The organism is Haloferax massiliensis, assembly GCF_001368915.1.
Taxonomy (GTDB): domain Archaea; phylum Halobacteriota; class Halobacteria; order Halobacteriales; family Haloferacaceae; genus Haloferax; species Haloferax massiliensis.
In genome coordinates, this window is record NZ_CSTE01000002.1 from 618,840 (window position 1) to 659,225 (window position 40,386).

At 64.4% G+C, this 40,386-nt stretch carries 42 protein-coding genes and 1 pseudogene; 26 read left to right on the forward strand and 17 right to left on the reverse strand.

All coding sequences use genetic code 11. From position 1 onward, the window contains the following. Positions 1-177 precede the first annotated feature (177 nt). The gene (locus BN996_RS07145) at positions 178-1,305 is read left to right on the forward strand and encodes a glycosyltransferase family 4 protein (protein WP_089777847.1); all 1,128 of its coding nucleotides are present in this window, start codon (positions 178-180) and stop codon (positions 1,303-1,305) included. 9 nt (positions 1,306-1,314) lie between these two features. On the opposite strand, the gene BN996_RS20800 is transcribed toward BN996_RS07145, so the two are convergent. After that, positions 1,315-2,196, reverse strand: a complete 882-nt coding sequence (locus BN996_RS20800) for a glycosyltransferase family 2 protein (RefSeq protein WP_089777849.1) — start codon at positions 2,194-2,196, stop codon at positions 1,315-1,317. A 216-nt stretch (positions 2,197-2,412) separates the two neighbouring features. On the opposite strand from BN996_RS20800, the gene BN996_RS07155 reads away from it, so the two are divergent. Continuing rightward, on the forward strand, positions 2,413-3,858 hold the full coding sequence (locus tag BN996_RS07155) for an oligosaccharide flippase family protein (protein ID WP_089777851.1): 1,446 nt from the start codon (positions 2,413-2,415) through the stop codon (positions 3,856-3,858). 157 nt (positions 3,859-4,015) lie between these two features. On the opposite strand, the gene BN996_RS19750 is transcribed toward BN996_RS07155, so the two are convergent. The 3 genes from BN996_RS19750 to BN996_RS07165 form a co-directional block, all read right to left on the reverse strand. Further along, a complete protein-coding gene (locus BN996_RS19750) occupies positions 4,016-5,071 on the reverse strand; it encodes an alkaline phosphatase family protein (protein ID WP_139043113.1) in 1,056 nt (351 codons plus the stop codon). 198 nt (positions 5,072-5,269) lie between these two features. Then, on the reverse strand, positions 5,270-6,310 hold the full coding sequence (locus tag BN996_RS07160) for a glycosyltransferase family 4 protein (protein WP_089777853.1): 1,041 nt from the start codon (positions 6,308-6,310) through the stop codon (positions 5,270-5,272). After that, positions 6,307-7,461, reverse strand: a complete 1,155-nt coding sequence (locus BN996_RS07165) for a glycosyltransferase (RefSeq protein ID WP_089777854.1) — start codon at positions 7,459-7,461, stop codon at positions 6,307-6,309. The genes BN996_RS07160 and BN996_RS07165 overlap by 4 nt, the downstream gene beginning before the upstream one ends. Before the next feature lie 1,042 nt (positions 7,462-8,503). Between BN996_RS07165 and aglJ the strand changes: the two genes are divergently transcribed. Then, the gene (aglJ, locus tag BN996_RS07170) at positions 8,504-9,415 is read left to right on the forward strand and encodes an S-layer glycoprotein N-glycosyltransferase AglJ (RefSeq protein ID WP_089777856.1); all 912 of its coding nucleotides are present in this window, start codon (positions 8,504-8,506) and stop codon (positions 9,413-9,415) included. Positions 9,416-9,466: 51 nt separating this feature from the next. On the opposite strand, the gene BN996_RS07175 is transcribed toward aglJ, so the two are convergent. Further along, positions 9,467-9,793, reverse strand: coding sequence for a DUF5789 family protein (locus BN996_RS07175; RefSeq protein WP_089777858.1), 327 nt, complete (start codon positions 9,791-9,793; stop codon positions 9,467-9,469). Between the two features lie 134 nt (positions 9,794-9,927). Between BN996_RS07175 and BN996_RS07180 the strand changes: the two genes are divergently transcribed. Further along, on the forward strand, positions 9,928-10,140 hold the full coding sequence (locus BN996_RS07180) for a ribbon-helix-helix domain-containing protein (protein WP_042663834.1): 213 nt from the start codon (positions 9,928-9,930) through the stop codon (positions 10,138-10,140). Between the two features lie 19 nt (positions 10,141-10,159). On the opposite strand, the gene BN996_RS07185 is transcribed toward BN996_RS07180, so the two are convergent. The 3 genes from BN996_RS07185 to BN996_RS07195 form a co-directional block, all read right to left on the reverse strand. Next, complete coding sequence (locus tag BN996_RS07185; protein WP_089777860.1) at positions 10,160-10,678, reverse strand: JAB/MPN domain protein-containing protein; 519 nt, start codon at positions 10,676-10,678, stop codon at positions 10,160-10,162. Then, a complete protein-coding gene (locus BN996_RS07190) occupies positions 10,678-11,364 on the reverse strand; it encodes a hypothetical protein (protein ID WP_042663835.1) in 687 nt (228 codons plus the stop codon). Before BN996_RS07190 ends, BN996_RS07185 begins: the two co-directional genes overlap by 1 nt. 119 nt (positions 11,365-11,483) lie before the next feature. Continuing rightward, entirely contained in the window at positions 11,484-11,771 is a 288-nt protein-coding gene (locus BN996_RS07195; protein ID WP_042663827.1) for a DUF5779 family protein, read from the reverse strand. A gap of 358 nt (positions 11,772-12,129) precedes the next feature. Here BN996_RS07195 and BN996_RS07200 point away from each other — a divergent pair, with 358 nt between their 5' ends. The 17 genes from BN996_RS07200 to BN996_RS20060 all read left to right on the forward strand — a co-directional run bounded on the left by BN996_RS07200 (position 12,130) and on the right by BN996_RS20060 (position 28,043). Next, a complete protein-coding gene (locus tag BN996_RS07200; protein ID WP_226908746.1) occupies positions 12,130-13,374 on the forward strand; it encodes a LeuA family protein in 1,245 nt (414 codons plus the stop codon). A 364-nt stretch (positions 13,375-13,738) separates the two neighbouring features. After that, positions 13,739-15,502 (forward strand): biosynthetic-type acetolactate synthase large subunit, encoded by a 1,764-nt coding sequence (gene ilvB, locus BN996_RS07205; RefSeq protein WP_089777862.1) that lies wholly within the window; start codon positions 13,739-13,741, stop codon positions 15,500-15,502. Continuing rightward, entirely contained in the window at positions 15,499-16,155 is a 657-nt protein-coding gene (ilvN, locus tag BN996_RS07210) for an acetolactate synthase small subunit (RefSeq protein WP_004970764.1), read from the forward strand. Before ilvB ends, ilvN begins: the two co-directional genes overlap by 4 nt. Further along, entirely contained in the window at positions 16,152-17,198 is a 1,047-nt protein-coding gene (gene ilvC / locus BN996_RS07215) for a ketol-acid reductoisomerase (protein ID WP_089777864.1), read from the forward strand. Before ilvN ends, ilvC begins: the two co-directional genes overlap by 4 nt. Before the next feature lie 11 nt (positions 17,199-17,209). Then, positions 17,210-17,476, forward strand: a complete 267-nt coding sequence (locus tag BN996_RS07220; protein ID WP_089777866.1) for a DUF7989 family protein — start codon at positions 17,210-17,212, stop codon at positions 17,474-17,476. Continuing rightward, entirely contained in the window at positions 17,469-18,890 is a 1,422-nt protein-coding gene (leuC, locus tag BN996_RS07225; RefSeq protein WP_089777868.1) for a 3-isopropylmalate dehydratase large subunit, read from the forward strand. The genes BN996_RS07220 and leuC overlap by 8 nt, the downstream gene beginning before the upstream one ends. Continuing rightward, positions 18,887-19,495, forward strand: coding sequence for a 3-isopropylmalate dehydratase small subunit (leuD, locus tag BN996_RS07230; RefSeq protein ID WP_089777870.1), 609 nt, complete (start codon positions 18,887-18,889; stop codon positions 19,493-19,495). Before leuC ends, leuD begins: the two co-directional genes overlap by 4 nt. Next, complete coding sequence (gene leuB, locus BN996_RS07235) at positions 19,488-20,462, forward strand: 3-isopropylmalate dehydrogenase (RefSeq protein WP_089777871.1); 975 nt, start codon at positions 19,488-19,490, stop codon at positions 20,460-20,462. Before leuD ends, leuB begins: the two co-directional genes overlap by 8 nt. Positions 20,463-20,665: 203 nt before the next feature. Then, positions 20,666-21,433 (forward strand): HTH-type transcriptional regulator GlpR, encoded by a 768-nt coding sequence (glpR, locus tag BN996_RS07240; protein WP_089777873.1) that lies wholly within the window; start codon positions 20,666-20,668, stop codon positions 21,431-21,433. Continuing rightward, a complete protein-coding gene (pfkB, locus tag BN996_RS07245) occupies positions 21,430-22,347 on the forward strand; it encodes a 1-phosphofructokinase (RefSeq protein WP_089777875.1) in 918 nt (305 codons plus the stop codon). Before glpR ends, pfkB begins: the two co-directional genes overlap by 4 nt. A 105-nt stretch (positions 22,348-22,452) precedes the next feature. Further along, complete coding sequence (ptfC, locus tag BN996_RS07250) at positions 22,453-23,580, forward strand: fructose PTS transporter subunit IIC (protein ID WP_089777877.1); 1,128 nt, start codon at positions 22,453-22,455, stop codon at positions 23,578-23,580. A gap of 44 nt (positions 23,581-23,624) precedes the next feature. Next, on the forward strand, positions 23,625-24,089 hold the full coding sequence (ptfA, locus tag BN996_RS07255; protein ID WP_004063297.1) for a fructose PTS transporter subunit IIA: 465 nt from the start codon (positions 23,625-23,627) through the stop codon (positions 24,087-24,089). Then, positions 24,089-24,358 carry a phosphocarrier protein HPr gene (gene ptsH1 / locus BN996_RS07260; protein ID WP_089777879.1) on the forward strand — a complete coding sequence of 90 codons (270 nt, stop codon included), beginning with the start codon at positions 24,089-24,091 and terminating at the stop codon, positions 24,356-24,358. The genes ptfA and ptsH1 overlap by 1 nt, the downstream gene beginning before the upstream one ends. A gap of 3 nt (positions 24,359-24,361) precedes the next feature. Then, positions 24,362-26,059, forward strand: a complete 1,698-nt coding sequence (ptsP, locus tag BN996_RS07265; protein WP_089777881.1) for a phosphoenolpyruvate--protein phosphotransferase — start codon at positions 24,362-24,364, stop codon at positions 26,057-26,059. Next, the gene (ptfB, locus tag BN996_RS07270) at positions 26,056-26,532 is read left to right on the forward strand and encodes a fructose PTS transporter subunit IIB (protein WP_089777883.1); all 477 of its coding nucleotides are present in this window, start codon (positions 26,056-26,058) and stop codon (positions 26,530-26,532) included. The genes ptsP and ptfB overlap by 4 nt, the downstream gene beginning before the upstream one ends. Before the next feature lie 165 nt (positions 26,533-26,697). Then, on the forward strand, positions 26,698-27,690 hold the full coding sequence (fba, locus tag BN996_RS07275; protein ID WP_089777885.1) for a class II fructose-bisphosphate aldolase: 993 nt from the start codon (positions 26,698-26,700) through the stop codon (positions 27,688-27,690). 203 nt (positions 27,691-27,893) lie between these two features. Continuing rightward, positions 27,894-28,043 carry a DUF7557 family protein gene (locus BN996_RS20060; protein ID WP_167344112.1) on the forward strand — a complete coding sequence of 50 codons (150 nt, stop codon included), beginning with the start codon at positions 27,894-27,896 and terminating at the stop codon, positions 28,041-28,043. A 49-nt stretch (positions 28,044-28,092) separates the two neighbouring features. On the opposite strand, the gene BN996_RS20645 is transcribed toward BN996_RS20060, so the two are convergent. Together BN996_RS20645 and BN996_RS07280 are read right to left on the reverse strand one after the other, a co-directional pair. Beyond that, positions 28,093-28,218, reverse strand: coding sequence for a hypothetical protein (locus BN996_RS20645; RefSeq protein WP_255516734.1), 126 nt, complete (start codon positions 28,216-28,218; stop codon positions 28,093-28,095). Between the two features lie 107 nt (positions 28,219-28,325). Beyond that, the gene (locus tag BN996_RS07280) at positions 28,326-28,772 is read right to left on the reverse strand and encodes a DUF5799 family protein (protein WP_089777887.1); all 447 of its coding nucleotides are present in this window, start codon (positions 28,770-28,772) and stop codon (positions 28,326-28,328) included. Between the two features lie 167 nt (positions 28,773-28,939). On the opposite strand from BN996_RS07280, the gene BN996_RS07285 reads away from it, so the two are divergent. After that, positions 28,940-30,160 carry an HAD family hydrolase gene (locus tag BN996_RS07285; RefSeq protein ID WP_089777889.1) on the forward strand — a complete coding sequence of 407 codons (1,221 nt, stop codon included), beginning with the start codon at positions 28,940-28,942 and terminating at the stop codon, positions 30,158-30,160. A 72-nt stretch (positions 30,161-30,232) separates the two neighbouring features. Here BN996_RS07285 and BN996_RS07290 read toward each other — a convergent pair whose 3' ends face one another. Then, entirely contained in the window at positions 30,233-30,880 is a 648-nt protein-coding gene (locus tag BN996_RS07290) for a hypothetical protein (protein WP_089777891.1), read from the reverse strand. Positions 30,881-31,282: 402 nt separating this feature from the next. On the opposite strand from BN996_RS07290, the gene BN996_RS07295 reads away from it, so the two are divergent. After that, a complete protein-coding gene (locus BN996_RS07295) occupies positions 31,283-31,729 on the forward strand; it encodes a luciferase domain-containing protein (RefSeq protein ID WP_089777893.1) in 447 nt (148 codons plus the stop codon). A gap of 77 nt (positions 31,730-31,806) precedes the next feature. After that, the gene (locus BN996_RS07300; protein ID WP_089777895.1) at positions 31,807-33,045 is read left to right on the forward strand and encodes a mandelate racemase/muconate lactonizing enzyme family protein; all 1,239 of its coding nucleotides are present in this window, start codon (positions 31,807-31,809) and stop codon (positions 33,043-33,045) included. A 236-nt stretch (positions 33,046-33,281) separates the two neighbouring features. Here BN996_RS07300 and galK read toward each other — a convergent pair. The 3 genes and pseudogenes from galK to BN996_RS07315 form a co-directional block, all read right to left on the reverse strand. Next, a pseudogene (galK, locus tag BN996_RS07305) lies at positions 33,282-34,498 on the reverse strand (galactokinase). Further along, positions 34,495-35,049, reverse strand: a complete 555-nt coding sequence (locus BN996_RS07310) for an MOSC domain-containing protein (protein WP_089777897.1) — start codon at positions 35,047-35,049, stop codon at positions 34,495-34,497. Before BN996_RS07310 ends, galK begins: the two are co-directional and overlap by 4 nt. A gap of 75 nt (positions 35,050-35,124) precedes the next feature. Continuing rightward, a complete protein-coding gene (locus tag BN996_RS07315; RefSeq protein WP_089777899.1) occupies positions 35,125-35,760 on the reverse strand; it encodes a rubrerythrin family protein in 636 nt (211 codons plus the stop codon). Positions 35,761-35,899: 139 nt separating this feature from the next. On the opposite strand from BN996_RS07315, the gene BN996_RS07320 reads away from it, so the two are divergent. Then, on the forward strand, positions 35,900-37,633 hold the full coding sequence (locus tag BN996_RS07320) for a globin-coupled sensor protein (RefSeq protein WP_089777900.1): 1,734 nt from the start codon (positions 35,900-35,902) through the stop codon (positions 37,631-37,633). 78 nt (positions 37,634-37,711) lie between these two features. Further along, the gene (locus BN996_RS07325) at positions 37,712-38,854 is read left to right on the forward strand and encodes an MBL fold metallo-hydrolase (protein ID WP_089777902.1); all 1,143 of its coding nucleotides are present in this window, start codon (positions 37,712-37,714) and stop codon (positions 38,852-38,854) included. 120 nt (positions 38,855-38,974) lie between these two features. Here BN996_RS07325 and BN996_RS07330 read toward each other — a convergent pair whose 3' ends face one another. The 3 genes from BN996_RS07330 to BN996_RS07340 all read right to left on the reverse strand — a co-directional run bounded on the left by BN996_RS07330 (position 38,975) and on the right by BN996_RS07340 (position 40,231). Then, positions 38,975-39,301, reverse strand: a complete 327-nt coding sequence (locus BN996_RS07330; RefSeq protein ID WP_089777904.1) for a 2Fe-2S iron-sulfur cluster-binding protein — start codon at positions 39,299-39,301, stop codon at positions 38,975-38,977. Between the two features lie 125 nt (positions 39,302-39,426). Beyond that, positions 39,427-39,909: a universal stress protein gene (locus BN996_RS07335; protein ID WP_089777906.1), complete on the reverse strand. Its 483-nt coding sequence runs from the start codon at positions 39,907-39,909 to the stop codon at positions 39,427-39,429. 34 nt (positions 39,910-39,943) lie between these two features. Beyond that, the gene (locus BN996_RS07340; RefSeq protein ID WP_089777908.1) at positions 39,944-40,231 is read right to left on the reverse strand and encodes a DUF7964 domain-containing protein; all 288 of its coding nucleotides are present in this window, start codon (positions 40,229-40,231) and stop codon (positions 39,944-39,946) included. Between the last annotated feature and the right edge of the window lie 155 nt (positions 40,232-40,386).

The following is a 40,386-nucleotide window of genomic DNA, read 5'->3' on the forward strand; positions in this document are numbered from 1 at the left end:
GTTTGAGAGGTGCACCGTAGTGTTCCTTCGGTCGAACGTAGCCTCAGGGAGTCCACCCAGAAACAGCGACACCAATTACGACTACAGTACAGTCTTTTCAAGTGTGTTTCTTGATTGACTACTGAAGGAAGTAGTGCTTACCAAAGATTTTTATAATTCACGCTCACCGCTGACATCGTGCGTGTTGCCATCATCACACCCCGATATCCACCTGTAGTTCACGGTGGGGGAGAAATCAGTGTCCAACTTCTTGCAAATGAACTATCACCTCATGTAGATCGTGTTGAGGTCTTTAGTTTTGATGGCGCCGATGCGCGATCAGTTGACGGAATCAGAGTCCACCGATTTAGAAGCCTCCCACATCAGATTATGGAGTGTTCGAATCTACTGGCATACCTCCCACTGAGGAGGAAATTCAAACAGTTAGAATCATTCGACGTACTTCATTCGTACAACATCGTATTGAACCCTATTGTTGGTCGTCTCTCCTCCCAGATGGGCGTTCCAAGCGTAGCGACACTGAACTCGTATGACCTCCTACCCAAGTCGGCTTTCGGGATAAAAGCACCCCCGAAACGACATTTGTACGAACTTCTCTCAATGGGCACTACTGGTCGAATTATCCGGAGCGAGACAAAGCAGATCAACCGTTTTATCACACTGAGCGACGCTTCCAGAACTATCTACCGCGAAAACGGTTTCCAGGACGTTCCAATCGATGTGGTCCCAAATATGCTTGATCCGTCATTTGAGGTTCCTGAATCTGGAACAGACTCCAATAGCTTTCAGTTACTTTTCGTTGGTAGCCTAATCAGAGAGAAGGGAGTCAAGTATCTTATTGAGTCTCTGTCTCACCTTTCTTCGGACATCTCTCTCAGAGTAGTTGGCACTGGAGACCAACGCCAACCCCTTGAGTCATTAGCTAATCGACTGGGAGTTAACTCTCGTGTCGATTTCACGGGCCAGATTCCGTACGAGCAACTACGCCAGTACTACACAGATGCTGACCTATTCGTCCATCCTGGTATATGGCCGGAACCGTTCGGACGAACGTTGCTAGAGGCGATGCAAGCAGGCCTTCCAGTGGTTGCAACTAACCTAGGGGGCCCCGCAGAAATCGTCCAGCAAGACGAACTCCTCTGTCCGCCCAGAAACGCAAAAAAGCTCGCTGAGACAATTTCGCTAGCACGAGATCGATCAGGCGATGGAGTCCAGAATCAGGCGTATGTCTACAAACGGTACTCTCCTGAAACTGTCATTGATGAGATTTGTGATGTGTACCGGTTGGCAATGGACAGACAGTAATCCGTTCACCTACGAATAAACCGTGCTTTTCAGTTCCCCAACACGATTTAACATACGCTCAAGAACGTATAAGAAGGACACGTCCAGATTTTTGGATTGCTGTAGAGCCAAGGGGATATAGGCTAACGAGCCAACCAGCCCAAACAATATCCGCGGTATTGACCGAGATCCACCGTGTTTTTGATGGAAGTGGTGTGTTCCTTCTCCAGACCGAATTGCTCTACTAACGAATGACTCCCAACTGTAATCATCGTTGTGTTCTACACACATTGGGATGTATTTCATATCGAATCCAGCATTAACGACCCGCCGCTGTAGGTCTGCATCTTCTCCTGCTGCTAATGGGAACGATTCATCGAACCCGTCCATCTCGGAAAGCACAGACCGTCGGTATGCAACATTTGCCGTTCCACCCACTGCCAAGTCACCTTCATTCCGAACTGGCTCGTCCGGTTCATCGTACGACATCTGGTCCCGAAATCTGTGCGCTTGAGCAAATCGGTTGCTCCTCAATAGTTCCTCGGGCGGGAATAACGAGCCACCTACTGCTGCAACACCTGGTTCGAAACCAGCAACCAACGATTGTACCCAATCTCGCGGAACGATGCAGTCGTCGTCTGTGAACAGAATAAACTCACCTGCGGCATGTCGCCACCCCCGGTTACGTGCTGCCGCAGGTCCCGAATTTTCTTGCCGTAGTACTTGTACGTGCTCTTTCTCTTCGAAACGCCTGAGAACGTCGTGTTGGTGTTCGGATTCGGAGCCGTCGTCGACGACGATTATCTCATAATTGTCTGCGGTCTGATCACAAACAGACCCTAATGTCAACTCTAATTTCGACGGTCGCTCATAGGTCGGGATAACGATGGACGCGCGTATCTTGGAGGTCACGTATTTATGTCACTGAGACAGTTCATTCTAACATAGTTACCTTTGCTGAATCGAAGTTCTGTGCATCAATCTCTGTATGCTGTCCATGCAATATAATTTCTACTACCTACGTTTTGTTCCCTACGTATTCAAATGTCTTAGCTGACGCCGCGCTGATAACTGGCTGAGAATCCAATACGAGAACTATTAATCCGATACACTTTGAACTGAGACAAGATGGGTACTGCTCGTTCTGGTATCGGTTGGTTGATTGCTCAGATGGGTGCACTCGCGGTGGCCTGGATTGCGAGCATTTATTTCGCTCGGACGCTTTCTGACCCTCAGACTTCTCTCGGTACGTTCTATGCCTTTGAGACTGTCGTCACTTTCCTTGTTTTGCTGGCAAACGGTGGTCTGAACGAAGCAATCGTTAAGCGAGTCAGTGAAGGGAGAGATCCCGAACAGTTTGCAACTGCTGGTTTGTTGCTATCTATGTTACTTGTTATTACTGTCTCGGCGGGCACTTTATTGGCATCACAACTACTAATCAACTTCTTTAATTTTGGGGGAATCTCAGTATTGGTTATTGTTGTGACAATCATCTCGTACCAAGTAAGGGACACTTTAGGGGCACTTCTAGCAAGCAAATTCCAAGTTGGACGCTCAGGAGCCATCAACTTCGCAAATTCGATTGGGCAAGTCGCCGTTCAGGTCTCACTTGTCTCTATTGGCTTCGGTGCCGTTGGACTTATGATAGGATATATGGCGGGTGCGGTGTTTGCATCGCTGATAGCGGTCTATCTCGTATCAAATCGTTTCAACATCGCCTTACCCGCGAAACACCACATCTATAGCCTGATCAGGTTCGCTCGGTACAGTTTCCTCAATAACTTCGTTCAGAAATTTTATGACAATATCGATATTATTATTATAACTGTCTTACTTGGAACATCATCAACAGGCGTATACGGCATAGGCTTTCGATTCTCTCTCCTCGTCATGGTTATCTACAGCGCAATCACCCGCTCAGTCACACCTGAGATTAGTCGGCTAGATATGGAAGGAAATAAGGGGCGTATTCGAGAACTTCTCAACGATTCAATAGTTTTAGGGTTGTTTTTTGGAATTCCTGCTCTGGCTGGGTTCGGTGTCCTCGCACGACCAATTATCGTCACGTTCTACACGGAGGAGTTTGCCTCAGCAGCAATCATCGCATTCGGTGCCGTCGCAACAAGAATTCCGGAAGGACTTCGGTCGACTGCTAGCGCTGTACTGAGCGGTATGGACCGACCGGACATCACTTTTCGGGGGGGTGCTATTCTTATGATTACAAATCTTGTTCTTGATCTTATTCTTGTCCCGACGATTGGAATCCAGGGTGCTGTGGTGGCGAGCTTTGCCGGAATGTCCCTGCAACTGTTGTATCTTATGTATTATCTCTTTTCGATTCTTGACCTCTCGTACGTTGATCTTCCTGGCCGAGAGGTCTTGGCCGAAGTCCTAGCCGCGCTCGTAATGGCGGGTGTTGTCTACGCTGTGAGAACCAGGCTCTCCGGAATGTCAGCCGCATTACTCGCCGGATTGGTTTTGCTCGGTGTTATCACTTATATCACGGTCATTATCGGTGTCAGTGGTGGGGTCCGGCGCCGAGTATTCGGGATCGCACGAACGGTAATACCTTGATCTTGCAGTGACCAAGTCACCGACTAATTATCACTCTTGTTCTCGACAAAACCTGTTGTTACCCAGCGCACCTGGATGTTGGAGTCGTTTTTGGCTACCATTGTCGACTTCGCCCCATGAGCCTTATCCTCTCTTAGCAACTGATGAGCACTTGGAACTAAAAATAACCGAGATCTTGTAGTCTCTGTGTCACCTCTTCAGAAGTGACATTTGAATTTGTGACACTCTCTGTGGATGTGTGTGTTTTATTGTCCGTTCCAGTAGTTTCATACCACGGGACGGTAACGAGTGGGTCGATTGACATCCAACGTGGGTGGCCGTAAATCCCATACTCTCCAATCGCGTTCCCGTGGTCTGAGGTAACGACGGCAGTGTCGGCGTCAACATTTTCCAACAGCATTTCGACGTCCTCTAACACATGGCGTAAGTTATTCTTATACTCACGCCACACTGTTTCTTCGTCCACATCGCCGGTCCGCAACTGCTCCCATATCGTCCGTGATTGCTTCTTTCGCTCTTTATCGTTTGGAGCGATATACGAGCCTTGGTCTAACTCTGGTGCGGGAATGAACGGATGATGTGGTTGCATGTAATGGACAATCATCGAATCTATATCTTGGTTCCTACTGATCTCGATTGCTGTATCAGTGATTGGTCTGGGTTGAATCGTTCCGATATCGTTATCCCAGCTCCTTCGCCAGATCTCTTTCAATATCTTCACAGGAACTTCTCGTTCTCCGGTGAGTCTTGTTTTACAGGACGAACATATTTCATACCCCTCATGGTACACGGCTTGGTGCGAAGGTTTGATCTCTGCCCCACAGTCACACTGATTGGGGAACGTATAAGGGAACGCATAGATCGAATTAGGATTTCCAGTAACATACGCTGCCTGTGCGAGTCTGTGTTTATACTGTGGATCAAAAACCTTCTTTACCCAATCCGATGTTGAGCTCGCAACTGACGTTAACGAGCCCGGATTTGTGAGAAATTGGTATTCATCTGCGACAGATTGTAGTAAATCCAAACGACAAGCGTCAAGTACAATCAGAAGATCCCAATCACGCTCCCAAACCGGTGTTGGATTATAATTCAAATTACTAATTTGTCTGACGATTCCTACTCGAAATTCGTACAGTGATTCTTCAACACCATCCATTCCGTCTGTCCGGACTGACTGGACAGAACTGTTGAACCAGTCGAATAGACTCATATCTTAATTTGTTCATGCCTAGGCTTAATAAGGTGTTACCCCTTTAATCAAAATCGATAACTAATTGCCAGTCACAAAATATATCAGAACATAATCAAGTAACGCTCTGATTGAATATATCTGCCAATTACTATCTGACGTTAAGGACGGCGTGTTCACTGAGAATTTACCTCATGAGACAAAGCGATGGTTGAACTCTCAATTTTGATATATTTTTTGAGTGAACTCGGCCACTTCGCTCCACGTAATGCCAAGATCAACATCGACATCAACGTGGTTCAAGGAGTGGACTGCGTTGACTATCTCCGAGGACCTGGCACCTTGAACCGCAAGACTTCCATCTCTTCTTGCCCAGTCGACTAACGCCCCCGCTTCCCGAACCACACACGGCGTTCCTGCCGCCAACGCCTCTGCCACCGTCATCCCGTACGCCTCGAACTCGCTCATCGTCACGTAGACGTCGGCACCGGCGTAGAGCCGGGGGAGTTCGTCGTCATCTACGTATCCGAGAAACTCAACTCGGTGTTCAACACCAGCGCATCGTGCGATTCGTTCCAACTCCTCTCGATACGGTCCGCTTCCAGCGACGAGCAGGTCGAATTCGGGAAGTTCGCTCATCGCGCGAATCACGTGCTGGATTCCTTTGTACTCCTCTAATCGCCCGACTGTGAGGAGATACGGTCGCTCGCGTTCGAGTGGCGTGGCCGACGCAAACCGCTCGACGTCGAGGCCGTTCGGAATCACCGTCGCATCGACATCGAAGTCGTTCGCCAACTGGTCGCGTTCCCACTCGCTGACGGCGACGACGGCGTCGGCGTGTCTGACTGCCCACCTGCCGAACGGTCTGTACAGCGACAGTAGTTTATCCCGAACCGAACTCGCACTGCCGCCGTGGTAGTGCGGCGTCACGACGAACCGTCGGTCACCAACACCGAGCGCCGCGAAGAAGAGTGGGAACGAGTGATAGTTGTGTGCGTGCACGATATCGGCGTCCGCGTTCCGAACTGCCCACGTAATCTGCGGGCAAACGTGCATGGCTCCGTCCGGTGCGACCCCGCGGTAGCGCTTAATGCGGACGCCGTTGCGCCGCTCGCGTCGAAATCCCTCTTCGCCAGCGTCAGCCGTGAGGACAGTAACCTCGTGCCCGCGGTCGACGAGGCGTTCCGAAATCTCGCAGACGTGGGTTTCGACCCCACCTTGCTGTGGCGGATACCGCGGCACCACCTGCAGTATCTTCATTCGTACTGGTCTCGCAGTTCTTCGTCGACTTCCCAGATGGCAGACCCCTCGCCGCGGAGGAGTTTCACGGCTGCGAAGAACAGCGAAACCTGCGTGTCGAAGAGCGCATACAGTGGTTGAAGCGACCCCAGTCGGTCACGGGAGCCGAGGAACGTGAACGCCCCGAGCGCAACGGGAACGGCCAGCCCGAACGGTCCAGCGAGGAGGAGGCCGACAAGCGTCGTCAGCGCGATTCCAGTGGCGAGCAGCCACGGCGAGACGACCATAAACCACCAGTTGAACGGGAGAACGACGGACCCGTACATGCCGTACCGACCCAGTGCGTCGCGGTGCTGGGCGAGGAGTCGAATCAAGCCCATCGCACGGCGGTCTTTCTGCGTTCGCCGTTTCGAGAACGCCGAGTGCGACGCCTCCTTGTAGCGGATGTCGGGGTCGAAGACGACGCGCTTGCCGTTCCGACGAATCAACAGTGCCAGTTCGGTGTCGTCAGCGATGGAGTCCGGGTCGATGGGGACGATTTCGTCGTTTTCGAACGCGGAAAACGGCCCGTGGAAGATGAGCGTCGAGTCGAGGTGTGATTCGAGCGTTTGGATGGTCGCTTGGATTCCGCGGTAGCCTTCTTCGACGCCGCTGCCACCGAGAACGTCCGCGTTTCGCCCAGTGACCGCGCCGACGTTGGGGTCGGCGAGGTTGGCGGCGGCGACACGGAGTGCATCGGGTGCGACTTTCGAGTCGCAGTCGGTCTTGACCACCATCTCGTGTTTCGCCGCGGCGTATGCGTCGTTGAGCGCGGGCGCGAGGCCGCGTCGCTCGTCTTCTTCGATGAGGGTCAGCGTCGGCGCGTCGCGACGCTCGAACCAGTCACGGATGATGTCTCGCGTCGAGTCGTCACTCGAATCCACGATGACGACTTCGACTTTCTCCATCGGATAGTCGAGTGCGTAGATGTCGTCGAGTTTGTTTTCGATGATTCGTTCTTCGTTGTACGTCGGCAGAACGATGCTGACTGTCGGTTCCGCGTCCTGCTTGTCCGCTGGAGACCCCTCCGGACCAACCACGTAGTAGAGCAATCCGTAGAGCAGATACGGAATCCCCGTCAGCGAAAAAAGGAACATCGTCCCTTTCGCCAGACGGCGAGCGAGAGTGCGCATACCCCCCGGTTGAACGAGGGCGATAAAAATAACACGGGTCTTCCGCCACTGCTGACCGCTCTTCGAATTACAACTCGGCGTTTCCACGTCTCTCACGAGTTACAAATCAGACTGGAGTACAGCCATATATTCTCCCGGAAGGACACCTTCGTTTTGTTGTACTGTTTACTCTGAATTACTGAGAACACGGATTGTGTGAGCACCACCGAATTGAACCTACGATTCGGGTGGAACAAACTAGTGATGCAGGCCATCAGCATCGGGAATATAGGGAGTAGACGATTGTTGAGTCGGTGAGCATTGAGTCGGCGAAGTGAGTGTGGGGCACCGACGATATGTGAGATCAGTCTATTCGACGAAAACAAAAAACAGGCAATACACCCACTGTAGGCTGATGTGTACTGGCGATTCGGGAGAAAAGACAAACGTTGCGACTCAAAAAACAGCGAGCGCGTCGACGAGTATGTGGCTAGTGGAAACGCAAAAACACAGTCGAGACGACGCTACGACACGGAATCACGCGAATCTGTTCGTAGTGTGGTGAGGGTGGTCACCAAGATATCCGTGCCAATTCTACACCTCCATCGCGTCATCTTCCCTACATCCTTGCGGAAAACAGACAGGCGTGTACACCCCTGATATCGGAGGGTGTACCGGGGTGAGTCGGAGACAGTTAAAAACAACATACGTGTGGAGACCCAGGAAGAAATGTGCGGGTGTATGAGTACCAAACAGTTGCATCCCTCACACGAGATATCGAAAGTAACTATGGGTCCGTCCTGCCCTCGTGAACAGTAGTCACCAAGCACCCTCTTTTTCGGACCCAGTGGACGGGGTGGCACGAATAGGCACAGTTTGGAGATGAAACAGGAGTTCTCATGGTCGTGAGAATACTACGTATTGCGGCGTCATCTCACACAACGTCAACTGCCACAGACGTAGCGTGCTCGACAGAGAATGACTCATCAGGTTCGCGACTAAGTCGTGCTCGTGATAGTAAAGAGAAAACCCTTTTGAGAAGTCCTCAACCACCACTGTAACAATGCCCACCCCCGACGCCGTCTGTATCCTCATCCCCACCTATAACGAGGCGGAAACAATCGCTGATGTCGTCTCAGACTACCGGGACGAGGGATTCACAAACGTCCTCGTCATCGACGGTGAGTCCACAGATGGGACACGGGAACTCGCCGAAGACGCCGGTGCTCATGTCGTCGTCCAGTCGGGGTCGGGGAAAGGCCAAGCAGTCAGAGAAGCCGTCGAAGACCACGTCACAGCCGAGTACGTCCTGATGCTCGACGGCGACGGGACCTACGAAGCGACGGACGCCACCAAGATGCTCGACCCGCTCACCGAGGGGTACGACCACGTCATCGGCGACCGGTTTGCCGACATGCGGTCGGGCGCGATGACGCGGCTCAACAGGGTTGGAAACCGCATCATCAACCGGGCGTTCGCGTTCATTCACGGACAGGACTTCCGCGATATCCTCAGCGGCTACCGGGCGTTCACTCGCGAGTCGTTTCTCGACATGACGCTCACTTCCGACGGCTTCGGCATCGAGACGGAGATGGCCGTCGAGTGCGCGAAGCGAGATATCAAGACGACGGTGGTCCCCACGACCTACTACCCGCGGCCGGACGGCTCGGACACGAACCTCGACCCGATCCGGGACGGCGGGATCATCTTTCTCGAACTGTACCGCCGCGCCAAGACCAACAACCCGCTTTTCTACTTCGGAAGCGTCGGGTTCGCGTCGACTGCGACCGGGGTCGGTCTCGCCCTCTACGTCGCCTACGAGTGGGTCGTTCGCTCGGTCTCCCACGAGGTCATCGCCGTCGTGTCCATGGCGGGAATCCTCTTCGGGGTGCAGCTGCTGATGTTCGGCGTGCTGTCGGACCTCATCCTGTCGTTGCATCGCGAGCAGATGAAGCGCATCGAAGAACTGGAGTGAGCGTCAGCCCGCGCCGGCTGTCGGGACCGGGTGAACCGACCGAGACCGCCTTCAGAACGGGACGAGCGAACGAAGCCGACCCATCAGGCTCTTTGACGCGTTGGCGCGAAACTCCTCGAACACCGGGTGGAGCGTCTCCAAGAGGTCGCGGCGAGAGTCGAATCGGTCTTTCGGCGCGGCGGCGAGGGCGTCGCTTATCGCGACCGTATTGCCCGCGGCGTCAATCGGGACGGCGACGTCGTCGAGTGCTCGCACGATCTCGCTTGCGTCTGCCGGGTAGTCGATGTCTGCGGTGTCGACATCATCGGCGAGCGCGGCGATACCGAATTCGATTGAGTTCGGCTCCGACGTATCGTTCTGCGGCGGTCTCGCGGCCATCGAACGTGTATACGATGTCCCGAATGGAAAAACCCCCGACCTTCGGGGACATCGCCGGTGAGCGCCGGGAAACCGGACGGACGGTCGCAGTCGCCACCGTTGGGGTTAACCCCGCCCGGTGCCACGGTCGAGCCATGACCGAGTACACGACGGTCTCGATCCCGAAGGAGTTGGCCGCTCGCGTCGACGACACCATCGAGGGAACCACCTTTTCGAGCACGAGCGACCTCGTTCGGTTCCTCCTGCGCAGCATCGTCATCCAACACGAGCGCTCCGGTGGGGACCTCTCCGAGTCGGAGTTCCAAGAGATAGCGGAACAGCTGACCGACCTCGGCTACCTGCGGTAGTCAGCCGGGCACGGTCGGGTCAGTCGAGTTCTTCCTGCGGCGGTTCGGCGTCGAGCACGACGAGTTCCAACTTCCGTCCGGCGCGGTCGAAGGCGGCGAGCGTCCGCCGCTCCCACGGGGGGACGGCGAGGAGCACCACGGCCGCGAGGTCGTCGCGCTCCGTGAGCTCGAACGGACCCTGCGGATGGGTGAGAAAGCGGGCGCGGCCGCGCCCGGCGGGCGTTCCGAGGTCCATGCCGAAGACGGCGCTCACGGACTGGCCGGCTTCGGACATGTAGAAGTGGGTGAGAACCGGCGTCTCCGGGTCGAGCCCGAGGTCCTCGTCGAACTCGCCGGCGGGCGTGGGCGCGAGAACGACGTTCGCGGGCTTCGGCTCGGCCTCTTCGCCCATTTCGAGGAGGACGTCCACGAGTCCTCGCGTGACGTGAACTCGCCGTCGTTCCGACTCCTCGCCCGCGTTGTCAGCGGTGGGGTCGGCGGTCGGTTCTATGTTGGAGGGCTGTTCGTCGCCGTCGCTTGGGGGAGTGTCGTCGGGCATCAGTTTGAGAGCATCGAGGTGAACGCCCGGGCGTAGGCGCTCGGGAGGTTTCGTCGGGCGTTTCCGAGTGCGGTTCGAAGCTCGTCACCCGCGTTCACGGGCACGCCAGCGCCGTGACCGACGAGCAGCCGCTCGGGGTCGTAGCGCGAGAGCACGCGGCGCGGCGGGAACGGCCGGAGCATCGGGTGGACGCCGAGGTGCTCGCCGCGGGCGCAGAAGTAGCCCACCGTGCCGACCGACTCGGGGACGACGAGCAGGTCGTAGTCGTCGTGGTAGAAGCCGACTTCTTGCCACGGCGGGAGAGAGCGGTCGACGAGGCGGAACGCCTCGAAGCCCGAGTCGGCGAGATCGGCCCCGAAGCGCTCGACGGTCGCGTCGAGTTCGTCGGCGACACCGGTCATCCACGAGGCGACGTAGACGGGGGCCTCGTGGCGGTTGGCGATGGCCGCCGAGTCGCGCTTGTGCCGGTCGAGGCCGACGACGACGCCGGCCACGTCGCCGAACTCGTCGAACAGGTCGTCGACGCCGGGGGCATCGACGGGGTCGAACACCCACACGTCGCCGTCGACGGCGACGGCGTGGCTGGCGCGCTGCATGGTCTCGTCGGGGTGTGCGAGCCAGCCGACGCCGTGGTCCCATCGGTCGATCTCGCGGAGGTCGGACGTGCCGCGACCTTTCATCGGCATGTCAGTATCGTGGGGCTCGCGGCGCATAAGGACTCTCCCCGCGGCCGATGCACCCGGTTGTCGTGCTGCTCGTCACCGGCCGCCGGTCGGCCGCGACGACCGCAAAACGGGCCGCCCAGTCAGAGGCTGTCCGTGTTGATGTCCACGCCGGGCGGGGAGACCACGAGGAACTTCCGGAAGTGCATCAACTGGCCGTCCATGTCCTTGATGTCGCGTGCGAAGCCCGACGCGAGTTTGTTGAGGTCGCCCTCGATGGCGAGAAAGAGGACGTTTCCGCGGGCGACGGACTGGACCCACTCCTCCGGCGGGGTCGACCCGTCGAGGACGCCGAGGACCACGTCGCCCTCGGCGTCGTCCTCGTCGAGGTGTTCTTCGGCCGTCTGCAAGTTGAGATTGAAATCGCCCATACCCGCCCGGTTGTCGAGCGACGAGAAAAGGGTTCGGTCGGGGCGTGAGTCCGCCGCCGAGCACGCAAAGAGACCATTGTTATCACGTTGCACACGACAGTCGCGTTTCGATCCACGTTTGTCCAGTCGTCGGTGCGCGCACCGGGTACTAAATTTTGTTTCTAAATTCTATTTAGTTGTATTATCGTTCCGGAGCCATCGAACAGCGAGCGCACATATCAAGTCAATATATGCCATGATATGATATAAGGCCGTTTAGGTACTGCGATTACCCCCGAGAGTGGTTGTCACGCAACACTCTCTGAACGTTCGTGATACTGTCGGGGAAAAACATTTAAATAGGAGTTCGGGCACGTGACTGACACGATGTCTCACAAAGACACGGAGGATTCGTCGGGTTCCCCGGCGGGTCGAGTTCTTCCAGGGCACATTAGCCCAACAATCTGAAATCGAAGACGTACGAATCTTCGACACGACGCTCCGCGACGGCGAACAGTCACCGCGAACCTCGTTCAGCTACGAGGAGAAGCGCGACATCGCCGAAACCCTCGACGACATGGGTACCCACGTCATCGAGGCCGGGTTCCCGGTGAACTCGGAGGCGGAGTTCGAGGCAGTGGCGGATATCGCTGCTTCGACGGACGCGACGACGTGCGGGTTGGCCCGCGTCGTCGACAAGGATATCGAAGCCGCGCTGGATTCCGGCGTGGACATGGTGCACACGTTCGTGAGCACCAGCGACGTCCAGTTGGCCGACTCGATGCACGCTTCCCGAGAGGAAGCCGTCGAGCGGGCCGTCCGCAGTGTCGAACACGTCCGCGACGCGGGCGTTGAAGTAATGTTCTCGCCGATGGACGCCACCCGGACGGACGAGGACTTCCTCATCGAAGTCGTCGAGGCCGTCTCCGAGGCGGGCGTCGATTGGATCAACCTGCCGGACACCTGCGGCGTGGCGACGCCGACTCGCTTCGCCCGCATGGTGGCGACGGTCAGAGAACACACCGACGCGAGAATCGACGTGCACGCGCACGACGACTTCGGACTGGCGTCGGCGAACGCGATGGCCGGCTTCGAGGCCGGCGCAGCGCAGGCGCAGGTGTCGGTCAACGGCATCGGCGAGCGCGCCGGCAACGCCGCCTACGAGGAGGTCGTCATGGCCGCCGAATCCCTCTACGGCGTCGATACCGGCATCGACACGACGAAGATAACCGAGCTGGCTCGCGTCGTCGAGGCGGCGTCCGACATCCCGGTCCCGGCGAACAAGCCGGTCGTCGGCCGCAACGCCTTCTCTCACGAGAGCGGCATCCACGCCGCCGGCGTCATCGAGAACGCCGACACCTTCGAACCGGGCGTCATGACCCCGGAGATGGTCGGCGCGACCCGCGAGTTCGTACTCGGCAAGCACACGGGGACGCACTCGGTACGCAAACGCCTCGCAGATATCGGGTTCGACCCCTCGGACGCCGAGGTCCGGGAGGTCACCCGCCGCGTCAAAGACCACGGCGCGGAGAAAGAACGCGTCGACGACGCGACGCTTGAGGTGTTCGCCCGCGACGTGGGTATCACCCACGAGGACGATACGGAGGAGGAGGTCCGCGCCTGATGGCGCCGGGCTGTGGCCCTACGGGGCGACCGCCCTGCACGCGTTCGACCTCCCGACCGGCGTGCAATCGTTGCCCGCCGCGAAAGCATTATTATCGACGGGACGGACGTGTTGCATACGATGACCTCGCACGACGCACACGCGGTTCGCTCGACCCCGGACGCCGGGGCCAGCGACGCCGCCGTCGGCGCGATTCGGTCGCTCATTATTGTAGGGGCATAGCCCCCTACCACACCATCTCTCCGTCCCGCGTATCCGCACCGTTTTCAGACACGTCCGCAGTCCCCACAATGGCGCACCAGCACCACACGCAGTCACCAGACAACTCGTATCGACGACCGACCACACACCACGGAGCCCACACATGAGCGAACGAACCGCAGCCACGACCGACCCCGACGCGACCGACGCCGCCGACGACTCGACCGAGACGCCGACCGAGGTTACCACGGGTTCGACGTCAGTCGTCCGCGCCCTCGAAAACGCCGGCGTCGAAACCGCCTTCGGCGTGCAGGGCGGGGCGATAATGCCCATCTACGACGCGCTGTACCACTCGGACATCCGTCACGTGACGATGGCCCACGAGCAGGGCGCGGCGCACGCCGCTGACGCGTACGGCGTCGTTCGCGGCGACCCCGGCGTCTGTCTCGCCACGTCCGGTCCGGGCGCGACGAACCTCGTGACCGGCATCGCCGACGCGAACATGGACTCCGACGCGGTGCTCGCGCTCACGGGGCAGGTCCCGTCCGACATGGTCGGTTCCGACGCGTTCCAGGAGACCGACACCACGGGCGTCACCGCGCCCATCACGAAGCACAACTACTTCGCCTCGTCGCCCGACACCGTCGGCGACACCGTCGGCGAAGCGTTCGCGCTCGCCGCCGAGGGCCGCCCCGGTCCGACGCTCGTCGACCTCCCGAAGGACGTCTCGCTCAACGAGACCGACAGCGAGCCGGGGGCGGCACAGCCGCCCGAGACGTGCCGCGCCCGAACCGACCCCGCCGACTCGCAGGTCGAGGCGGCCGCGCGCGCAATCGAGCGCGCCGAGAAACCGCTCTTGCTGTTCGGCGGCGGCGTGGTCAAGGGCGACGCGACCGAGGTCGCCCGGCAGTTCGCGACCGAGCACCGGATTCCGGTGGTCACGACGATGCCAGGAATCGGCGCGATGCCGGAGGACCACGAACTCTGCCTGTCGTGGGCGGGGATGCACGGCACCGGCTACGCCAACATGGCCATCACGCACACCGACTGTCTCATCGCGGTCGGCACGCGGTTCGACGACCGCCTGACCGGCGGTATCGACACGTTCGCCCCCGAGGCGGAGGTCGTCCACATCGACATCGACCCGGCGGAAATCTCGAAGAACGTCCACGCGGACTACCCGGTCGTCGGCGACGCCGGCCGCGCCATCGAGCGCGTCGACGCCGAACTGGACGAGGGTCCCGACGCGCGCGAGTGGGTCGAACAGTGTCTGGCGTGGAAAGACGAGTACCCGATGGACTACGCGGCCCCGGACAACGAGCCGCTGAAGCCGCAGTTCGTCGTCGAGGCGCTGGACGAGGCCACCCCCGACGAGACCATCGTCACGAGCGGCGTCGGCCAACACCAGATGTGGGCCGCCCAGTACTGGACGTTCACCGAGCCGCGGCGGTGGGTGTCCTCTCACGGGCTCGGCACGATGGGCTACGGCCTGCCCGCCGCAATCGGCGCGCGGGTCGCGGCCGACGACGACGAGACGGTCGTCTGCGTCGACGGCGACGCCTCGTTCCTGATGACGATTCAGGAGCTTTCGGTCGCCGTCCGCGAGAACCTCGACATCACCGTCGCCATCCTGAACAACGAGTACATCGGGATGGTCCGCCAGTGGCAGGACGCCTTCTTCGAGGGCCGACGCATGGCCGCCGGCTACGACTGGTGTCCCCAGTTCGACAAGCTCGCCGAGGCGTTCGGCGCGCGCGGCTGGACCGTCGACTCCTACGAGGAGGTTCCCGACGCTATCGAGGAAGCGCTCGCGTACGACGGCCCCTCGGTCATCGACTTCCACGTCGACCCGGCGGAGAACGTCTACCCGATGGTCTCCTCGGGCGGCGCGAACGGCAAATTCGCACTCTCGGAGGACCAGTTATGAGCGACAATCGGACAGGACTGCAGGGCCCCGCGCCCGACGAGCGGCCACACCCCGACGGCCGCCGCAACGCGCAGGGCATCCGCATCGACCCCGAAGCGGAATCGGAACACGAACCACGGCGCGCGGTCTTTTCGGCCATCGTCGAGGACGAACCCGGCGTGCTCTCGCGCGTCGCCGGCCTCGCCGCCCGCCGCCAGTTCAACATCGAGAGCCTCACCGTCGGCCCGACGACGGTCGAGGACCACTCCCGCATCACGATGGTCGTCGAGGAGCCCGAACCGGGCATCGACCAGATAGAAAAACAGCTCGCGAAGCTCAAGCCCGTCATCTCCGTCGGCGAGCTGGACGACGACGCCGTTCGCGCGGAACTCGTCCTCCTGAAGGTCCGCGGGGAGGACCCCGATAAGGTCCACGCCATCACGGAGATGTACGACGGCCGCACGCTCGACGCCGGCCCCGAGACCATCACGGTCCAACTCTCCGGCGACGAGCGCAAGATAGACGACGCCGTCGACGCGTTCCGGCGGTTCGGCATCATCGAAATCGCCCGAACCGGCCAGACCGCGCTCGCCCACGGCTCGAAGAAGACCGTTCCCGGAGAGGAACCCGGAACCTCCGGCGAACCAACCAAACCGAACACCAACACCCAATGACCGAACTCACCACGGAAGTCTACTACGACGACGACGCCGACCGTTCCCAGATCGACGACAAGACCGTAGCCGTCATCGGCTACGGCAGCCAGGGCCACGCCCACGCGCAGAACCTCGCCGACAGCGGGGTCGACGTGGTCGTCGGCCTCCGCTCGAACTCCTCGTCTCGCGACGCCGCGGAAGCCGACGGCCTCCGCGTCAAAGAGCCGGCCGCGGCGGCCGCCGAGGGCGACATCGTCTCCGTGCTCGTCCCCGACACCGTCCAGCCGGCGGTGTTCGAGGAGATTCGAGACTCCCTCGACGCCGGCGACACGCTCCAGTTCGCCCACGGCTTCAACATCCACTACAACCAGATTCGACCCCCGGAAGACGTCGACGTGACGATGGTCGCCCCGAAGTCGCCGGGCCACCTCGTCCGCCGTAACTACGAGGCGAACGAGGGGACGCCGGGTCTCATCGCCGTCTATCAGGACGTGACGGGCGACGCCAAAGAGGAGGCGCTGGCCTACGCGCACGGCCTCGGCTGCACCCGCGCGGGCGTCATCGAGACGACGTTCCAGGAGGAGACCGAGACCGACCTGTTCGGCGAGCAGGCCGTCCTCTGCGGCGGCGTCACCTCGCTGGTCAAGCAGGGCTACGAGACGCTCGTCGACGCGGGCTACTCCCCCGAGATGGCCTACTTCGAGTGTCTGAACGAACTGAAGCTCATCGTCGACCTGATGTACGAAGGCGGGCTCGGCGAGATGTGGGACTCCGTCTCCGACACCGCCGAGTTCGGCGGGCTGACCCGCGGCGACCGCGTCGTCGACGAGCACGCCCGCGAGAACATGGAAGAGATTCTGGAGGAGGTCCAGGACGGCACCTTCGCCCGCGAGTGGATTCTGGAGAACCAGGCGGGCCGGCCGTCGTACTCCCAGCTCAAGGACGCAGAGGAGAACCACCACATCGAGCAGGTCGGCGCACCCCTGCGCGACCTGTTCGCGTGGGCCGACGAGGAAGACGAGGCGGACGCGGAGAAAGCCGAAGCGCCGGCGGACGACTGAACACGACACCAATGACACGCGACGACACGACCGACCGAATGCGAGATATCAGCCACACGAACCCCTATACGGGCGAGACGTTCACCACGGTCTACGAGCGCGGCCCGGCCGTCACCGACGGCGGACGGAGCGACTCGACGCCCGCGGCGACGGACACCGACACCGACTCGCAGACGATGGGCGACGTGGACCACACGCCCCGCAACGGCGAGGGCGCGAACCAGGTCTGGGAACGCGGCCGCGACGACCGCGTCGTACCGGGTGACGGACATGAGTGAGGGAACGCTGTACGACAAGGTCTGGGAGGAACACACGGTCTCGGAGCTGCCGACCGGCCAGACGCAGCTGTTCTGCGGCCTGCACCTCATCCACGAGGTGACGAGCCCGCAGGCGTTCGGCATGTTGCAGGAGCGCGACCTCGAAGTCGCCTACCCGAACCGGACGCACGCGACGGTCGACCACATCGTTCCGACGTCGGACCAGTCGCGGCCGTTCCGCGACGACGCCGCCGAAGAGATGATGGCCGAACTCGAACAGAACGTCCGCGACGCGGGCATCAACTTCTCGGACCCGACGTCGGGCGAGCAGGGCATCGTCCACGTCATCGGGCCCGAGAAGGGACTCACCCAGCCCGGCATGACAATCGTCTGCGGCGACAGCCACACCTCGACCCACGGCGCGTTCGGCGCGCTCGCGTTCGGTATCGGGACGAGCCAGATTCGCGACGTGCTGGCGACCCAGACGGTCGCGATGGAGAAAAAGAAGGTCCGGAAGATCGAGGTCACGGGCGAGCTCGGCCCCGGCGTCGAGGCCAAGGACGTCATCCTCGAAATCATCCGTCGCCTCGGCACCGAGGGCGGCGTCGGCTACGTCTACGAGTACGCCGGCGAGGCCATCGAGAACCTCGACATGGAAGGCCGGATGAGCATCTGTAACATGTCCATCGAGGGCGGCGCTCGCGCGGGCTACGTCAACCCCGACGAGACCACCTACGACTGGCTGAAGGAGACCGAGTACTTCCAGGAGAACCCCGAGCGGTTCGACGAACTCAAGCCGTACTGGGAGTCCATCCGCTCCGACGAGGACGCCGAGTACGACGACGTCGTCACCATCGACGGCTCCGAACTCGAACCCGTCGTCACGTGGGGGACCACGCCCGGACAGGGCGTCGGCATCACCCAGCCGATTCCGGCCCCCGAGGACCTGCCCGAGGAGAAGCAGGACACCGCCCGGATGGCGCAGGAGCACATGGGCGTCACGCCCGGCGAGACGATGGAGGGCTACGAAATCGACGTGGCGTTCCTCGGGTCGTGTACCAACGCCCGCATGCCCGACCTCCGCCGCGCGGCGGGCGTCGTCGAGGGCCGACAGGTCGCGGACGGCGTTCGCGCCATGGTCGTCCCCGGCAGTCAGCGCGTCAAGGCCGCCGCGGAGGCGGAGGGCCTCGACGAGATATTCACGGAAGCCGGCTTCGAGTGGCGCGAGGCGGGCTGTTCGATGTGTCTCGGCATGAACGAGGACCAACTGGAGGGCGACGAGGCCTCCGCGTCCTCGTCGAACCGCAACTTCATCGGTCGGCAGGGGTCGAAAGACGGCCGCACCGTCCTGATGAATCCGCGGATGGTCGCCGCCGCGGCCGTCACCGGGCACGTGACTGACGTGCGCGAACTGAAGGAGGTGACCACCGCATGACCGACGAGATTCCCGAAATCGACTCCGCGTCCGGCTCCGGCGTGCCCATCCGCGGCAACGACATCGACACGGACCAGATCATCCCGGCGCGGTTCATGAAGGTCGTCACGTTCGACGGCCTCGGCGAGTTCGCGTTCTTCGACCAGCGCTACGACGAGAACGACGAACCCAAGGACCACCCGCTGAACGAGCCGCAGTTCCAGGACGCCGCCATCATGGTCGTCAACGCCAACTTCGGCTGTGGCTCCTCTCGGGAGCACGCCCCGCAGGCGCTCATGCGCTGGGGCATCGACGCCATCATCGGCGAGTCGTTCGCCGAGATTTTCGCGGGCAACTGCCTCGCGCTCGGCATCCCGACGGTCACCGCCGACCACGACACCATCACCGAACTGCAGGACTGGGTCGACGAGCACCCGGACGCCGACATCGACGTGGACGTGGAAAACGAGACGGTCACCTACGGCGACACCACCGTGGACGTGACCGTCGACGACGCACAGCGGAAGGCGCTCACCGAGGGCGTCTGGGACACGACGGCGCTCATGAAGTCGAACGCCGACGCGGTCGCCGAGAAAGCCGCCGCCCTGCCCTACGTCGATGACTGAGGAAATCGTCGTCATCCCCGGCGACGGCATCGGCGCGGAGGTCATCCCGGCGGCGGTCGACGTGCTGAAGGCCGTCGGCGACTTCGAGTTCGTCGAGGCCGAGGCGGGCGACCACGTCAAGGAAGCCACGGGCGAGGCGCTCCCGCAGGAGACCTACGACCTCGCCGCCGAGGCGGACGCGACGCTGTTCGGCGCGGCCGGCGAGACCGCGGCGGACGTCATCCTGCCCCTTCGAACCGCGGTGGACTCGTTCGTCAACGTCCGCCCGGCGAAGGCCTATCCCGGCGTCGACGCGCTCCGTCCGGAGACGGACCTCGTGTTCCTCCGCGAGAACACCGAAGGCGTCTACTCGGGTCACGAAGACCGCCTCTCCGAGGACCTCTCGACGCTCACGCGCGTCGTCACCACCTCGGCGTCCGAGCGACTCGCCGAGTACGCCTGCGACTACGTCGGCGGCGAGGGCGGCAGTTTCCAGGTCGCCCACAAGGCGAACGTGATGCGCGAGACGGACGGCCGCTTCCGCGACGCCGTGGTCTCAGTCGCCGACGAGCGCGGCGTCGAGGCCGAGGAGGTCCTGATGGACGCCTTCGCGACGCGCGTCTGTCTCGACCCCACGCAGTTCGACACCGTCGTCTGTCCGAACCTCGCGGGCGACGTGCTCTCGGACCTCGCCGCCGGCCTCGTCGGCGGCCTCGGACTGCTCCCCTCGGCGAACATCGGCCCGGACGCCGCGCTGTTCGAACCGGTTCACGGCTCCGCGCCCGACATCGCCGGCGAGGGAGTCGCCAACCCCGCGGCGACGATTCTGTCCGCGGCGATGCTGCTCGACTACCTCGACTACGAAGCGGAGGCCGACCGCGTTCGGTCGGCCGTCGAGGGCGTCCTCGCCGACGGGCCGCGCACGCCCGACCTCGGCGGCGACGCCTCCACGGAGGACGTGACCGCCGCGGTCCTCGCCCGCCTCTGAGCGTCGACGACGCGCCGAACCGGCGACTTGACGCTCGTTTCGAACGCGCTCGTTTTCGTTTTTGATCGTTTTCTCACCGACGAACGCCCCGTTTTCGTTCCTGTGTGGGATTCCCCGGATTCGAACAGATACGGGCGGAATCCAACATAAACAATTAACACTACTCCCCGACCTATCTTCCTCGTAACGAGGAATCGCCACCGATGTTACCAGCAGAGCGCAAACGCCGCATCGTCGAACTCGTCTCCGACTCGGACGGCCGGTCGGTCGAGTCGCTGTCAGAACACCTCGGCTACTCGAAGGCCACGATACGGCGCGACCTGCGCGAACTCGAAGACCGTGGGCTCATCGAGCGGTCGCACGGCGGTGCCGTCCCCGTGACCTCCGTCGGGCGCGAGCAGACCTACGGGCAGAAGGAAGTACAGAATCTCGAAGGGAAACGCGCGATCGCGGACCGCGCGGTCGAGGAACTGGCCGAGGGGCAGGTCGTGTTCTTCGACGCCGGGACGACCACGATGGAGGTGGCGCGGAAGGTTCCCAAGGACGGGACGATACTCGGCGTCACGAACTCGCCGCGGCTCGCCATCGAACTGAACGAGGAGGACAACGAGGTCAAACTCACCGGCGGGACGCTCCGCCGGCGGACGAAGGCGCTCGTGGGGCCGACCGCGGAGTCGTTCATGGAGCGGACGAACTTCGACCTGCTGTTCCTCGGCACGAACGGGTTCGACGTCGAATCCGGCCTCACGACCCCGAACGAGGACGAAGCGCGGATGAAGGAACTGATGGTCGAGAAGGCCGCGAAGGTCGTCCTCGTCGCGGACCTCTCGAAGCTCGGCCGGCGGAGTTTCGTTCAGTTCGCATCGCTCGAACAGATTGACCTGTTTATCACCGACGGCGAACTCGACGCCGACTCGCGCGAGGAGATAGAGAGCGCGGGCGTCACCGTCGTCGACGGAGTTGCACGATGATTCTCACAGTCACCCCGAACCCAGCAGTCGACCACACGATTCACTTCGACGAACCGCTTCAGCCCGGCGTCGTCCACCGGACCGACGACGCGGTGTTCACCGCCGGCGGCAAGGGCATCAACGTCGCCAAGTACGTCTCTGCGCTCGACGCCGACGCGACCGCCTCGGGCTTCCTCGGCGGCCACTTCGGGAAGTTCGTCCGCGACCGACTCGACGCCGACGGCATCGCCTCGGACTTCGTCACCATCGACGCGGACACGCGCCTGAACACGACCGTGCTCGCGGAGGACGGCGAGTACAAACTCAATCACAACGGCCCGCAGATTCGCGCAGCCGACGTGGACGAACTCGTCGAAACCGCACAGGCGAACGAGCCGGACACGCTCCTCGTCGGCGGCAGCCTCCCGCCGGGGATGTCGCTCTCCGACGTCGACAGGCTCGCCCGCGCGGGCGACTGGAAAATCGCGGTGGACATGGGCGGCGAGTACCTCGCCGAACTGGAGGCCGACTACTACGTCTGCAAACCCAATCGGTCTGAACTCGCGGCGGCGACGGGTCGAACCGTCGAGACCGAAGCCGACGCCGTCGAGGCGGCCGAGGAGCTTCACGCGCGCGGATTCGAGTACGTGCTGGCGTCGCTCGGCGCGGACGGCGCGCTCCTCGTCACCGACGACGAAGTCCTGTCTGCGCCCGCGCTCGACGTGGAGGTCGTGGACACGGTCGGCGCGGGCGACGCGGTCATGTCCGGCTTCCTCGCCGCGCGCGAACACGGGCTGTCGGACGCCGACGCCCTCCGAATGGGCGTCCTGACGGCCGCGCGCGTCGTCGGCGTCGCCGGCACCCGCGTCCCGCACCTCGAAGACGTGCTGACGAACGAAACGCGCGTCGAGGTGACGACCGTTCGGACTCGGTGATTCTCGTATGAACGTTTGTTAACGACCAAAACACTCAGTAACGTTCATATTCGAAAGGGTTTTTGAGCACATTTGCGTACGTTCTTTCGTAGGGGTGGCAACACTATGGCAAACGACGCAGAAGACGCGGTTCGGTCCTACCTCACTTCGGTGAAGGAGGACCTGATGACCGGGGTATCGTTCATGATTCCGTTCGTGACCATCGGCGGAATCTTCCTGGCGCTGGGCTACGCGGTAGCCTCGCTTTCGAACAACGTACAAGACGTATTCAACAGCACGGGGACCGCCGGCTGGTTCCTCGCGCAGATCGGCGTCGCTGGGCTGACGCTGATGGTTCCGGTCCTCGGCGCGTACATCGCGTACGCAATCGCCGACCGACCGGGCCTCGCACCGGGGTTCATCCTGTCGTACATCATCCAGCAGGGCAACGTCCTGCAGGCCGCCGGTGACGTCATCGGCCTTCAGGGCGGCTCCGCCGGCGCGGGCTACCTCGGCGCTATCGTCGCCGGGTTCCTCGCCGGCATCGTCGCGCGCTGGTTCAAGCAGCGCGACGTGCCCGAGTTCATCGCGCCGATGATGCCCGTGCTCCTCATCCCGGTGGCGACCACCGCGGTGCTCACGCCCGTCATGCTGTTCGTGCTGGGCGTTCCGATCTCCATCGCGAACGCGGGGCTCACCGAGTTCCTGAGCAACATGCAGGGCGGCGGCCAAGCCATCGTTCTCGGGGCCATCCTCGGGGCGATGATGGCGGCCGACATGGGCGGTCCCATCAACAAGGTCGCCTACGTGTTCTCCGTCGGCCTCATCTCCGAGGGCGTCACCGCGCCGATGGCCGCGGTCATGATCGCGGGGATGGTCCCGCCCATCGGCCTCGCGCTGTCGAACTTCATCGCGCCGCAGAAGTACGCGGCCGAGATGTACGAGAACGCCAAGAGCGGCGTGCTCCTCGGCTTTTCCTTTATCACGGAGGGCGCGATTCCGTACGCGGCCGCCGACCCCGCCCGCGTCATCCCGAGCGTCGTCGCCGGCAGCGCCGTCGCCGGCGCGGCCTCGATGGCGCTCGGCGTGAACATGCCGGCTCCGCACGGCGGCATCTTCGTGGTTCCGCTGTCGAACCAGCCGTTCATGTTCATCGCGTGCATCCTGCTCGGCTCCATCGTGACCGCCGTCATCGCGACGGCCATCAAGCCGAACTTCGACGCCAAGATGGCGGCCCAGAGCTCCGACGACTGACCACACCGAACTAATCTTTCCAGACCCGAACGAAGCACAATACAATGGACGTCACTGACATCAGCACCATCACACCGCTCGAACTGATATCGCTCGAAGAGCCGCCGGCGACGAAGGAGGGAGCCATCGAGTTCCTCCTCGACCTCGCGGTCGACGCCGGTCGCGTCGACGATCGCGACGCCGCGCTTGCCGCCCTCCTCGAACGCGAGGAGGAGGCGACGACCGGCGTCGGCTTCGGCATCGGCATCCCGCACGCGAAGACCGACGCGGTCTCGAAGCCGACGGTCGCCTTCGCGCGCTCGACCGAGGGCATCGACTTCGACGCCATGGACGACAAGCCGGCGAAGCTCCTGTTTATGATTCTCGTTCCCGCGGCGGGCGGCGAGGACCACCTGCAGATTCTGAGCGCCCTCTCGCGGTCGCTCATGCACGAGGACGTCCGCGAGAAGCTCCTCGAAGCCGAGAGCAAACAGACCGTTCAGGACGTGCTCGCCGAGGTGGTCGAGTGATGGAGCGGACCGCCACGGTCGTCCCCGAAGACGGGCTTCACGCCCGACCGGCCTCGCAGTTCGTCGAGACCGCGAACGAGTTCGACGCCGACATCCGGCTCGGCCGCGCCGACGAGGACGACCTCGTCCCGGCCGCCAGCATGCTGGCCGTCACCGGTCTCGGCGTCGGCCACGACGAGTCCGTTCGCCTCGTCGCCGAGGGCGACGACGCGGAAGCGGCACTCGACGCCCTAGAGGATATCCTTTCGACGCCCGAAGCCAAACAGTAAGCCATGACCGAACGAACCCTCTCCGGCATCGGCGTGACACCGCTTTCGGGCGTCGGCACCGTCGTCTGGTACCGACCGGACGCCGACCTCCCGGAGCCGCCGGCCCCGGAAGACGTGGACGCGGAGGCCGAACTGGCACGCTTCGAGGACGCCCGCGCGGCCGCCGAAGACGAACTCGAAGCCGAGCGCGAGCGGACCGCCGAACGCGTCGGCGAGGAGGAGGCCGCGGTGTTCGACGCGCACGTCCAGTTCCTCAACGACCCGCAGATAACCGACGGCGTCACCGACGCCATCGAGGGCGGGCTCCCGGCGGAACACGCCGTTCAGGAGACGTTCTCCGAGTTCGTCGAGCAGTTCGAGAACATGGGCGGTCGCATGGGCGAGCGCGCCGACGACCTCCGCGACGTGCGCGACCGACTCGTGCGCGTCCTCTCCGACGGCGAGCGCGTCGACCTCTCGTCCCTGCCGGAGGGGAGCGTCGTCGTCGCGGAGCGGCTCACGCCGAGCGACACGGCGCAGCTCGACCCGGAGCGCGTCGCGGGCTTCGTCACCGTGACGGGCGGCCGCACCTCCCACGCGGCCATCTTCGCGCGCTCGCTCGCCCTGCCGGCCATCGTCGGCGTGGGCGAGGAACTCCAGTCCGTCGAGGACGGCACCGAAGTCGTCGTCGACGGCGAGTCGGGCGACCTCGTGGTCGAGCCGAGCGACGAGCGCAAGGAGGCCGCCGCGGCCGCCGCCGACGTGGACGTCCGACGCGAGTCGGTCGAGACCGCCGACGGCGTCGAAATCGAGGTCGCGGCCAACATCGGCACGCTGGCGGACCTCGGGCCGGCGGTCGACCGCGGGGCCGACGGCGTCGGCCTGTTCCGCACCGAGTTCCTCTTTCTCGACCGCGAGTCGCCGCCGGACGAAGACGAGCAGTACGAGGCGTACGTCGAGGCGCTCGAATCGTTCGACGGCGGCCGCGTCGTCGTCCGCACCCTCGACATCGGCGGCGACAAGCCTGTCCCGTACCTCGACCTGCCCGACGAGGAGAACCCGTTCCTCGGCGAGCGCGGCATCCGCCGGTCGCTCGGCCCGGACGCGGACCTCTTCGAGACGCAGGTCCGCGCGCTGCTTCGCGCGGCGGCCAGCGCGGACGGTGCGAACCTGTCTGTGATGCTCCCGCTCGTCTCGACGGTCGAGGAGCTTCGCGCCGGCCGCGAGCGGTTCGAGTCGGTCGCCGACGACCTCGACGCCGAGGGCGTCGCAAACGAGCTTCCCGAGTTCGGCATCATGGTCGAGACGCCCGCCGCGGCGTTCATGGCCGACCGGTTCGCGCCGCACGTCGACTTCTTCAGCATCGGGACGAACGACCTCGCGCAGTACGTGATGGCCGCCGAGCGCGGCAACGAGCGCGTCTCCGAGCTCGGCGACTACCGACAGCCCGCGGTCCTCCGCGCCATCGACGCCACCGTCTCGGCGGCCGAGGGCGAGGACTGCTGGGTCGGCATGTGCGGCGAGATGGCCGGCGACCCGGACCTCACCGAACTGCTCGTCGGGCTCGGCCTCGACGAACTGAGCATGAGCGCCGTGACGGTGCCGCAGGTCAAGGCGGCCGTCGCGGAGACCGACACCGCGGACGCCCGCGCACTCGCGGAGCGCGTCCTGCAGGCCGACACCAAGGCTGAAGTCGCGGAAATCCTTACACTAGAGCTATGAAACTCGTCGCAGTCACATCCTGTCCGACCGGAATCGCACACAGCCAGATGGCGGCCGAGAACCTCCTGCAGGCCGGCGAGCGCCTCGGCCACGACATCGACGTCGAGGTCCAGGGCGCGATGGGCACGCAGGACGAACTGTCCGCGGACGCCATCGCCGAGGCCGACGCGGTCATCATCACCTCGGACACCTCGGTCAGCCGCGACCGATTCGACGGCAAACTCGTCCTCAAGGGGACGGTCAAAGACGGCGTGAACAACGCCGAGGCCGTCGTGGAGAAGGCCGTCGAACTCGCCGAGGCCGGGAAGACCGGTTCGGTCACGTTCGGAAGCGGCGACGACGGCGAGGACGCCGACGCCGAATCCGGCACCGACGAGTCGTCCGGCGACGATGCGGAATCGGACGAACCCGTGCGCCGCGGCGGCGACCCCGAAAAGGGGCTGTTCGCCCGCCTGAAGAAGCTGTTCTCGTAACCTTCGCCGACGGTTCCCCGTTTTTCGCTCGCCTCCCAGCGCCGGCGCTCCGTCCGCCGATGAAAATTAACTCGAACGCGAACAAACGAAAACGTGCAGAATCGAAACTCACTTCCCATACATTATTAGTCTCGCAGTCGTTGACGAAACCGAGGTGAACGCATAATGCCGTTCTACGGCGGGGAGGAACTCGCCACAGTGTACGACGAGGCGCTCGACGAAGGATTCGGACTCATCGCGAGTAACATCGCGGAGCCGAACATTATGATGGGTCTCATGGAGGGAGCCGACCGGATGGACTCGGACCTCCTGTTGCAGATGAGCGGCGGGGCCTGTCGGTTCGCGGGCGACGGCGACGCCGTCGCGGGCCTGAAAGCCATGGGGAACTACATCGAGACCATCGCCGAGCGGTACGACATCGGCGTCTTCCTCAACATGGACCACCAGACGGACCTTGAGTTCATCGAGCAACAGATCGAACTCGACATCCCGTCGTCCATCATGATCGACGCCTCCCACGAGCCGTTCGACGAGAACGTCGCCACGAGCCGCGAGGTCGTCGAGATGGTCGAGGCCGCGGACTCCGACGTCCTCATCGAGGCCGAACTCGGCCAGATAAAGGGCGTCGAGGACGAAATCGAGGCCGAGGAGGCGTTCTACACGGACCCCGAGCAGGCCGTCGAGTTCGTCGATAAGACGGGCGCGGACCTGCTCGCCATCTCCGTCGGCACGCAGCACGGCGTCGCCAAGGGCAAGGACCTCGAACTCCGCCCGGACCTCGCAAACGACATCCGGCAGGCCCTGCGCGACCACGGCCTCGACACGCCGCTCGTGCTCCACGGCTCCTCGGGCGTCCAGCCCGACCAACTGCAGGAGATGCTCAAACACGGCATCTGCAAGGTCAACAAGGACACCCGCTACCAGTACGAGTACACGCGCACCGCCTACGACCGCTACACCGAGGAACCCAACGCCATCGTCCCGCCCGAGGGCGTCGTGGACGCCCGCGACACGTTCTTCAACGAGACCGACTGGTCGCCGAACAAGGACGTGTTCGACCCCCGCGTCGCCGGCCGCGACATCCGCGAGCGCATCGCCGACGTGCACGCCGACCTGACCGAGGTCTCCGGCAGCGCCGGCCAGTCGCTGTTCAAGTAACACCGCGCGGGCGGTGACTCGCTCGCCGTCGAGCGCTCGTCGCGTCCGCATCGCGGACCGGCACCGGCCGTCGTCTCCACCCGGCACACCGCCGGTTTTTCGTTTCGGTACGCTTCCCCCAGCGGCGGCGCTCCCAGTCCTCGATGGCAGTCGAATCCGACGTCCCCACGTCGCTTAAGGTGTCACGCGGCGTGGGTGTAGGTATGCCGCAGATTCACCTCGACTACGAGACGGTCGCCCGACTCGACGCGCTCCGCGAGGAAGACGAGGAGTACGACGAACTCATCAACGAGCTGATGAACATCTACGAGGCGAGCGAGCGGACGCTGTTCCACGCCGGCGACGAGTACTGAACTCGGCACCGCCGCTCGGGCGTCTGTGCGGTCGGTTCTCTGCGACCCGTTACAACCCGAGCCACCGCGCGACCGCTCCCGCGAGGAGCACCAGTGCGCCGGCGATAAACGTGCCGGGAATCGGAAGCACGAACAGGAGTCCACCGAACGCGAAGACCAACGTTGACGGTCGCATCTGGCGAGGACATCGCGTCCGGAGCCGGTTACTAATTGTGGCCCTCGAACGGAATGTCGGCTTTGGCTCCAACTGAGCGCCGTCGCCGCAGCCGGTCGAATGGCCCGTTATTCGAGGTAACTGACCCGGACCTGATTCCACTTGCCCTTCTTTTCGAGGTGGTCCTGGAGCGCGTCCGCGTACTCCTGTGTGAGTCGCTCCGCGGCCTCCAGTTTCTCCTGTTCGCCCTTCTTGCCGCCGCCGCCCATCCCGAGCGCGCCCTTGATGGAGTCGACGATGCCGCCGGCGGACGACGAGTCGCCTCCGCCGCCGCCGCCCATCCCGCCCATCTGACTGCGGATGTTGTCGAGTTCGGGGATAATCTGCGGGACCTTCTCCGTGTCGGCGACGATGCGCGCCGCCTCGGGGTCGTCCGCGTTCTCGATTTCGAACTCCGTCGCCGTCATAATCAATCCCCACTCCTGACTGTTGAACCGGGAGTTCATCACCTGCTCGTTGAACTCGCGGTCCACCGTCATCCGGTCGCCGACGATGCTGTCGGTCCAATGTGCCATGTGCACACGTCGTCGGCCGGTCGGTATCAGAGTTGCGGGGCAGACCGACCGTCGGCGTATCCGGTCGCGGCACCGCCGTCCGGTGAGACGCCGTGAGGGCGTAGAGACGCGCGGGTTGGAATCGCCTCCCACGCGGGTTTAATGCGGTTGGGTGACGACCCCGAGTCATGGAGCGGTACGACCTCCTGTACAGACTGTACGGGAACTTCGACGCGGACGCGGTCCGGGACGCACAGGACTTCGTCGACCTCTTGCCGCCGCTCGGCTCGCCGGTGGCGCTGTCGCACTGGCAGGCGGTCGACGACGAACTCGCGGCGAAGAAAGACCGCATTCGCCGCGCGCTTTCGGACGGCGACCGCTACGCCGAACTCGCCGCGCGCGCGACGCGAGACCAGGCGTTCACCGCCCTCGACCTCTACACCAAGTACGGGCGAGCGGTGAACGCGCTCGTCCTCGACGTGGACGAGACGCTTCGCTCCGCGGGGCAGACGGACAACGAGATTCCCCGCGAGGTGCTGCACCTCCTCACCCGGTTCCACGAGCGGGACGTCCCCATCGTCATCTGCACCGGACAGACCTTGGAGAACGTCAAGGGCTTCGCCATTCAGGGACTCGGCAACGAACTCGTCCACTCGGGGGACGTAAGCATCGTCTACGAGGCCGGCACCGGCGTCTTCACCCCCGGCCACGGCTCCGAGACGAAGCGCCTCCTCTACGAGACGCTCGACGACTCGGTGCAGTCGGTCTTCGAGTCGGTCCGCGGACGGGTCATCAGCGACCTCCCCGACGCGCTCCGCGGGGGCGTCCACCTGCAGGGCAACGAGTTCAACGTCACGCTCAAGCCGAACTTCGAGACCGGGAGCGACGACGCCGAGGCGGTCATCGACGGCGCGCTCGTCTACCTGCTCGACCTCCTCGGCGAGGCGCTCACCGACGACCCCGACGGCCCCGACTGGGCGCGGGCGTACTTCGCGGACCGCGACCCGGAGATACGCGACGTGCTCGACGACCGCGACGCGCTTCCCGAGTCGGACACGGAGATTCCCGAGGACGTCGAACGGACCCTCGAACGCGTGACGGTCGCGTACTACCACGCCGACGCCGCGGAGCTCTCCGCGGTCGACCTGAACAAGGCGGCGGGGGTCCGCGCCGCGCTCGACGTGCTCGGGGTGGACGACCCGTTCGTCCTCGTGATGGGCGATTCGAAGTCCGACCTCGACGTGATGCGGTGGGCCGCCGAAAACGACTGTGGACTCGCGGCGGCCCCGGAACACTCCTCGCCGGGCGTGCTCGAACACGTCCGCGAGACGGACGAACTCGTGTTTCCCCGCGGCGACGCCGCGTCGGTGCTCCGGACCGCCTACGCCCTCAATCTCTTGGTCGACTGAGCGGGTCGCGTCGTCGCTGTGTCCGGTCTCTACACGTGAGTAAAACGAGTTCTCGGGGGTAATCGAGGCGGCTCAGATCGTGCACACCCCGATGTCGTCGCCCGAGCCGTCGCCGTTCGAACCGTCGCCGGTGTCGTCGGTGTTCGAACCGTCCGATGACGAGTCGTCGCTCGCATCGTCCGAAGACGAGTCGTCGGTGTTCGAGTCGTCCGAAGACGAGTCGTCGGTGTTCGAGTCGTCCGAAGACGAGTCATCGGTGCTGTCGTCGGTCGAATCGTCCGCGCTGTCGTCAGTGTTCGAGTCGTCGCTCGCATCGTCCGAAGACGAGTCGTCGGACGAGTCGTCGTCATCGTCATCGTAGTTCGAGACGCCGACCGGGCTCCCGCGCGGCCTGGTCGTCCTCGTCGCCGAGTCGGTGTCGTCGTCGCCGGTCTCGACCGTCTCGAACGTCCCGACTTCGCTTTCGGCGTCGTCCGACCCGTCGTCGCCCGAGTCGTCGGCCCCGTCGTCGTCGGCGACGGCGGGTTCGGCTTCGATTCCGGGGTCGGGGTCCTCGGTCTGTGTGTCGTCCGCGTCGGGGCCGGTCACGTCTGCGCCGATGCTTCTGTCGGCGTCGACGGCCGGAGCGGGCGTCTCGGGGGTGTTCACGCCCCCGGAGAGGAAGGCGAACACGACGATGACGAGGACGACGACGCCAACGACGAACTGGCCGAGATTCATCGCCTGACCTCCCGGTGGTCGGAGTCGGTTCCCGGGATTGGTACGCTGGTGGGGGTCACGGACATGGTTCGACCTGTTATTTGCGTTCCGAGGGCTTCGTTACGAATCGTCTACCGCTCGGCGTCGTGCCCCGGATTTCGCCCGATAGGGAGCGGGCCGACCCGCGGGGGCGCGCCCCGAATCCGTCACCGGATGCGAACATTCGCGTTCCTAACCTCTGTTAATCCGTGAATACCACGCCGATCTGAGGGTCTATTTTCGACCGACACTCTCCGTGAACAGAATGTCTGGAATACCTGTGGTTATCGTCGGTCTACGTGGTGTCGAACTCGGGCCGCGAGACGCCGCGTCTCGGGTCCTCTGGTTCTGTAGTTATCTTCTCGGGGCGCGTACAGTCTCCCAATGACCGCCTCCATCGACAGAATCATCGCGCGCGTCTCGCGCTGGCCCGGCGTCGAGACCGCGCCGCACCGCTTCGGGGGGACGGAGTTCGTCGTCGCCGGCAGGGAAATCGGCCACGTCCACGACGCCGGCGTCGTCGACCTCGCGCTCACGAGGCGCGTCCGCGACGTGCTTCTCACCGACGGACTCGCGGACCCGCACCACGTCCTGCCCGACTCCGCGTGGGTGACCTACCGCGTCAGAAGCGACGCCGACGTCCCCGACGCGATGCGTCTGCTCAGACTCGCGTATCTCTGGCGACTGCTCGCGCTCCGCCGCCGCGGCGTCGACCTCGACCCGGCGACGGACCCCGACACCGACCTCCGTCGACTGGGCCTTCCGGCGGACCTCGACGCGCTCGTCAGGGAGACGTTCCGCGACTCGCTCGACCGATGGGCGACCGTCTGACCCCGGACCCGCGAGTCCCGAGCGGGGACATGTCTCGTCCGGAAAAACTTTACTAACGTCCGAGTAAACCACACTACATGGGTAAGAACTACGCGGAGTTACACGATCCGAACGCGGAGTACACGATGCGAGAGCTGTCGGGGGAGACGATGGGCGTGACGGCCAAGCGCGGCGGCGGTCGCGACGTCGAGATTACCGACGTGCAGACGACGATGGTCGACGGCAACTTCCCGTGGACGCTCGTCCGCATCTACACTGACGCGGGCGTCGTCGGCACCGGCGAGGCTTACTGGGGCGCGGGCGTGCCCGAGATCATCGAGCGCATGAAGCCGTTCGTCATCGGCGAGAACCCCCTCGACATCGACCGCCTGTACGAACATCTCATCCAGAAGATGTCCGGCGAGGGCTCCGTCGAGGGCGTCACGGTCACCGCCATCGCGGGCATCGAAATCGCCCTGCACGACCTCGCGGGCAAGATTCTCGACATTCCCGCTTACCAGCTTCTGGGCGGGAAGTACCGCGACAAGGTGCGGGTCTACTGCGACTGCCACACCGAAGACGAGGCCGACCCCGAAGCGTGCGCCGACGAGGCAGAGCGCGTGGTCGACGAACTCGGCTACGACGCGCTGAAGTTCGACCTCGACGTGCCGTCGGGCTTCGAGAAGGACCGCGCGAACCGCCACCTGCGGCCCGGCGAGATTCGGCACAAGGCCGAAATCGTCGAGAAAGTGACCGAGCGCGTCAAGGACAAGGCGGACGTGGCGTTCGACTGTCACTGGACGTTCTCGGGTGGTAGTGCAAAGCGTCTCGCGGCCGAGTTGGAAGACTACGACGTGTGGTGGCTCGAAGACCCCGTGCCGCCGGAGAACCTCGACGTGCAGGAAGAGGTCACGAAGTCCACGCTCACGCCCATCACGGTCGGCGAGAACCGCTACCGCGTGACGGAGCTGCGCCGGCTCATCGAGAAGCAGGCTGTGGACATCGTCGCGCCCGACATGCCGAAGGTCGGCGGGATGCGCGAGACGCAGAAGATCGCGGACGTGGCGAACCAGTACTACGTGCCGGTCGCGATGCACAACGTGTCGTCGCCGGTGGCGACGATGGCGTCGGCGCACGTCGGCACGGCGATTCCGAACTCGCTGGCGGTCGAATACCACTCCTACGAGCTGGGCTGGTGGGGCGACCTCGTCGAGGAGACGGTCATCGAGGACGGGTACATCGAGATTCCGGAGAAGCCGGGCCTCGGCGTGACGCTGGACATGGACGCCGTCGAAGAGCACATGGTCGACGGCGAGACGCTGTTCGACGAGGCGTAAGCCGACGTCGAATCAGTCGAGCTTCGCTCGACAATATTCGACGAGGAGTGAAACGACTCGTCGAGCCGGCGAATCCCCGATTCGCCTCGTTCGACGAAGCGTAAGCTTCGGCGAGCCAGCAGCACAGCGTGCTGCGCTGTTCGACGAGGCGTAAGCCGAACCGAAACCACGGCAGAACGCACGGGACCCGCGTTCCGATTTTTCCCGAGACACCACGCGGAGCCGTCGGCTCGCGCTTACTCCTCGCCGACCAGTCGAACGCCGGCCGACGGGCGGCAGGCGAACACGTTGCGTCGGGACCGACGCGCTCGGGGGCGGCGGCTCGAATCGCGCGCTCGGCCCGGTCGAGCGCGTCGCCGTCGACTAACGCGACCGCGCTTCCGCCGAAGCCGCCGCCGGTCATCCGCGCGCCGTAGACGCCCGGCGTCTCGGCGGCGAGTTCGACCGCCGCGTCGAGTTCGGGACAGCTCACCTCGTAGTCGTCGCGAAGGCTCTCGTGGGCCGCGAGCATCGCGTCGCCGACGCGGTCGAGGTCGCCCGCGGCGAGCGCGTCGCGGGCGCGACGGACGCGCTCGTTCTCGGTCACGACGTGTCGCACGCGGCGGGAGTGAACCGACTCCAGCGCGTCGGCGTGGGCGTCGAGGAGGGCGCGGTCCACGTCGCGAAGGGAGTCGAGGCCGCGGTCGGCGACCTCGCGCAGGCGGTCGAGCGCCGCCTCGCACTCGCGGACGCGGTCGTTGTAGCCGGACTCGGTCAGTTCGTGGGAGACGCCGGTGTCGATGACGAGGACGCCGGCGTCGTCGCCGAGGGGGACCGACTCGGTCTCGCGGCTCCGACAGTCGAGAAAGAGCGCCGAGTCGGCCTCGCACAGCGCCGCGGAGAACTGGTCGAGGATGCCGCACTCGACGCCGACGCCCTCGACCTCGGCCCGCCAGCACGCCAGCGCGAGGTCGGCGACGGGGCGGTCGCGCCCGGAGACCGCGAGGAGCGCGCGACCGACCGCGAGTTCGAGCGCGGCCGACGAGGAGAGTCCCGCGCCCGTGGGAACGTCCGAGGCGATGGCGAGGTCCGCGCCGCCGACCGGGTCGTCCTCGCGGAGGACGCGCGCGACGGCGGCGACGTAGGCGGCCCACCCGCCGGGGTCGTCGTCGGGGTCGAGTTCGGCCGTCTCGTCGAAGTCGGCGGCGCGGACGCGGAGTCGGTCGTCGCTTCTCGGGCGGGCCGCGACCGCGACGTGGCGGTCGACGGCCATCGGGAGGCAGAGCCCGTCGTTGTAGTCGGTGTGGCCGCCGACGAGGTTCACCCGGCCGGGGGCGACGGCGACGGTTGGGGCCGGCGTCGACCTCGAACTCGGGGCGTCGCCGTCGGGGCCGAACGCCGCGTCGAGTGCGACTGTCGCGCGTTCGACCTGGTTCGGTGTCCCCGTGTTCGACCCGTCGGCGTCGCGGCTCATTCGCGTCCGCCTCCCTGCGGTTCCTCGTCGCTCGTCGCGGCTTCGTCGCCCGAAACCGCGTCGCCGCCGAGTCGCTCGGCTAGCTGGCGGCCCATCTCGCGCGGGTTCGCCTCGGTCACGCGGAGGTCGTCGCCGACCGCGACCCGGCCGCGGGACTCGCGGAGGGCGTCGCCCACGTCGTCGTCGCCGACGAGGTCCGCGAGGTGCGCGCAGGGCGGCCTGAGCTTCGTCCCGCGGAGTTCGGCCCCGCCGAGTTCGAACGTCGCGTCGAGCAGGCCGTCGAGGTCGACGCCGCGGACGACGACATTTCGGCGGTGCTGGCCGTCAGCGAGGTCGAGGTCGTACTCGCGCTTCGCGTCGTCCAGCACCGCGGCGTCGACGAGCGTCACCGGACAGCCGTCGGTCGCCGAGTAGAAGCCGTCGCCGTCGGCGTAGCGGTCGCCTTCGATGCCGCCCGGCGCGACCGAGACGGTCTCGTGGGAGACCATCGGCTCGGCCTTCGACGGCGCGGTGTACAGCGCCTCGACGCGCCCGCGAACCTCGGAAGTCATACCTCTGGTTACCGCTCGAAACCACGAATAGGTTGGGCCGGCCACACGCGTCGGACCGGGCGTCGCGGCGGCGACTCAGCAGAGCGGCTTGGGGTCGACGCCGAGTTCGGCGAGGCCGTCGGCGTAGTCGTCGTACGCCAGTTGGACGACGTACTCGGCGACCATCCGGGCGCGCTCCCAGTCGTCGTCGGTCGCACAGCGGTCGGCGAGGAGGTCCAACCCGGCCGCAAGCGTCTCTTCGGTCTCGGCTTTCAGGTCGCGAAAGAGGTCGGCCCGTGGTTCGTCCGCCTCGTTGACGAAGAAGCCGATGACCTGCGCGTGGGTGCGAACCGAGACGAGGCCGCGGCCGACCATGCCGGCGGCGGCGCGCTCGACTGTGTCCTCGCGCCCGCGGAGGTACGCGTGCATCACGCCGGGTTCGTCGGGAAGGTCGACGTCCTCGTCGAGGGCGTCGAGGACGCGGTCGAGGTGGTCGGCCTCTTGGGTCGCGGTGGCCTCGAACGCGGCTCTTGCTTCGTCGTCGACCTCGTCTGCGGCCCACGCCGCGAACGTCCCGCGGGCCGCGTGCTCGGAGTACGCGGCGGCGCGGAGCACCGCCGGCTCGGAGAGGTCCGCCCCGGTCAGCGCCAACAGGAGCTTCGACGAGCCGAGCCGGTCGAGTTGGGTTCGCTTCGCCGTCTCGACTGACTCGCGGAACGAATCGACGTCCATACCGCCAGTCGGTCCGCCAGCCACGTGAACGTTCGCCCCGACCAACGTGCGCCGGATTCCCTCTGCAATCGGTTTTTTGGTATCATCCGTGATATTCAGCGGAGAGGGTTGAAATATCGGTGACCGCTGAGGAACGTATATGACGAACTCCTCGGGACCAGTCGACGCGAGCGCGCGAGCGTGCGTGAACGGCGACAGGCTCCTCTCGCGGTTGGATATCGACGCGGCGGAAATCGACCGCCGGAAATCGTTCGTTCGGCTCTCGGCGGCGGACGAGCGACGATTGAGCGACCTCGAACCGCTCTTGGACGAGTTCGCGGACGAGTTCGCGGCGGCGTTCTACGACCACCTCGGCGAGCACGCGACGACGAAGTTCTTCGGTCGCTCGACGAAGACCACGGAGATGCTGCGGACCGACCAGGCGGCGTATCTCCGCGAACTCGGCCGCGGCGAGTACGACGAGGACTACTTCGCAAAGCGGGCGCGCATCGGGAAGTTACACGATATGATAGACCTCGGGCCGAAGTTCTATCTCGGCGCGTACTCGGTCTACTACGAGGGCATCCTCGGTGCCGTCGCGGACGAAGTGAAAGCCGAGTTCACCGGCGGCGACGCCGACACCGAGTTCGAAGGCGACGGCGACGGCGGCCTGCTCTCGGGACTTCTCGGCGGTGCGTCCGGCGTTTCGAGCGGTCTCCGCGGCGGCGACGACCGGGTCGAAGCCGCCGTCGACGAGGTCGTCGAGCGCATCCTCCCCGTGTTGAAGCTCCTGTCTCTCGACCAGCAGGTGGCGATGGAGACGTACATCCACTCGTACAGTCGGGCGGCGCGCGAGGCCGCCGAGCGCCGACGGGCGCTCGCCGACGAGGTCGAAGCCGACGTGAGCGACCCCGTCGAGTCGCTCCTGCGGAGCTCAGAGGAGGTCACGGAGCGAACCGACGACATCGAGACCACGGCGCGGGCGCAGGCCGAGGACATGGCGACGGTCGCCGCCGAGGTGTCCGAGATGAGCGCGACCGTCGAGGAGATCGCGGCGACCGCGGAGGAGGTCGAGCGGACCAGCGCCGACGCCGCCATGCGCGCCGCCGAGGGCGAGGACGCCGCCGACGAGGCCATCGACGTGATGCGCGACGTGAGCGAGGCCGCGGAGACTGCCTCCGAGGACGTCCAGCAACTGCACGACCAGATCGCGGAGATAGACGAGGTGCTCGACGCCATCAACGACATCGCCGAACAGACGAACCTGCTCGCGCTCAACGCCTCCATCGAGGCCGCCCGCGCCGGCGACGCGGGCGAGGGATTCGCCGTCGTCGCCAGCGAGGTGAAGAACCTCGCCGAGGAGTCGCAGGCCCGCGCCGCCGAGGTCGAGGGCACGGTGGACGACATCCAGTCCGAGGCGCGAGAGACCATCGAGAGCCTCTCGCAGACGACCGGGCGGCTGTACGACGGCATCGACCGCGGTGAGGACGTGATGCGGAGCCTCTCGGACATCTCGGCGGCGGTCGAACAGGCCACCGTCGGCGTCGGCGAAGTCGCATCGGCGACCGACGACCAGGCCGAGAGCGCCGAGCAGATCGCCGGCATGGTCGACGACGCGACCGCCCGCGCGACCACCGTGTCGGACCACATCGGCGACATCGCCGACGCGAACCGCTCGCAGACCGAGCAGGTGCTCTCGATCCGCGACGCCGCCGAACGCCTCGGCGGCGGCGAGACGGGCGGCGTTGGCGGGTCGAACGCGACTCCGGAACCGGGCTCCGACGCCCCGTCCGCCGGCGGGGTCGACGGCCCGCCGGGCGATGTCGTAAACGAGTTCGACTTCGACGAATCGCCGTCGCGCCGCCTCAGTAACGACGGGGGAACGACCGAGTAGCGCGGGCCGCTGCTCGGGTCGCCGTTCTCTTTTCGACCCGCGTAGCGTTCTTCCGCCCGGCGCGCGTATCGTGTGGGTATGACTCCCGAGGAACTGGCGGCCCGGCTCGCCCGCGGTGACCCCACGACGGTGCTCGACGTGCGCGACCGCGGCGAGTTCGAGGCGTGGCGCGTCGACGGCGCGGCCGTGACCGCGACGCAGATTCCGGCGGTTCGCTTCACGCAGGCCGAGATTCGCGGGACGGTCGACGAACTCGCGGCCGAGTTCCGAGACGCGCCCTCGCCCGTGGTCGTCGTCTGCGCGGAGGGGCGGTCGAGCGACCACGTCGCAGACCTGCTCTCCGAGGCCGGCGTTCCCGCCGAGAACCTCGAATCCGGGATGGACGGCTGGGCGCGCGTCTACCGCGCCCGCGAACTCCCGGTCGGGAACGCGGACGCGACGGTCCTCCAGTACGACCGACCTTCCAGCGGCTGTCTCGCCTATCTGGTCGTCGCCGGCGACGAGGCCGTGGTCATTGACCCGCTCCGGGCGTTCGCGGACCGCTACGTCGCAGACGCCCGCGAGCGCGGCGCGGAAGTCGTCGCCGCCGTCGACACCCACGTCCACGCCGACCACGTCAGCGGCGTCAGAGCGGTCGCGGAGCGCACCGGCGCGACCGCTGTCCTCCCGGCCGGGGCGGCCGACCGCGGCCTCGACTTCGACGCGCGACTCGTCGCTGACGGCGAGGCCGTCGGCGTCGGCGACGCGGAACTCGTCGCCGTCCACGCGCCGGGGCACACGACCGAGATGACCGCGTTCCGCCTCAGCGACCTGCTCGTTGCGGGCGACAGCCTCTTTTTAGAGAGCGTCGCGCGCCCGGACCTCGAAGACGGCGACGAGGGCGCGCCCGACGCCGCGAGACGGCTTCACGCGACGCTCACGGAACGGTACGGCGAGTTCGCCGACGACACGTTGGTCGCGCCCGCCCACCGCGGCCCGCGGGCGGTGCCGAACGTGAGCGGCGCGTACGTCGCCGAACTCGGCGCGCTCCGGGAGCGACTCGGGGCGCTCTCGATGGACGAAGCGGCGTTCGTCTCGTTCGTCTGCTCGGACATGCCGCCGCGGCCGGCCAACTACGAGCGCATCATCGAGACGAATCTCGGTCGTGCCTCGCTGACCGACGAGGTGGCGTTCGAAGTCGAGTTGGGACCGAACAACTGCGCGGCGACGAGCGAGGCGTGAGACGCGGTCCGCGGGCGGATTGCGGGCCGAGCGAGTACGTCGGGCCGGCGCGTCGGCTCGGCGACTCGGTACGAAGCGGAGAACGCGGGCCGGCGGACCGGCCCCGGTGAGTAGCCGTCGTCAGTCGTCGTCCGCGGCGGTGCCGGCGGCCGCGGCGTCGCCCTCGATGCTCGGCGGGTAGACGCCGCGGTCGAGTTTGAGGTCGCTCTGCGGGCGGGCCATGCAGGTGAGCGCGAAGCGTTCCGCCTCCTCCTCTGTCAGCCCGCGGGCGGCAGGCTGGGTGACGTCGCCTTCGAGAATCTCGGCGGAGCAGGCGAGGCACATCCCGACGCGGCAGGAGTACTCCTGTGCGATGCCCTCCTCGATGCAGGCCTTGAGAATCGTCTGCTTGTCGGAGACGGTGATGGTCTCGCCCGTACCGACGAACTCGACGGTGTACTCGGTCATACCGCGGCGTATGCGCGACCGCACCAAAACTGTTTATCAAAACCGCGGCGACCTCGCCGCCGACCGCGCGGTCGAAGCAGGCTCCCGAGCGCGGCGCGAACGCGCGACTCGCGCCCGAGTTCGGACTACTCCTCGGCTTCGGCGTCCGCGCTCTCGTCGGCGTCCGCCTCGTCTTCGTCTTCGTCGTCCAGTCGGATGGTGAGCACCGGCACCGGCGAGGTGCGGACGACGCGCTCGGTGACGCTCCCGAGCAGGTAGTGGCTCAGGCCCGTGCGCCCGTGGGTGCCCATGACGACGAGGTCGATGTCGTGGTCGTCGATGTACTCCCGGATGGAGCGGTAGGCGGTTCCGGTGACGACCTCGGCCTGCACGTCGATGCCGGCCTCCTCGGCGGCCTCGCGGACGTGTCGGGTCGCGGCGTCGCCCTCCCGTTCGAGGGCGTCGATGACCACGTCCGCGCCGGCGTCGAGCGAGGTGTAGATGCTGGTGTCGACGACGTACAGCGCGTGAATCCGCGCGTCGTACGTCTCCGCGATGTCGAGGGCGTGGTCGATGGCGCGTTCGGCGGCCTTGCTTCCGTCGGTGGGGACGAGGATTTCGCTGTACATGACGGATTATACTTAGTTCGGAACGGGGTTAATACTACTCCTCGTTCCCGTCGCCTCGGAACGACAGGACGGCTTCCTCGCACGTCTGCAATCCGTCGATTCGCTCGGTCTCGTCGTCGAGTTCGACCGTCTCGACGACCGACCAGCCGGCGTCGTTCTCGTAGGCGACGCCCTTGACCCACGCGCCGGTGGCGAAAAGCAGGCTTCGGGCGGGGCCGTCGTCCTCGACGGCGACGACGAGGTCGAACGCGTCGGCGCGGTTCAAAGACGTCAGCTCCTGCGGTTCGAGCGGTCGGACGGGTAGCGACTCGATGAGCGACATATCCGAGTGCTACCGGTCGGCGGGGATGACGCTTTCGAAGGGGCGGGCCGCCGGCACCTCCGCGAGTCGTAACCTTTCTGCCGTCCGGCGCGCCACGTCACCCCATGATTCCCTCCCGCGCCGGGCGGCGGCCCGACCGGACGGCGCTCGCCGTC

Coding starts and splice junctions, on each gene's coding strand:
- fba (WP_089777885.1), top strand. CDS start 26,698: ATGCCGTTCTACGGCGGGGAGGAACTCGCCACAGTGTACGACGAGGCG.
- glpR (WP_089777873.1), top strand. CDS start 20,666: ATGTTACCAGCAGAGCGCAAACGCCGCATCGTCGAACTCGTCTCCGAC.
- BN996_RS07315 (WP_089777899.1), bottom strand. CDS start 35,760: ATGGACGTCGATTCGTTCCGCGAGTCAGTCGAGACGGCGAAGCGAACC.
- BN996_RS07180 (WP_042663834.1), top strand. CDS start 9,928: ATGACCGAGTACACGACGGTCTCGATCCCGAAGGAGTTGGCCGCTCGC.
- ptfB (WP_089777883.1), top strand. CDS start 26,056: ATGAAACTCGTCGCAGTCACATCCTGTCCGACCGGAATCGCACACAGC.
- BN996_RS07295 (WP_089777893.1), top strand. CDS start 31,283: ATGACCGCCTCCATCGACAGAATCATCGCGCGCGTCTCGCGCTGGCCC.
- BN996_RS07325 (WP_089777902.1), top strand. CDS start 37,712: ATGACTCCCGAGGAACTGGCGGCCCGGCTCGCCCGCGGTGACCCCACG.
- BN996_RS07290 (WP_089777891.1), bottom strand. CDS start 30,880: ATGAATCTCGGCCAGTTCGTCGTTGGCGTCGTCGTCCTCGTCATCGTC.
- BN996_RS07300 (WP_089777895.1), top strand. CDS start 31,807: ATGGGTAAGAACTACGCGGAGTTACACGATCCGAACGCGGAGTACACG.
- ilvB (WP_089777862.1), top strand. CDS start 13,739: ATGAGCGAACGAACCGCAGCCACGACCGACCCCGACGCGACCGACGCC.
- BN996_RS07220 (WP_089777866.1), top strand. CDS start 17,210: ATGACACGCGACGACACGACCGACCGAATGCGAGATATCAGCCACACG.
- BN996_RS07165 (WP_089777854.1), bottom strand. CDS start 7,461: ATGCGCACTCTCGCTCGCCGTCTGGCGAAAGGGACGATGTTCCTTTTT.
- ilvN (WP_004970764.1), top strand. CDS start 15,499: ATGAGCGACAATCGGACAGGACTGCAGGGCCCCGCGCCCGACGAGCGG.
- ptfC (WP_089777877.1), top strand. CDS start 22,453: ATGGCAAACGACGCAGAAGACGCGGTTCGGTCCTACCTCACTTCGGTG.
- leuD (WP_089777870.1), top strand. CDS start 18,887: ATGACCGACGAGATTCCCGAAATCGACTCCGCGTCCGGCTCCGGCGTG.
- BN996_RS07340 (WP_089777908.1), bottom strand. CDS start 40,231: ATGTCGCTCATCGAGTCGCTACCCGTCCGACCGCTCGAACCGCAGGAG.
- ptfA (WP_004063297.1), top strand. CDS start 23,625: ATGGACGTCACTGACATCAGCACCATCACACCGCTCGAACTGATATCG.
- BN996_RS07185 (WP_089777860.1), bottom strand. CDS start 10,678: ATGCCCGACGACACTCCCCCAAGCGACGGCGACGAACAGCCCTCCAAC.
- BN996_RS07155 (WP_089777851.1), top strand. CDS start 2,413: ATGGGTACTGCTCGTTCTGGTATCGGTTGGTTGATTGCTCAGATGGGT.
- BN996_RS07190 (WP_042663835.1), bottom strand. CDS start 11,364: ATGCCGATGAAAGGTCGCGGCACGTCCGACCTCCGCGAGATCGACCGA.
- BN996_RS19750 (WP_139043113.1), bottom strand. CDS start 5,071: ATGAGTCTATTCGACTGGTTCAACAGTTCTGTCCAGTCAGTCCGGACA.
- BN996_RS07330 (WP_089777904.1), bottom strand. CDS start 39,301: ATGACCGAGTACACCGTCGAGTTCGTCGGTACGGGCGAGACCATCACC.
- BN996_RS07280 (WP_089777887.1), bottom strand. CDS start 28,772: ATGGCACATTGGACCGACAGCATCGTCGGCGACCGGATGACGGTGGAC.
- BN996_RS07160 (WP_089777853.1), bottom strand. CDS start 6,310: ATGAAGATACTGCAGGTGGTGCCGCGGTATCCGCCACAGCAAGGTGGG.
- leuB (WP_089777871.1), top strand. CDS start 19,488: ATGACTGAGGAAATCGTCGTCATCCCCGGCGACGGCATCGGCGCGGAG.
- BN996_RS07320 (WP_089777900.1), top strand. CDS start 35,900: ATGACGAACTCCTCGGGACCAGTCGACGCGAGCGCGCGAGCGTGCGTG.
- BN996_RS07175 (WP_089777858.1), bottom strand. CDS start 9,793: ATGGCCGCGAGACCGCCGCAGAACGATACGTCGGAGCCGAACTCAATC.
- ilvC (WP_089777864.1), top strand. CDS start 16,152: ATGACCGAACTCACCACGGAAGTCTACTACGACGACGACGCCGACCGT.
- BN996_RS07310 (WP_089777897.1), bottom strand. CDS start 35,049: ATGACTTCCGAGGTTCGCGGGCGCGTCGAGGCGCTGTACACCGCGCCG.
- aglJ (WP_089777856.1), top strand. CDS start 8,504: ATGCCCACCCCCGACGCCGTCTGTATCCTCATCCCCACCTATAACGAG.
- BN996_RS20060 (WP_167344112.1), top strand. CDS start 27,894: ATGCCGCAGATTCACCTCGACTACGAGACGGTCGCCCGACTCGACGCG.
- pfkB (WP_089777875.1), top strand. CDS start 21,430: ATGATTCTCACAGTCACCCCGAACCCAGCAGTCGACCACACGATTCAC.
- BN996_RS07335 (WP_089777906.1), bottom strand. CDS start 39,909: ATGTACAGCGAAATCCTCGTCCCCACCGACGGAAGCAAGGCCGCCGAA.
- BN996_RS07285 (WP_089777889.1), top strand. CDS start 28,940: ATGGAGCGGTACGACCTCCTGTACAGACTGTACGGGAACTTCGACGCG.
- ptsP (WP_089777881.1), top strand. CDS start 24,362: ATGACCGAACGAACCCTCTCCGGCATCGGCGTGACACCGCTTTCGGGC.
- ptsH1 (WP_089777879.1), top strand. CDS start 24,089: ATGGAGCGGACCGCCACGGTCGTCCCCGAAGACGGGCTTCACGCCCGA.
- BN996_RS07195 (WP_042663827.1), bottom strand. CDS start 11,771: ATGGGCGATTTCAATCTCAACTTGCAGACGGCCGAAGAACACCTCGAC.
- leuC (WP_089777868.1), top strand. CDS start 17,469: ATGAGTGAGGGAACGCTGTACGACAAGGTCTGGGAGGAACACACGGTC.
- BN996_RS20645 (WP_255516734.1), bottom strand. CDS start 28,218: ATGCGACCGTCAACGTTGGTCTTCGCGTTCGGTGGACTCCTGTTCGTG.